The 57,302-nt window shown below is 74.0% G+C and carries 51 protein-coding genes and 2 pseudogenes (2 of these 53 only partly in view); 33 read left to right on the forward strand and 20 right to left on the reverse strand.

The features are described from left to right. A pseudogene (locus AC07DA_RS32405) lies at positions 1–169 on the reverse strand (transglutaminase domain-containing protein); its annotated part reaches 275 nt to the left of the window's first position; the annotation flags it as partial. 161 nt (positions 170–330) lie between these two features. Here AC07DA_RS32405 and AC07DA_RS32410 point away from each other — a divergent pair. Beyond that, positions 331–1,701, forward strand: coding sequence for a hypothetical protein (locus AC07DA_RS32410; RefSeq protein WP_479131802.1), 1,371 nt, complete (start codon positions 331–333; stop codon positions 1,699–1,701). Between the two features lie 23 nt (positions 1,702–1,724). On the opposite strand, the gene AC07DA_RS32415 is transcribed toward AC07DA_RS32410, so the two are convergent. From AC07DA_RS32415 to AC07DA_RS32425, 3 genes are read right to left on the reverse strand one after another with little or no spacing between them, the layout of a single operon-like run. Continuing rightward, positions 1,725–2,795, reverse strand: coding sequence for a threonine aldolase family protein (locus AC07DA_RS32415; protein WP_479131803.1), 1,071 nt, complete (start codon positions 2,793–2,795; stop codon positions 1,725–1,727). Continuing rightward, positions 2,792–3,541, reverse strand: coding sequence for an SDR family NAD(P)-dependent oxidoreductase (locus AC07DA_RS32420; RefSeq protein WP_479131854.1), 750 nt, complete (start codon positions 3,539–3,541; stop codon positions 2,792–2,794). The genes AC07DA_RS32415 and AC07DA_RS32420 overlap by 4 nt, the downstream gene beginning before the upstream one ends. 41 nt (positions 3,542–3,582) lie before the next feature. Next, complete coding sequence (locus AC07DA_RS32425; RefSeq protein WP_479131804.1) at positions 3,583–4,980, reverse strand: DUF6421 family protein; 1,398 nt, start codon at positions 4,978–4,980, stop codon at positions 3,583–3,585. Between the two features lie 252 nt (positions 4,981–5,232). Here AC07DA_RS32425 and AC07DA_RS32430 point away from each other — a divergent pair, with 252 nt between their 5' ends. Continuing rightward, positions 5,233–5,916, forward strand: coding sequence for a glycerophosphodiester phosphodiesterase (locus AC07DA_RS32430; protein WP_479131805.1), 684 nt, complete (start codon positions 5,233–5,235; stop codon positions 5,914–5,916). Positions 5,917–5,919: 3 nt separating this feature from the next. On the opposite strand, the gene AC07DA_RS32435 is transcribed toward AC07DA_RS32430, so the two are convergent. After that, on the reverse strand, positions 5,920–6,459 hold the full coding sequence (locus AC07DA_RS32435; protein ID WP_479131806.1) for a GNAT family N-acetyltransferase: 540 nt from the start codon (positions 6,457–6,459) through the stop codon (positions 5,920–5,922). Positions 6,460–6,531: 72 nt separating this feature from the next. Between AC07DA_RS32435 and AC07DA_RS32440 the strand changes: the two genes are divergently transcribed. The 3 genes from AC07DA_RS32440 to AC07DA_RS32450 all read left to right on the forward strand — a co-directional run bounded on the left by AC07DA_RS32440 (position 6,532) and on the right by AC07DA_RS32450 (position 8,771). Then, a complete protein-coding gene (locus tag AC07DA_RS32440; protein ID WP_479131807.1) occupies positions 6,532–6,924 on the forward strand; it encodes a VOC family protein in 393 nt (130 codons plus the stop codon). Between the two features lie 618 nt (positions 6,925–7,542). Next, complete coding sequence (locus AC07DA_RS32445) at positions 7,543–7,905, forward strand: hypothetical protein (protein WP_479131808.1); 363 nt, start codon at positions 7,543–7,545, stop codon at positions 7,903–7,905. Between the two features lie 104 nt (positions 7,906–8,009). Continuing rightward, a complete protein-coding gene (locus AC07DA_RS32450; RefSeq protein WP_479131809.1) occupies positions 8,010–8,771 on the forward strand; it encodes a VOC family protein in 762 nt (253 codons plus the stop codon). 37 nt (positions 8,772–8,808) lie between these two features. On the opposite strand, the gene AC07DA_RS32455 is transcribed toward AC07DA_RS32450, so the two are convergent. Continuing rightward, positions 8,809–9,348, reverse strand: a complete 540-nt coding sequence (locus AC07DA_RS32455; protein ID WP_479131855.1) for a MarR family winged helix-turn-helix transcriptional regulator — start codon at positions 9,346–9,348, stop codon at positions 8,809–8,811. 431 nt (positions 9,349–9,779) lie between these two features. After that, a complete protein-coding gene (locus AC07DA_RS32460; RefSeq protein WP_479131810.1) occupies positions 9,780–11,441 on the reverse strand; it encodes an FUSC family protein in 1,662 nt (553 codons plus the stop codon). 161 nt (positions 11,442–11,602) lie between these two features. On the opposite strand from AC07DA_RS32460, the gene AC07DA_RS32465 reads away from it, so the two are divergent. The 4 genes from AC07DA_RS32465 (at position 11,603) to AC07DA_RS32480 (ending at position 14,972) form a co-directional block, all read left to right on the forward strand. Beyond that, positions 11,603–12,163 (forward strand): DUF5134 domain-containing protein, encoded by a 561-nt coding sequence (locus AC07DA_RS32465; RefSeq protein WP_479131811.1) that lies wholly within the window; start codon positions 11,603–11,605, stop codon positions 12,161–12,163. 99 nt (positions 12,164–12,262) lie between these two features. Further along, a complete protein-coding gene (locus AC07DA_RS32470) occupies positions 12,263–13,198 on the forward strand; it encodes a M56 family metallopeptidase (RefSeq protein WP_479131812.1) in 936 nt (311 codons plus the stop codon). A gap of 79 nt (positions 13,199–13,277) precedes the next feature. Next, a complete protein-coding gene (locus AC07DA_RS32475; RefSeq protein ID WP_479131813.1) occupies positions 13,278–13,973 on the forward strand; it encodes a phosphatase PAP2 family protein in 696 nt (231 codons plus the stop codon). A gap of 201 nt (positions 13,974–14,174) precedes the next feature. After that, complete coding sequence (locus AC07DA_RS32480; protein ID WP_479131814.1) at positions 14,175–14,972, forward strand: TetR/AcrR family transcriptional regulator; 798 nt, start codon at positions 14,175–14,177, stop codon at positions 14,970–14,972. Positions 14,973–15,175: 203 nt separating this feature from the next. On the opposite strand, the gene AC07DA_RS32485 is transcribed toward AC07DA_RS32480, so the two are convergent. Then, a complete protein-coding gene (locus AC07DA_RS32485) occupies positions 15,176–15,634 on the reverse strand; it encodes a DUF6214 family protein (RefSeq protein WP_479131815.1) in 459 nt (152 codons plus the stop codon). Positions 15,635–15,783: 149 nt separating this feature from the next. Beyond that, positions 15,784–16,164, reverse strand: coding sequence for an ArsR/SmtB family transcription factor (locus AC07DA_RS32490; protein ID WP_479131816.1), 381 nt, complete (start codon positions 16,162–16,164; stop codon positions 15,784–15,786). 89 nt (positions 16,165–16,253) lie between these two features. Between AC07DA_RS32490 and AC07DA_RS32495 the strand changes: the two genes are divergently transcribed. Continuing rightward, complete coding sequence (locus tag AC07DA_RS32495) at positions 16,254–17,333, forward strand: NADH:flavin oxidoreductase/NADH oxidase (RefSeq protein WP_479131817.1); 1,080 nt, start codon at positions 16,254–16,256, stop codon at positions 17,331–17,333. 24 nt (positions 17,334–17,357) lie between these two features. Here the strand turns inward: AC07DA_RS32495 and AC07DA_RS32500 are convergent, their stop codons facing one another. Continuing rightward, positions 17,358–18,674 (reverse strand): extracellular catalytic domain type 1 short-chain-length polyhydroxyalkanoate depolymerase, encoded by a 1,317-nt coding sequence (locus AC07DA_RS32500; RefSeq protein ID WP_479131818.1) that lies wholly within the window; start codon positions 18,672–18,674, stop codon positions 17,358–17,360. A 370-nt stretch (positions 18,675–19,044) separates the two neighbouring features. On the opposite strand from AC07DA_RS32500, the gene AC07DA_RS32505 reads away from it, so the two are divergent. Continuing rightward, on the forward strand, positions 19,045–19,398 hold the full coding sequence (locus AC07DA_RS32505) for a hypothetical protein (RefSeq protein WP_479131819.1): 354 nt from the start codon (positions 19,045–19,047) through the stop codon (positions 19,396–19,398). A 40-nt stretch (positions 19,399–19,438) separates the two neighbouring features. Next, the gene (locus AC07DA_RS32510; RefSeq protein WP_479131820.1) at positions 19,439–20,227 is read left to right on the forward strand and encodes a pectate lyase; all 789 of its coding nucleotides are present in this window, start codon (positions 19,439–19,441) and stop codon (positions 20,225–20,227) included. A gap of 72 nt (positions 20,228–20,299) precedes the next feature. Here the strand turns inward: AC07DA_RS32510 and AC07DA_RS32515 are convergent, their stop codons facing one another. Then, positions 20,300–21,058: a PaaX family transcriptional regulator C-terminal domain-containing protein gene (locus AC07DA_RS32515; RefSeq protein WP_479131821.1), complete on the reverse strand. Its 759-nt coding sequence runs from the start codon at positions 21,056–21,058 to the stop codon at positions 20,300–20,302. 76 nt (positions 21,059–21,134) lie between these two features. On the opposite strand from AC07DA_RS32515, the gene AC07DA_RS32520 reads away from it, so the two are divergent. The 6 genes from AC07DA_RS32520 (at position 21,135) to AC07DA_RS32545 (ending at position 29,131) form a co-directional block, all read left to right on the forward strand. After that, entirely contained in the window at positions 21,135–22,802 is a 1,668-nt protein-coding gene (locus tag AC07DA_RS32520) for a DNA alkylation response protein (protein ID WP_479131822.1), read from the forward strand. Between the two features lie 116 nt (positions 22,803–22,918). Continuing rightward, positions 22,919–24,952 (forward strand): HEAT repeat domain-containing protein, encoded by a 2,034-nt coding sequence (locus AC07DA_RS32525; protein WP_479131823.1) that lies wholly within the window; start codon positions 22,919–22,921, stop codon positions 24,950–24,952. A 224-nt stretch (positions 24,953–25,176) separates the two neighbouring features. After that, a complete protein-coding gene (locus AC07DA_RS32530; RefSeq protein ID WP_479131824.1) occupies positions 25,177–26,334 on the forward strand; it encodes a WD40/YVTN/BNR-like repeat-containing protein in 1,158 nt (385 codons plus the stop codon). Positions 26,335–26,421: 87 nt separating this feature from the next. Beyond that, positions 26,422–27,099, forward strand: a complete 678-nt coding sequence (locus tag AC07DA_RS32535) for a uracil-DNA glycosylase (protein WP_479131825.1) — start codon at positions 26,422–26,424, stop codon at positions 27,097–27,099. Further along, positions 27,096–28,097 (forward strand): N-acetylglucosamine kinase, encoded by a 1,002-nt coding sequence (locus tag AC07DA_RS32540; RefSeq protein ID WP_479131826.1) that lies wholly within the window; start codon positions 27,096–27,098, stop codon positions 28,095–28,097. Before AC07DA_RS32535 ends, AC07DA_RS32540 begins: the two co-directional genes overlap by 4 nt. Positions 28,098–28,207: 110 nt before the next feature. Further along, positions 28,208–29,131 (forward strand): sirohydrochlorin chelatase, encoded by a 924-nt coding sequence (locus tag AC07DA_RS32545; RefSeq protein ID WP_479131827.1) that lies wholly within the window; start codon positions 28,208–28,210, stop codon positions 29,129–29,131. An 81-nt stretch (positions 29,132–29,212) separates the two neighbouring features. Here AC07DA_RS32545 and AC07DA_RS32550 read toward each other — a convergent pair whose 3' ends face one another. Further along, on the reverse strand, positions 29,213–30,238 hold the full coding sequence (locus AC07DA_RS32550) for a lactonase family protein (protein ID WP_479131828.1): 1,026 nt from the start codon (positions 30,236–30,238) through the stop codon (positions 29,213–29,215). Positions 30,239–30,435: 197 nt separating this feature from the next. Continuing rightward, positions 30,436–31,926: an FUSC family protein gene (locus tag AC07DA_RS32555; protein WP_479131829.1), complete on the reverse strand. Its 1,491-nt coding sequence runs from the start codon at positions 31,924–31,926 to the stop codon at positions 30,436–30,438. A 194-nt stretch (positions 31,927–32,120) separates the two neighbouring features. Between AC07DA_RS32555 and AC07DA_RS32560 the strand changes: the two genes are divergently transcribed. From AC07DA_RS32560 to AC07DA_RS32570, 3 genes are all read left to right on the forward strand, one after another. Then, on the forward strand, positions 32,121–32,597 hold the full coding sequence (locus tag AC07DA_RS32560; protein ID WP_479131830.1) for an Lrp/AsnC family transcriptional regulator: 477 nt from the start codon (positions 32,121–32,123) through the stop codon (positions 32,595–32,597). 19 nt (positions 32,598–32,616) lie between these two features. Continuing rightward, on the forward strand, positions 32,617–33,300 hold the full coding sequence (locus AC07DA_RS32565; protein ID WP_479131831.1) for an HAD family hydrolase: 684 nt from the start codon (positions 32,617–32,619) through the stop codon (positions 33,298–33,300). Between the two features lie 215 nt (positions 33,301–33,515). After that, entirely contained in the window at positions 33,516–34,280 is a 765-nt protein-coding gene (locus tag AC07DA_RS32570) for a DUF4142 domain-containing protein (protein ID WP_479131832.1), read from the forward strand. A gap of 197 nt (positions 34,281–34,477) precedes the next feature. Here the strand turns inward: AC07DA_RS32570 and AC07DA_RS32575 are convergent. Together AC07DA_RS32575 and AC07DA_RS32580 are read right to left on the reverse strand one after the other, a co-directional pair. Continuing rightward, a pseudogene (locus AC07DA_RS32575) lies at positions 34,478–34,633 on the reverse strand (2,3,4,5-tetrahydropyridine-2,6-dicarboxylate N-succinyltransferase); the annotation flags it as partial. 264 nt (positions 34,634–34,897) lie between these two features. Beyond that, on the reverse strand, positions 34,898–35,674 hold the full coding sequence (locus AC07DA_RS32580; RefSeq protein ID WP_479131833.1) for a LysR family substrate-binding domain-containing protein: 777 nt from the start codon (positions 35,672–35,674) through the stop codon (positions 34,898–34,900). 58 nt (positions 35,675–35,732) lie between these two features. On the opposite strand from AC07DA_RS32580, the gene AC07DA_RS32585 reads away from it, so the two are divergent. Both AC07DA_RS32585 and AC07DA_RS32590 read left to right on the forward strand, forming a co-directional pair. Further along, a complete protein-coding gene (locus tag AC07DA_RS32585) occupies positions 35,733–36,116 on the forward strand; it encodes a DUF5997 family protein (protein ID WP_479131834.1) in 384 nt (127 codons plus the stop codon). A 451-nt stretch (positions 36,117–36,567) separates the two neighbouring features. After that, the gene (locus AC07DA_RS32590) at positions 36,568–37,056 is read left to right on the forward strand and encodes a hypothetical protein (RefSeq protein ID WP_479131857.1); all 489 of its coding nucleotides are present in this window, start codon (positions 36,568–36,570) and stop codon (positions 37,054–37,056) included. Here AC07DA_RS32590 and AC07DA_RS32595 read toward each other — a convergent pair. Next, entirely contained in the window at positions 37,022–37,660 is a 639-nt protein-coding gene (locus AC07DA_RS32595) for a hypothetical protein (protein ID WP_479131836.1), read from the reverse strand. The two genes, AC07DA_RS32590 and AC07DA_RS32595, sit on opposite strands and share 35 nt — an antisense overlap. Before the next feature lie 284 nt (positions 37,661–37,944). On the opposite strand from AC07DA_RS32595, the gene AC07DA_RS32600 reads away from it, so the two are divergent. From AC07DA_RS32600 to AC07DA_RS32620, 5 genes are all read left to right on the forward strand, one after another. Further along, positions 37,945–39,171: a GAF domain-containing protein gene (locus AC07DA_RS32600; protein ID WP_479131837.1), complete on the forward strand. Its 1,227-nt coding sequence runs from the start codon at positions 37,945–37,947 to the stop codon at positions 39,169–39,171. Between the two features lie 117 nt (positions 39,172–39,288). Further along, positions 39,289–40,806, forward strand: a complete 1,518-nt coding sequence (gene adh / locus AC07DA_RS32605; RefSeq protein WP_479131838.1) for an aldehyde dehydrogenase — start codon at positions 39,289–39,291, stop codon at positions 40,804–40,806. A 337-nt stretch (positions 40,807–41,143) separates the two neighbouring features. Beyond that, complete coding sequence (locus AC07DA_RS32610) at positions 41,144–41,623, forward strand: MarR family winged helix-turn-helix transcriptional regulator (RefSeq protein ID WP_479131839.1); 480 nt, start codon at positions 41,144–41,146, stop codon at positions 41,621–41,623. 217 nt (positions 41,624–41,840) lie between these two features. Continuing rightward, positions 41,841–43,481, forward strand: a complete 1,641-nt coding sequence (locus tag AC07DA_RS32615; RefSeq protein ID WP_479131840.1) for an MFS transporter — start codon at positions 41,841–41,843, stop codon at positions 43,479–43,481. 336 nt (positions 43,482–43,817) lie between these two features. After that, positions 43,818–44,672: a hypothetical protein gene (locus AC07DA_RS32620; RefSeq protein WP_479131841.1), complete on the forward strand. Its 855-nt coding sequence runs from the start codon at positions 43,818–43,820 to the stop codon at positions 44,670–44,672. Here AC07DA_RS32620 and AC07DA_RS32625 read toward each other — a convergent pair. Beyond that, complete coding sequence (locus AC07DA_RS32625; RefSeq protein ID WP_479131842.1) at positions 44,662–45,300, reverse strand: VanZ family protein; 639 nt, start codon at positions 45,298–45,300, stop codon at positions 44,662–44,664. The genes AC07DA_RS32620 and AC07DA_RS32625 overlap by 11 nt on opposite strands. A 142-nt stretch (positions 45,301–45,442) precedes the next feature. Here AC07DA_RS32625 and AC07DA_RS32630 point away from each other — a divergent pair, with 142 nt between their 5' ends. The 3 genes from AC07DA_RS32630 (at position 45,443) to AC07DA_RS32640 (ending at position 53,007) form a co-directional block, all read left to right on the forward strand. Then, entirely contained in the window at positions 45,443–45,832 is a 390-nt protein-coding gene (locus AC07DA_RS32630; protein WP_479131843.1) for a VOC family protein, read from the forward strand. Between the two features lie 289 nt (positions 45,833–46,121). Continuing rightward, positions 46,122–50,390 (forward strand): HAMP domain-containing protein, encoded by a 4,269-nt coding sequence (locus AC07DA_RS32635; RefSeq protein WP_479131845.1) that lies wholly within the window; start codon positions 46,122–46,124, stop codon positions 50,388–50,390. 97 nt (positions 50,391–50,487) lie between these two features. Next, the gene (locus tag AC07DA_RS32640) at positions 50,488–53,007 is read left to right on the forward strand and encodes a SpoIIE family protein phosphatase (RefSeq protein ID WP_479131846.1); all 2,520 of its coding nucleotides are present in this window, start codon (positions 50,488–50,490) and stop codon (positions 53,005–53,007) included. Between the two features lie 27 nt (positions 53,008–53,034). Here the strand turns inward: AC07DA_RS32640 and AC07DA_RS32645 are convergent, their stop codons facing one another. Beyond that, a complete protein-coding gene (locus tag AC07DA_RS32645) occupies positions 53,035–53,631 on the reverse strand; it encodes a TetR/AcrR family transcriptional regulator (protein ID WP_479131847.1) in 597 nt (198 codons plus the stop codon). 126 nt (positions 53,632–53,757) lie between these two features. On the opposite strand from AC07DA_RS32645, the gene AC07DA_RS32650 reads away from it, so the two are divergent. Beyond that, positions 53,758–54,657, forward strand: coding sequence for an NAD(P)-dependent oxidoreductase (locus AC07DA_RS32650; protein WP_479131848.1), 900 nt, complete (start codon positions 53,758–53,760; stop codon positions 54,655–54,657). A gap of 36 nt (positions 54,658–54,693) precedes the next feature. On the opposite strand, the gene AC07DA_RS32655 is transcribed toward AC07DA_RS32650, so the two are convergent. Continuing rightward, complete coding sequence (locus AC07DA_RS32655) at positions 54,694–55,668, reverse strand: pirin family protein (protein WP_479131849.1); 975 nt, start codon at positions 55,666–55,668, stop codon at positions 54,694–54,696. Positions 55,669–55,923: 255 nt separating this feature from the next. On the opposite strand from AC07DA_RS32655, the gene AC07DA_RS32660 reads away from it, so the two are divergent. Then, positions 55,924–56,652 (forward strand): hypothetical protein, encoded by a 729-nt coding sequence (locus tag AC07DA_RS32660; protein ID WP_479131850.1) that lies wholly within the window; start codon positions 55,924–55,926, stop codon positions 56,650–56,652. Positions 56,653–56,656: 4 nt separating this feature from the next. Here AC07DA_RS32660 and AC07DA_RS32665 read toward each other — a convergent pair whose 3' ends face one another. Further along, positions 56,657–57,302, reverse strand: partial view of an MFS transporter gene (locus AC07DA_RS32665; protein ID WP_479131851.1) — the 3' end only. It continues 869 nt past the right edge of the window; the window shows 646 of its 1,515 coding nt (coding positions 870–1,515); its start codon lies off the right edge, out of view; its stop codon occupies positions 56,657–56,659.

Genomic DNA, 57,302 nt, shown 5'->3' on the forward strand with positions numbered 1-57,302 from the left:
TCGGGATGTCCTCGGCCCGCAGCAGCGCGGCCAGCGCGTGCGCCTTGGCGTAGCAGATGCCGGTGCGCTGTTCCAGGACGTCGGAGGCCCGCCAGGTGACGCGCGGGTCGCCGGAATCCTGTGAGTGCGTGATGGCGTCGCGCACGAACTCGAACGCCACCCGCGCATGATAGGGAGCGCCGCTCGCACGGGTCAATCAATTTTCGACATCTCGTATATTTATGCAGTCCGATGAGAACGGCCGAACACCGCCGCAACCTTCGGCCCGGCCACAACCCTTCCTCCGCGGCACGGGTCTCGGATCCACGGAACGATGACGAGGAGGGGGACATGAAGCACTTACGACGTCTGCTGGGGACAGCGGTGGCGTGCGGCGCACTCGCGGCCGCCGGAATCGGCGGCGCGCCCGCGCAGGCCGCGGAGAACGGACTGTGGATCGGCGCGCCGTACGAGACGGTCCTGCCCGGCGCGGAGGCGGACGGCAGCGCCCGCGAGCGCAGCCTGGAGGTGACGGTCAGCCGCGATGTCGCGGACGGCAGCGTGCCGGCCGGTCGGCTGACCGTCGACGTGAGCGAGGTCGCCGCCTTCGCGCGGGTGTCCTGGCCCGCGAACTGCGCGCCCGAGTCGGAGGTCAGGGCGGTCTGCGCCTTCCCGGGGATGCCGGACGGGACGGGCACGGTACCGGCCGCCACGTTCGGGCTGCGGGCGCTGCCCGGCGCGGACCTCGGTGCCTCCGGGCACGTGCGCTACTCGGCCACCGCCGGGGAGCTCACGTCCTACGCCGCCGAGACCCGGGTCGGTCTGGGCAACGGGCCTGACCTCGGGCTCAGCGAGACCCCCTACCAGCGCGATCTCAGGCCGGGCACCGGGACGAGCGTGCGGGCGACGCTGTCCAACAGCGGCAACCGCACCGCCGAACGCACCCTGATGTGGATCAGCGCCTCGTACGGGCTGCGCTTCATGGAGCGGCACGCGAACTGCGAGTACCGGGACCACGTCACCGGCACGGGAGCCCTGTGCGTGCTGGACGAGGCGGTGGCGCCCGGACAGCGGTACGCGGTGACGACCCGGCTCGGCGTCGGGCGCAAGGCGATGTACGAGCGGTTCGACCACTCCGTCCAGCCGTACTCGGACGAGGCGCTCAAGGAGGCCCGCGGCGACTGGACCTGGACCCGGGGCACGGGCCGTGAGCTGGACCTGCGGCCCGTGACCGCACGCAGGACGGCGGCGCCGGAACCCGACATCGACCCGCAGGACAACTTCCGGACCGTCATCCTCGACGCCCGCAACACCGCCGACCTGGAGCTCACCGGCAGCCGGGTGCGCGGGGCCGTCGGTGACACCGTGACCGCCGAGGTCACCGTCCACAACCGTGGCCCGGCCTGGGTGGCGTCGCTGGGCGTGGGAGCCTCCGTGGCCACCGTGCGGTTCCGGGCGCCGGAGGGCACCACGGTCGGCACCCTGCCGGAGGACCGGTGCTGGACGGAGGAGGACGGTACGTCCCCCGCCACCCACTACTGCCGGACGCCGATCTACCTGCACGACAAGGCGTCCTACGGCTTCCGGATCCCGCTGCGGATCGACCGTGTCGTGCGCGGGGCGCACGCCACCGTCGAGACCCTCAACGACGACCCGGAGCTGAGCATCCGGGAGTTCGACCCGAACCTGCGCAACAACAGCGCGCGGATCGTCGTCAACTGACGGCCCGCGCGGGGGAGATGGCCCTAGCGGGCCATCTCCTCCTTCAGCGCCGCGAGGAACGCGTCCACGTCGTCCTCGGTCGTGTCGAAGGCGCACATCCAGCGGACGTCGCCCGCGGCCTCGTCCCAGAAGTAGAAGCGGAAGCGCTTCTGCAGGCGCTCGCTCACGTCGTGCGGCAGCCGCGCGAACACCGCGTTGGCCTGCACCGGGTGGAGGATCTCCACGCCGTGCACGGACCGCACGCCCTCGGCGAGGCGCTGGGCCATCTCGTTGGCGTGCCGGGCGTTGCGCAACCACAGGTCCCGGGCGAGCAGGGCCTCCAGCTGCACGGACACGAACCGCATCTTCGAGGCGAGCTGCATGGACAGCTTGCGCAGGTGCTTCATGTGGCTGACGGCGTCCTGGTTGAGGACGACGACGGCCTCGCCGAAGAGGGCGCCGTTCTTCGTGCCGCCCAGGGAGAGGATGTCGACGCCGGCGACCTCCGTGAGCGTCCGCATCGGGACGTTCAAGGTGGCGGCGGCGTTGGCCAGCCGGGAGCCGTCCAGGTGCACCTTCATGCCGTGCGCGTGGGCGTGCTCGCACAGCGCCCGTATCTCGTCCGGCGTGTAGACCGTGCCCAGTTCGGTGGCCTGGGTGATCGAGACGACCTGCGGCATCGCCCGGTGCTCGTCGTCCCAGCCGTACGCCTGCCGGTCGATCAGCTCGGGCGTGAGCTTGCCGTCGGGCGTCGGGACGGTCAGCAGCTTCAGCCCGCCGACCCGCTCGGGCGCGCCGCACTCGTCGACGTTGATGTGCGCGCTCTCGGCGCAGATCACCGCGCCCCAGCGGTCGGTGACCGCCTGGAGCGCGACGACGTTGGCACCGGTGCCGTTGAAGACCGGGAACGCCTCGGCCGTGGCCCCGAAGTGGCTGCGGACGACGCGCTGAAGGTTCTCGGTGTAGGCGTCCTCGCCGTAGGCGACCTGGTGCCCGCCGTTGGCCAGGGCCAGGGCGGCAAGCACCTCCGGGTGGGCGCCGGCGTAGTTGTCGCTGGCGAAACCGCGGACGTCGGGGTCGTGGTGGCGGCGCGCGTCGGTCTTCGGCGGGTTCACGGCTTCTCGGTGAGCCACAGACGTTTTCCGTTCACTTCGGCGGCGGGCTTCTCCCAGACGTCGGTGATGGCCTCGGCCAGATCCTTGACGTCGGTGAAGCCCGCGAACTTCGCGTGGGGGCGCTCGGCGCGCATCGCGTCGTGCACCAGTGCCTTCACCACCAGGATCGCAGCCGCCGACGTCGGCCCGTCGGGGCCCCCGGCCTTGCGGAAGTAGTCGGCCATGGCCAGCGTCCACGCCTCGGCGGCCGCCTTGCCCGCGGCGTAGGCGGCGTTGCCCGCGGTGGGCTTGCTGGCGCCGGCGGCGCTGATCAGCACGTACCGGCCGCGGTCGCTGCGCTGCAGCGCCTCGTGGAAGGCCAGGGAGGTGTGCTGCACCGTGCGCACCAGCAGCATCTCCAGGAAGTCCCAGTCGTCGAGGCTGGTCCTGGTGAACGTCTCGCTGCCGCGCCAGCCGCCGACGAGGTGGACCAGGCCGTCGACGCGGCCGAAGTCCTTCTCGATGCGGTTGGCCCAGTCGCGGGTGGCCTGCAGGTCGAGCAGGTCGACCGTGTCGCCGGTGACGGTGGCGCCGCCGGTCGCGTAGCTCGCCGCGTCCACCGCCTCCGCCAGCCGCTCGGGATCGTTGTCGGAGCCGATGACGGTGGCTCCCGCCTCGGCCAGCCTGAGCAGCGCCGCCCGGCCCGCCGGCCCGCCCGCACCGGCCACCGCGATCACCGCACCGCTGAGCGCCCCGTTCCCCGCCATGTTCTTCGCCTCCTGAGCAGTGTTCTCGGTACGCCGATCGCTCACGCGGCGATCCGCTCGGCGCCGTCCGCCGTGATGCCCTTGGTGGAGGCGATCACGTTCTTCAGCTTCTTGGACAGTGCCTCATAGAACATGCTCAGCGGAAACTCGTCCGGAAGCACGTCATCGACGAGTTTGCGCGGCGGCTGCGTCAGGTCCAGGGCGTCCGGGCCCTTGGCCCACTTCGAGCCCGGGTGCGGGGAGAGGTAGGTGGAGACGAGCTCGTACCCGGCGAACCAGTGGACGAGCTTGGGGCGGTCGATGCCGTCGCGGTAGAGCTGCTCTATCTCGCCGCACAGCTGGTTGGTGACCTGCGGGGCGCGCTCCCAGTCGATGGAGAGCTTGTTGTCGGTCCAGCGGACGACGTCGTGCTTGTGGAGGTAGGCGAACAGGAGCTGCCCGCCGAGGCCGTCGTAGTTGCGCACGCGCTCGCCGGTGACCGGGAAGCGGAACATGCGGTCGAAGAGGACCGCGACCTGGACGTCACGGGCCTGCGGCACGCCCTCGGCCGCCAGCTTGACCGCCTCCTTGAAGGCGGTGAGGTCGCAGCGCAGCTCCTCCAGGCCGTACATCCAGAACGGCTGGCGCTGCTTGATCATGAACGGGTCGAACGGCAGGTCTCCGTGGCTGTGGGTGCGGTCGTGGACCATGTCCCACAGGACGAACGCCTCCTCGCAGCGCTTCTGGTCGTGGACCATCGCGGCGACGTCCTCGGGCAGCTCCAGGCCCAGGATCTCGACGGCGGCGTCGGTCACGCGGCGGAAGCGGGCGGCCTCGCGGTCGCAGAAGATGCCGCCCCAGGTGAACCGCTCCGGCGCCTCGCGCACGGCGATGGTCTCCGGGAACAGCACGGCCGAGTTGGTGTCGTAGCCGGACGTGAAGTCCTCGAACTTGATGCCGCAGAACAACGGGTTGTCGTAGCGGGTGCGCTCCAGTTCGGCCAGCCAGTCCGGCCAGACCATGCGCAGCACGACCGCTTCGAGGTTGCGGTCGGGGTTGCCGTTCTGCGTGTACATCGGGAAGACGACCAGGTGCTGCAGCCCGTCCGCCCGGTTCGCTGCGGGCTGGAAGGCCAGCAGCGAGTCGAGGAAGTCGGGCACCTGGAAACCGCTGTCGGCCCATCGGGTCAGGTCCTTGGCCAGGGCCTCGTGGTACGCCTGGTCGTGCGGGAGCAGCGGGGAGAGCTCCAGGACGGCGTCGGCGACCTGCCGGACGGCGAGCTCCGCGTCGGCCGGGTCGGGCGCGCCCTCGGCGTCGAAGTCGATCGACCCGTCCTTGGACTGCCATGGCCGGATCCGCTCCACGGCATCCTTGAGCACGGGCCACGCCGGGTGCTCCACCACCCTGGCCACGGGAGAAACCCCGTCCTCCGAACCCACCTGCACAAGAATTTCCGTCATGTCCCATCCTCCACGGGAGAATCTCACGTGTACCGACCGTATACACACGAGGTTCCTCCCAGCAAGGGCTACCTCGGGAAATTATCCTGCCTGACCCCGGCCTTCACCGCACTTTTTCCTGTCGGTCACGCTTATGCCCGTAGATGAGGTGACCATGCCCTCGCTCTCCGCGAGGGGCGGGCGCAGGCGATACGGTCGGGTGGGCCCTGCGGGCCCCACTGCTGCCGCCTGCTGACGGAAGAGAGTCGCGTCGTGAACTTCCTCACCATCGGTCACCGCGGAGTCATGGGTGTGGAGCCGGAGAACACCCTCCGGTCCTTCGTCGCCGCCCAGGAGGCCGGCCTCGACGCCATCGAACTCGATCTGCACCTGAGCAAGGACGGCGCGCTCGTCGTCATGCACGACACGGACGTGGACCGCACGACCGACGGCACCGGGCCGATCGCCGAGAAGACCCTCGCCGAGCTGCGGGCCCTGGACGCCGGGCGGGGCGAGCGGGTACCGGTCTTCGAGGAGGTCCTGGAGGCCGTCCGGGCACCGCTCCAGGCCGAGATCAAGGACGCCCGGGCGGCGCGGGCCCTGGCGCGGGTGATGAACGAGCGGGGGCTGGCCGGCCGGGTGGAGGTGTCCTCGTTCCACGACGAGGCGATCGCCGAGATCAAGCCACTGGTGCCGGGCGTGCGCACCGCGCTGGTCGCCAGCCGCTACGGCACGGACGTCGTGGACCGCGCCGTCGCGGCCGGTGCCGAGACCCTCTGCCTGAACATCCGCCGGCTGACCCTGGAGACCGTGGAGCGCGCCCGCGAGGCCGATCTGAGGGTCATCGGCTGGGTGGTGAACACCCAGGACCACCTGCGTCTGGTCCGGGCGTTCGGCCTGGACGGCGCGACCACCGACCACCCGGACATCAAGCGCACGGGACGCTTCACGGCCTGACGGCTAGCCGAGCTCCTTGACCAGCAGCTCGAACTGCAGGTCGTCGCGGAGCGGGATGCCGAAGCGCTCGTCACCGTACGGGAAGGGGGTCATCCGGCCCGTACGGCGGTAGCCGCGCCGCTCGTACCAGGCGATGAGGTCGTCGCGGACGGAGATCACGGTCATGTGCATCTCCGTCACGCCCCAGGCCGCGCGGGCCTGCCGCTCCGCCTCGGCGATGATCACCTTGCCGAGGCCCGCGCCCTGGAGCCGGGGGCTGACCGAGAACATCCCGAAGTAGGCGTGGTCCCCGCGGTGCTCCAGCTGGCAGCAGGCGACGATCCGCCCCTGCCGCTCCACGGTCAGCAGCCGGCTGTCGGCCGACTTGATGACGGCCCGCACGCCCTCCGGATCGGTCCGCTGTCCTTCCAGGATGTCCGCCTCGGTCGTCCACCCGGCCCGGCTGGCCTCGCCCCGGTACGCCGACTCGATCAGCGCGACGAGCTCGTCCACGTCGGCGTCGGTGGCGTCGCGGAAGGTCAGTCCGGTGGCGAGGGTGTCCATGGGCGGGCGTCTCCGTGTCCTGGGCGCGGCTCGGGCAGGGATGAGCGTAACCCTGCCACTAGGCTCCCGTGCATGGTGCATGTACTGAGCAGCCGGATCCTCCTGCGTCCCACCGACCCCGAGAAGTCCCGTGCCTTCTACGGTGAACAGCTCGGGCTCGCCGTCTACCGGGAGTTCGGCACGGGGCCCGAGCGCGGCACGGTCTACTTCCTGGGCGGGGGCTTCCTGGAGGTGTCGGGTCGGGCCGAGACCCCGCCGGCGCCCGCCGCCCGGCTGTGGCTCCAGGTCGACGACGTGACGGCGGCCCGCGACGAACTGCGGGCGAAGGGCGTGGAGATCGTGCGCCCGCCGGTGAAGGAGCCCTGGGGGCTGGTCGAGATGTGGATCGCGGACCCGGATGGCACCCCGATCGTCCTGGTCGAGGTCCCGGCCGATCACCCGATGCGCTACCGGCCCGGCATCTGAGGCCGCCCCGGGGCGGTGCGCCCAGCCCCGGTCGGTGCGGGTGAGCTCACGGAAGCCCGCGCCGGTGAGCAGGCCGAGGGCGGCGGTGTCGGAGTCCGCCTCGTAGGCCACGAGCCGGTCGGCACCGCACAGGCGCAGCCAGTCGGCGGCCCGGGCCAGCAGCCAGTGCTCCAGGCCGGTGCCGGCCTCGGCCGGGTCGGTGCGCAGGTTGCCGATGTCGGCGAGGCCCGCCGCGCGGGCGTGGCGTTCCGGACGGGCCAGTGCCGTGTCGATCTCCACGAACCCGAGGGCCCTGCCGCCCGCGCGGGCCGTGAAGCGGGTGCCGCACTCGCCGAGCGTGCGCTCCACCGTGACGCCCGGGCGGGGCTCGGGCACGGGCAGGTCGGCCACCCGGGCGATCAGGACGACCTCGGTGCCGCCGACGTGCCGGAAGCCCGCGCGTTCGTACAGGGCCCGGGTGTGGGGCCAGTTGCGGGGCAGGCCGTAGACCAGGGGGGCGGGCAGCGAGCCGTCCGCGTACCGGGCGCGGGCGTCCCAGCGGGCGAACCGCTCCAGGCACGCCCGCATCAGCAGATCGGCGGCCCGGTCCGCGTCGGGCCAGAGGGGGGCGGCGGGGCGGTGCACGAACCAGTTGATCTCCGCCGCTCCCCGGTGGTCCGCGCCGACGCAGGCGTCGGCGCGGTGACGCAGCAGATGGGCGGCGGCGACGACGTGCGCGCGGTGTTCGGCGACCAGCGTGACCCGTTCGGCCACCCACGGGTCGGTGACGAACTCACCGGGCTGCCGCTCCAGGTGGCCGAGGACGGTGTTCACGGAGACGGAGACGCCGGGGACGACGGCCGCCACGTGCAGGTTCACCAGGTCGGTGAGCTGGTCGCGGTCGGCTCGGCGGAAGGGGCGCACCTCGGGCGCGGGCATGGGGACCTCCGGGCAGGATGGGGCAAGGAACGGGAGGCCGCCACGCGGTGCGGTACGCGGTGAGGGTACGACGGGAGCCGCGCGGCACACCAGTGGGTTTCCCCGGATGCCGGGTGCGCCGTCGGCGGCTTAGCGTGCCTCAAGGGGTTTCCCGCGGAAGGAACGCCATGAAGCTCGACGCACCGGTGACGGGCGGGCCCTGCTGGACCGAGCTGGGCACCAGCGACCTGGAGGCCGCGCGGCGGTTCTACACGCGGCTGTTCGGCTGGCGGCCCGGGACCGGCCCGCGTCAGGAGGCGGGCGGTCACACCGTCGCGCGCCTCGACGGGGACGCGGTGGCCGCGCTGGCCCCGCTGGACCAGCCGTCGCAGCCGGTCGCCTGGACCGTGTCGTTCGCGGTGACCGACGCGGACGCCGCCGCCCGTACGGTGGCGGACGCGGGCGGAGTGGTGCTGCTCGGCCCCACGGACGTGTCCGACGCGGGCCGCTTCCTGGTCGCCGCCGATCCGGGCGGTGCCGTGTTCCGGCTGTGGCAGGCCGGGACCTTCCCGGGCGCCGGGCTGTTCAACGCGCCGGGCGCGCTGGGCTGGGTGGAGCTGTTCACGCGGGACCCCGAGCAGGCCGTGTCCTTCTACACGCGGGTGCTCGGGTGGACCGTGGACGCCGGGGAGCGCTACACCCGGTGGGGTGTCGCCGGGGCGGAGTTCGGCGGCATGGTGACGATGGACGACAAGTTCCCGCCCGAGGTGCCGGCGCACTGGCTGCCGTACTTCGCCGTGGCGGACGTCGACGGCACCACCGCCGTCGTGCAGCGGCACGGGAGCGTCCTGATGGTGCCGACGTCCGTGCCGGACGGGCCGCGGATCGCGGTGCTGCGGGATCCGCAGGGGGCGATGTTCGGGGTGTACCGGGCCGGCGACCGGTTCTGAATTCGCAAGGGGGACGAGCCGCTGGGGAGCCGGCGTCTCACGTCCGCAGCGCGCCCAGCCTGCCCTCCAGCTGCGCCAGCAACTCCCCCAGCAGTGCGGACAGTTCGCCCTGCTCGGGGCCGCCGAGACCGGAGAGTACGGCGGTCTCGTAGGCGAGCTGGGCCGGCAGGATCCCGTCGACGAGGTCCCGGCCCGCGTCGGTGAGGCGCAGGTGGGCGACCCGGCGGTCGCGGGTGTCGCCGCGGCGCTCGACCAGGCCGCGCTCGGTCAGCTGCTTGAGCCGCTTGGTGACGGCGGCGCCCGAGGAGAAGGTCTCCCGGGCCAGCTCCCCCGGCGTCAGCTCGTGCCCGGTACGGCGCAGCGCGCCGAGCAGATCGAACTCGGGGCGGCTCAGTCCGGCCCGGCGCAGCGGGGCGTCCTCGGCCTGCTGCAGCAGGGCGGCGCAGCGGTTGATCCGCCCGATGATCTCCATCGGCCCGGTGTCGAGGCCCGGGTGCACGGCCCGCCACTGCCGCACGACGGCGGAGACGGTGTCGGCCCGCCGCGCCCCGGACACCCCCGCCGCGAGGCCCGGGATGTCCCCGACCGGGCGGCTTCCGTCCCCGCCGCTGGGACGCCCTCCGCCCGCTTCCCCTCCGGTCGCCTTCGCCCCACCGGCGTCGTCCGCCCCGCGGTCGCGTCGGGCCTCGGAACCCTGGCTGCCGTCCCCTCCGGGGGTGCGGGCCCTGTCCGTGTCTCCCCGGGGCGTCGCGGCGCCCGGACCGGTGACCGCTGTGGCTTCGGGAGGCACACCGGCTCCTCCCCCGGCCACGGGATGCCCGCCCGGGCCGTCCGCCCGGGCCGCCGGTGTCTCCTCCGCCGGCCGCGTCCCGCCGGGGGCTCGCGTGTCCGTGCGGCCGGTGCCGGGCGGGGCGGGTCGTCGGTTCTGCCGCGTCCGCGCTGCTTCCGTCGCCGCTCGCGGGCCGGGGCCCGGGCCGGGACCCGTGGGCGATGGTCCTTCCGTCGGCGTCATGGCCGTGCGTCCTCCGTCTCCGTGTCCGGACCGCGGTCCGGGAGCAGCCCCTGGCGTCGTGCCGTAGCGGCGAGCGTACGGTGTCCGGACCGCTCGGCGAGCACGACCCGCTCCTGGGGCAGCGCGCGCTGCCACCATTCCCCGGCCGCCGCGTCGGCGGTGGTCCGCAGGTCGGCCAGGGCTGCGGCGAGTGACCGGCGGGCCGATTCCAGGGCGGCCGCCCCGGGGTCCGGCTCGGTCAGCAGCCGGGCCGCGTGTTCGCGGGCCCGGTCGGCGGCCGTCAGGGCGTGTTCCACGCGGTCGCCCGCCCGCCGGTTGGTGACCGCCACGGCGGCGGCGAAGCCGACCAGCGCCCCGACGGCGGTGTCCACGACCCGCTCGGTCATGAGCTCGCCGGGCCTCTGCCGCCCGGCGAACTCGGTGATGAGCAGGGCCATGGGCGTCACGCACACGCTGCCGAGCCAGTAGTTGCGGCTGATGAGGGCCTCCGCGCCGAAGGCGAACGCCACGCAGCACAGCACGAGCGCCGCCCCGCCCAGGTGGGCGAGCGGCACGACGGCCGCGAAGACGAGCACCCCGACGGCGTTGCCCACGACCCGCTGGACGGCCCGGCTCCAGGTCAGGGCGATGTTGGCCTGGTAGAGGGAGGCGGCCGTGACCAGGGCCCAGTACGGGCGGCCGATGCCCAGCGCGAGGGAGGCGTAGCCGGCGAGCGCGCAGCCCAGCGCGGTACGTGCCGCGAGCGGGGTCAGCGGACCGAGCCGGGTCCGCGGGGAACGGGCCGAGTCCACCCCGAGCAGTTCGTCCGCCGCCGCGGGTGGCAGCCCGGCCTGCGGGACGGGGCCGGTGGAGCGCAGGGCACGGGCCCACGCGCGCAGTCGGCCGGCGTCCGCGTCCGCCGGTGCGGCGAGGGCCACCTCGGCGCGCACCACGAGCCGTTCGAGCGCGCGCCGGGTCCGGGACGGCGCGCCGGTGGACAGCAGCGACTGCCAGGCGGCCTGCACGGCGTGGTAGCCCGCGGCCCGGGCCCGGGCGTGCCCCTCACCGGAACCTCCGCTGTCGGCGTACGCGGCGGCGGCCCGCAGGGCGCTCGCGGTGGCGCGGCGCTCCGGGCCGTGCGGGCGGATCAGCGCCGGCGCCATGCAGACCAGCCAGGCCCAGGCACCCGTGGCGGCCGCGAGGGCCAGGTGGCCGGGGACCTGCCCGAGGGTCTGCGGCACGAACAGCGAGGCCGAGGTGACGAACGTCAGGACGACGTTCCCGGGCGGACCGACCCGGGTCGCGTCGCACAGCGCCTTCTGCGCGGCGGCCAGCAGCGCGCCGACGGTGACCAGGACGGCGGCGCTGTCGGTCAGCGAGGCCGCGACGAGGGCGACGGTGAGCCCGCCGAGCATGCCGAGCACCACCCACAGCAGGGCCACGGCCCGGGCGGCGTAGGGCCGGTTGTGGGTGTACAGGGCGCACAGGGACCCGGCGGTGGAGTACATCGCGAGGTCCAGCCGGTCCAGGGCGAGCAGGGTGAGGTGGGGCGGGGCGATCGCCGCGACGACGCTCAGCGCGGGCTTGAACCAGATGTCCGAGGGCCGGCCGGGCCGCAGCACGCCGGCCAGCGGCAGGCGCCGGGTCTGCGGGGGTGCGGGGGGCGTCACACTGCTCACAGGGGAAGATTAACAGGTGTTTTACCCGTAAAGAATCGGGTGGATCATCGCCCCTCATCTGCCGTGCTCCGCCGCATGCTCCCCGTGTACACCCTTGCGCTCGCGTGCGCGCCGCACGGCCCGGGCATCGAATGACCGACTTGTCGAACGGGGAGGTGCGCGTGCACGGACCGGCTTCGTCCGGCTGGCTGATGGTGGCGCTCTGCGCGGTGACCGGCGCCTACTGCCTGGTGCGGATGCGCAGCGGCGGCGGGGAGCAGCGGCGCGGCGCGGGCGGCGAGGCACTGATGGGTTTCGGGATGGCGGTGATGGCGGTGCCCGCCGCCGTGTTCACCCCGCCGTCGTGGGCCTGGCCCGCCTACGCGGTCGTGTTCGGCGCGGCGGGCGTGCACGCGCTGTGGGCGGCGCGATCCGGCGCCCATCACCTGCACCACCTGGTGGGAGCCGCCGCGATGGTCTACATGTCGGTGGTCATGGCCGGCTCCCCCGCCCACGCCCACGGGCGGGACGGATCGGGCATCCCGCTGCTGACCGGGGCGCTGCTGCTCTACTTCGCCGGGTACGTGCTGCTGAACGGCGTCCGGCTGGTGCCGGTGGGGGCGCCGGCCGGGAGCGGGGCCGCAGACGGTGACGCGGGGGGCTGGGGCCACCGTCCGGAGCTGGCGCGGGCCTGCCGGCTGTCCATGGGGATGGCGATGGTGGCGATGCTGCTGACACTGTGAGGCCGCGGGCGCGGCACCCCCTGCGGAATCCGTTGCCTGCGTCACTTCGCGGCCGCGGGGCGTACCCGGGAGCGGGGCCGCGCTCATAGGCTGCCTCCCATGATGCTCCCCGCGGCGCTGCTGCTGCTCGGCGCCCTGACCGCCGTGGCCGGCCCCCGGCTGCTCGCCCGGGCCGGCTGGCCGGACCGGGAACCGGTCGTCGCGCTGTGGATGTGGCAGTGCGTGGTGGCGGCCGTGCTGGTGTGCTGCGCCCTGGCGATGACGCTCAGCGCCGCGGCGGCCTGGCACGCCGTCGCTGGACACGTCTTCGCGACCGCGCCGGACGGCGTGGTCGAGGCGTACGCCCTCGGCACGGCGGGCCCCTGGGCGGCGGCCATCGCGGTCGCGCTGGCGTGCGGCGCGCTGTGGAGCGCGGCGATGCTGGTGCGCGAGGTGGGCCGGGCCCGGGCCCGGCACCGCCGCCGGCGCGCCGACCTGGAGGTCCGGGCACCGCTGCTGCCGGGCGAGGTGGCCGCCTCCGGCCGGCTCGTCGTCCTGGAGAGCGAGCGGCCCGACGCCTGGTGGCTGCCCGGCACCCCGCCCCGACTGGTCGTCACCACCGGCGCGTTGCGCCGGCTGAAAGGCCGGCAACTGGACGCCGTGCTGGCGCACGAGCAGGGACACGCGCGGGCCCGCCACGACTGGCTGCTGAACTGCTCCGCCGCCCTCGCGGACGGATTCCCGCAGGTGCCGGTGTTCGCCGCGTTCCGGGACGAGATGCACCGGCTGGTCGAACTCGCCGCGGACGACACGGCCTCCCGCCGCTTCGGCCGGCTGACGACCGCCCTGGCACTGGTGGAACTCAACGAGCACCGGGGGGTGTTCGGGCCCTGCCCGACGCCGCAGGCCCATGTCCCGGCGCGGGTGCACCGGTTGCTCACTCCCCCGGACCGGCTGAGCGCGGCCCGGCGCCTGCGGCTGACGGCGGCGGCCGCGCTGGTGCCGGTGGTGCCGGTGCTGGTGGCGTTCGTGCCGGGGCTGCGGGCACTGGGCTGACGGGAGGGATCCGCCACTCCGGGGCCGAAGATCGCCCCCGTACTGGATCCGTACCCCCCGGTTCGGCGAGGATCGCCTCATGCACTCCCCGTCCGTGACATCCCCGCCCCGTCCGGAACATCGCGCCGTCGCCGGTCTCGCCGGCGTCCTGGCCGCGTGCTCGATCCTGCTGCTGACCCTCGTCGCGGCCAGATGGAGCCCGCTGATCGGCGCGGACGGGGACATCTCCAGGACCACCCACCGCTGGGCGGTCGACGAACCCGGCTTCACCCAGGTGTGCCGCGTCCTGACGGACTGGGTGTGGGACCCGTGGACGATGCGCCTGCTCTGCGCGGTCGTCGTGGTGTGGCTGGTGGTGCGGCTCGCGGCGCGCTGGACGGCACTGTGGCTGGCGCTGGCCGTCGCGCTGGGCTCGCTGCTGCAGCAGGGCCTGAAAGCGGCGGTGGACCGTCCCCGCCCGGTGTGGCCCGACCCCGTGGACACGGCCCACTACTCGGCGTTCCCGTCGGGGCACGCCATGACCGCCACGGTCGTGTGCGGTCTCCTGCTGTGGCTGCTGCGCCGGCACGGCGCCGGCCCGGTCCTGTGGCGCACGGCGCTGGCCGTGGGGGTCGTCTCCGTGGTCGGCGTCGGACTGACCCGCGTCTGGCTGGGCGTGCACTGGCCGTCGGACGTGGTGGGCGGCTGGCTGCTGGGCGCGCTGGTGGTGGCCCTGGCGGTGTGGGTGCACGAGCGCCGGCTGCCGCGCGACCGGGACGGTGACGGGCGCGCGTAGCGGCGCGTCGGCATTCCGGGCCCTCGCGCCTGAGCCGGGAGAAGTGGCCCGAGGCGACCATGTGTGCGTCTGCGCGTCCGCCTCGGACGATCCCCCGCGTCGCCCGAGGCGGACGGCATCGCCGGCACCGGCCACCGCGGGCCGGACCGTGGACGTCCTGAGTATAGTTGGCTGGCAGCCAGTCAACGCAGGAGTTTCAGCATGTCCCCGCGCAGCGCCTCGGTCAATGAAGAGTTGCGGAGACGTTCGAAGGAGCGGCTTCTGCAGGCGGCGGTCGAACTGGTCGGCGAGCGCGGGTTCGAGGCGACGACGCTCGGCGACATCGCCGACCGGGCGGGTTCGGCGCGGGGTCTGGTCTCGTACTACTTCCCGGGCAAACGCCAGCTCGTGCAGTCCGCCGTGCACCGGCTGATGCACCGCACGCTGGAGGAGGCGCTGGAGCGCGAGCCGCGCACCGAGGACGGGCGGGAGCGGATGGCCCGGGCCATCGACGCGATCCTGGGCCTGGCCCGGGACCGGCCCGTGCTGATGCGCCAGCACATGGCCGGGCTGCTGCAGGCCGAGGGCTTCGTGCCCTGCCCGGAGCAGCGCCGTCTGGCCGAGCTGCTGCGCGACACGGTCGTCCGGCACGGGTCGCGCGACGCGGACAGCGACTACCCGATGCTGCGCGCCCTGCTGATGGGCGCGGTGTACGCGGCCCTGGTGCCGGGGGTGCCGATGCCGGTGCCGGTACTGCGGGCCGAGTTGTTCAAGCGCTACCGGCTGGACTGGGAGCTGGGCACCCCGCCGGACACGGCGACGCCGGGCGGGACGGGCGACTCGGACCTGTCGCGGTTCTTCGCGACCGGGGAGGGGGCGAACACCCCGAGCGGCCGGCAGGCCGGCACCACGCGCCGGAACGCCGTCGACGCCGCGGCCGGGGGCGGGGCCGCACCGGTGGCGGACGGGAGCGCGGCCGGCGCGGCCGGCACGGGGCGGGAGCCGGAGGCCCAACCGTAAGGCGCGCCCGCGCCGTTCGGCAGCACACGGCACCCGCCACCCGGCATCGGGGGCCAGCCCTCAACCCACCCCGCACGCGCCCCGGCCACCCGAACGGCACCCGCCACCCGGCATCGGGCGTCAGCCCCTCCCACCCCACCCGCACGCGCCCCGGCCACCCGAGCGGCGCCCGCCACCACCCGGCGTCCGCACGGCGCGCCCCGTCACCCCCGCGCGCGGCGAGACGCCAGCAGGCCGGCCTCACGGGCCTGGCCGATCAGTCTCAGTGAGGTGCGGCGGCTGTGACCGGTCGCGGACATCACCGCGAGGACCGGATCGATGCCGTCGCGCTGGGCAGCGCGGTACGCCTGCGCCACCCGCCGGCGCCCCTCCGCGCCGCGCGGCCAGGCCGGGCGCGCCCGGCGCCCGTGGCTTTCGCACCCTCCCGGCACCGGCCCGGCACCGCACGCCTCGGCCAGCGCCTCCTCGATCCAGTCGGCGAGCACGCCCAGGTCGTCGAAGGAGAGCGCGGGCTGAGCGCGCACCTCCTCCACACCGACGCGTCCGCCGGCCAGGACGGCCAGCGCGTCGACGCGCGCGCCGTCCGGGAAGGCGACCCGGACTTCGAACCACCGCGTGGCGTCCTCGTTCTCCCGCACTTCCCACGCCGGCCGCACGGACACCGCACCGTCGACCGGAGAGCGATCAGAAAGATTCAGAAAGGATGCTTGCAGCACATACGGAACGAAACCGCACGATCACATTCCATACAGATCGGACACGCGTCCCGGGCGGAGCACAGCACCCTGTCAGCGGAGCCCGGCCGCCGGTTTCAGCCGCCCACCCGATCGGCCTGGCGCCCCGCCGCGTCGAGGAGCGCGTCCAGCAACCCCGGGAACAGGTCGTCCAGATCGTCCCGCCGCAGTCCGTTCATCTTGGCCGTCCCGCGGTACACCTGCCGGATCACCCCGCTCTCCCGCAGTACCCGGAAGTGGTGCGTGGTGGTCGACTTGGTGACCGGCAGCTCGAAGTCGGAGCAGGACAACTCGCCGCTGACGGCGGCGAGTTCCCGCACGATCCGCAGCCGCATCGGATCGCTGAGCGCGTGCAGCACGCCCTCCAGGCGAATCTCGTCCCGCGCGGGATGCGGCAGATCACGGCTACTGGCGACGGCGGACGTCACGGCGGGCTCCACTTCCTTCGGGGACCCCATAGTACGAGAACCCTCGTAGTTTGACATCCACCGTACTACGATGCCTATCGTACGAGTCGACCCCGGCCCCGTGACGAATGGAGTCCGCCGTGACCGCGCTCTTCGAGCCCTACGCCCTGCGCGATGTGACGATCCCGAACCGCGTGTGGATGCCCCCGATGTGCCAGTACTCGGCGGCGCCGGAGGGTCCGGCGGCCGGTGCCCCCACGGACTGGCACTTCGCGCACTACGCCGCACGCGCGACCGGCGGCACGGGCCTGATCATCGTGGAGGCCACCGCGGTGTCCCCGGAGGGCCGGATCTCGCCCTACGACCTGGGCATCTGGAACGACACGCAGGTCGAGGCGTTCCGCCGGATCACCCGCTTCCTCACGGAGCAGGGCACGGTTCCGGCCATCCAGCTGGCCCACGCCGGGCGCAAGGCGTCGACGGACCGCCCCTGGAAGGGCGGCGGTCCGGTCGGCCCGGAGGCCCACGGCTGGGGCTCCGTCGCGCCGAGCCCGATCGCGTTCGACGACGCGCACCCGGCCCCGGCCGAGCTGACGGCCGACCAGATCGAGGCCGTCGTCGAGCAGTTCGCGGCCGCGGCCCGCCGCGCGCTCGCCGCCGGTTTCGAGATCGCCGAGATCCACGGTGCCCACGGCTACCTGATCAACGAATTCCTCTCCCCGCACTCCAACCGCCGCACCGACGCCTACGGCGGCTCGTACGAGAACCGCACCCGGTTCGCGCTGGAGGTCGTCGACGCCGTGCGGGAGGTGTGGCCGCAGGACAAGCCGCTGTTCTTCCGCGTCTCGGCGACCGACTGGCTCGACGAGGGCGGCTGGACCGCCGACGACACCGTGCGCTTCGCGCGCGAACTGCGGGCCCACGGCGTGGACCTGCTGGACGTCTCCACCGGCGGCAACGCCGCCGGTGTCCGCATCCCGACCGGGCCCGGCTACCAGGTGCCCTTCGCGGCCCGGGTGAAGCAGGAGACGGACCTGGCGGTCGCCGCGGTGGGACTCATCACCGACGCCGAGCAGGCCGAGAAGATCCTGGCCAACGGCGAGGCGGACGCGGTGCTGCTCGGCCGCGAACTGCTGCGCAACCCCTCGTGGGCCCGGCACGCGGCGCGTGAACTGGGCGGGGAGGTGCGGGTGCCGGACCAGTACCACCGTTCGGTCTGATCCGGCACTCCGCCGGCCGTTGCGTCAACCGGCCGCGCACGCCGTTCCGTTGAGCGTGAACGCGGCCGGACCGGCGCTGTTGCCGGTGTGCGTGGCCTGGTAGCCGATGCTCACGCTCGCGCCCGGGGCGATCGTGCCGTTGTACGCCGCGTTCGCCGCGGTGACCGTCCCGGAGGACGGCGCGTAGGTGGCGCTCCAGCCACCCGTGATCCTCTGCCCGGCGGGCAGTGTGAAGCCGAGCCGCCAGCCGTTGATCGCGCTCGTGCCGGTGTTGGTGAGGGTCAGGGAGGCGGTCAGGCCGGTGGTCCAGGCGTTCACCGACGCCGTCACCTTGCAGGTGCCCGGCTGCGGTTGGGGCGCCGGGCCCGAGGCGTCCAGGCCGAAGAAGGCCAGCACGCGGGAGGCCATGCCGTGGGCGTAGAGGTTGTGGCCGACGCCCTGGAGGCTGATGGCCTCCACGGGGGCGCGGTCGCCCGTGCCGCCGTAGCGGGTGCGACTCCAGCCGGGCTGGGGCGTGTCGGTGGCGGCCGGCGCCTGGCCGACACCGTGCACGTTCGTCCACTGCTTGATCTGCTCGCCGAAATTGGGGTAGCGCAGGGCGTCGTCCTCGGTGCCGTGCCAGATCTGCATCCGCGGCCTGGGTCCGCTGTAGCCGGGGTACGCGCCCCGCACCAGGTCGCCCCACTCCTTCGGGGTCCGGGTGAGCGTGCCGCCCGAGCAGGCGCTGTTCCACTCGGAGCCGTCGGTGGTGGCGAAGCAGCCGAAGGGCACGCCCGAGAAGGCGGCGCCCGCGGCGAAGACGTCCGGGTAGTCGCCGAGCAGGACGTTGGTCATCATCGCGCCGGAGGAGATGCCCGTGGCGAACACCCGGCTCCGGTCGGCGTCGTAGGTGCGCAGGGTCCAGTCGATCATCGACTTGATGCCGACGGGGTCGCTGCCGCCGTCGCGGCGCAGGGCCTGGGGGGAGGAGACGTCGAAGCACTTGCTGCTGCGGGTGACCGACGGGTAGAGCACGATGAACCCGTACTGGTCGGCCAGCGTGTCGTACTCGGTGCCCTGGTACATGTCCGGGCCCGAGCCGGTGCACCAGTGCACCGCGACCACGACCGCCGGGTTCGGCCGTACGTTCTCCGGCACGTACAGGTACATGCGCAGGTTGCTGGGGTTGGTGCCGAAGTTCGTGACCTCGGTGAGGGCGGCGGCGGGCACGGCCCTGGCGCGCGCGGCGGCCGCGGGTGCGGTGAGCGCGCCGGCGGCGAGCAGCGGCAGCAGGGCGGCGACGAGTGTGAGGAGCAGCGACCGCAGGGGTCTCCTCGCCGTGGGGTGGGGGGTGACAGGCACGTCCGGGTCCCTTCGATGGTGAGGCACGGCTCGCAGGACGTCGTACGGCGGTTCGTCGTTGACCGATCGCATGGTGGCATGAACATGGCCGCCCGTGGAAGCGCTCCCACGCGGTCGGCTCCGCGACCGGGGCCGGCCGTCCGCAACCCCCGGGCCGACTGCACGTGTTTCTGCGCGAGGCGTTGACTAGAAAGCGCTTGCCCTCTACGTTCCGTTCAGCGATGTGACCCCGCAGCGTCAGCTGCACCTGCGTTGAGCAACATGGAGAACGTCATTCAGGTACATGACCCATGAGCGCCACCAGGCACCACTGAAGGGACGCACCCCACATGCGTACTCGCCCCCCACCACACGCACGCCGGGATCCGCCGTGGCGGTAGCCGCCGCGGTCCGCCCGGGCGACCGTGACGGTCCCGGCCGTTCCCCAGCCGGCCGGGACCGCAACCACTACGTGAAGGACGCCGACACCGTGCGCCACTCGCGCGTGGGCGCCCGGACGCCGGTCGGGAACGACGTCTTCCGCTCGACCAGGATCACCGTCACCACGAGCCGCAGCGGTGACGTCGACGGATGCGCCGGCCCGCGCGGCAACGACCCCGGTGGAGCCGCGACCGAGATCTCGCGGGTCGGCACCTTCACCAGCCCGCCCTACGGCCACTCGGCGGAACCCGCCTCCTGCGCCGCCCCCTCGGTGACGTCGGATGCGGGCGCCGGGACGCCCTGACCCCTCTCCCAACGCTCGAACGGACAGAAGGAAACGGGACATGACTTCTGCGACACGCCCGCGCGCCCGCAGGCGCGCGCTGACCGGCACGCTGGCCACCCTCGGCCTGTCGGTTGGCATGATCATGACCACACAGGCGCCCACGGCGAGCGCCGCCACCTGGCCGACACCGAACGGCAGCCAGGGAACGTCCTCCACCATCTCCGTGTCCGGCACCAAGGACTACGGGATGAAGCGGTACTACGGCACCGGGAACCTGGCCGGCGACGGCCAGGAGGAGGGCCAGGACCCGATCTTCCGGCTCGCGGACGGCGCGGTGCTGAAGAACGTCATCCTCGGCGCCCCGGCGGCCGACGGCATCCACTGCGAGGGCAGCTGCACGCTGCAGAACGTCTGGTGGGAGGACGTCGGCGAGGACGCCGCCACCTTCCGCGGCGGCACCGGCGCCACGTACCACGTCATCGGCGGCGGCGCGAAGAAGGCCGCGGACAAGGTCTTCCAGCACAACGGCGGCGGCACGCTCAACATCTCGAACTTCGCGGTGCAGGAGTTCAAGACGCTCTACCGCTCCTGCGGCGACTGCTCCACGCAGTACACCCGCAAGGTCAACCTCAACACCATCGACGTGACCGGCACCGGCAGCACCGCCCGGCTCGTCGGCATCAACGTCAACCGCAACGACGTGGCGACGCTGCGCGGCATCACCATCCGCAACGATGCGAGCCGCAAGGTCGTCCCCTGCCAGAAGTACAACAACAACACCGCCGTCGGGACCGGTCCCGACAGCACGAACTGCCTGTACTCCACCTCGGACATCACCTACAGGTAGTCCCAGGCATCCCCCCACGGTGAAGGCGGCCGTGCGCGGCGTCCCGGCGGGCGCCGCGCACGGCCGCCCGCGTCATGCGCCGCGCACGCGCGCGTGCACCTCCGCGGCCAGCTCCGCCTGGTACGCGGTGTAGGCGGCGCGCAGCGCGGGGCCGGGCCAGTCGGCGGGCAGCAGCCCGGGCGGCAGGACGGGATCGGCCAGCAGGTGCCGCACGACGGCGGCGTAGGCGGTGAGCCGGTCGGCCGGCCGGGACGCGCGGGCGATGTGCGCGAGCAGCGCCCGGGCCGTGGCGGACCAGGCGTCCAGCGGCCACAGGGAGGCGGCCAGTCCGGGCGCGGGGCGCCCGGGGCGGGCCGTGTAGTGCTCGGCGACCCGGTCCAGGTCGGTGGGGAGCGCGCGGCCGAGATTGGCCGGCCGGAGCCAGACGCCCTCGCGGAGTTCGGCGAGCCGCAGACCGGTCAGCCGGGTCCGCAGGACCGCCCGTTCCGCGGGGCCGCGTCCGGTCGCGGTGATCACGACCATCTCCCAGTCGCCGTCCCACGCGCGCGTGCGCGGGTGCACCGCGTCGTCCTGACGCCGCTGGCGTGCCAGCAGCCGGTCGTTCAGGCGGTAGCCGGCGCCGGTGCGCCGCAGGTCTCCGGCGGCGACCATCCGGCTGAGCGCCGCCCGCAGGGTGGAGCCGCCGACGCCGAAGCCCTCCATTAGTCGCGCGAGCTCCCTGGCCGGCAGCTCCGGGGGGTGCGTGCCGAGCAGCAGGCTCAGCACCACCGACCGCGCGGACAGGGGCCGCAGATCGAGCGCGCCGGACGGCGCGGGGTCGTTCATCGGCATGGTCACGTACTGTACGCGGCCATCCTGCTGTGTTGCACTATTGCTGCGGCCGTAGCGGTGGTGCAACACTCGGGGCATGGTCGCGACACCGGACGGACAGCGGACGCACGGCGTACTCGCCACGCACGACGTCACCAACCAGGCCCCGCCTCTGACCCCCTACGACGCCTCCGACGACACGGGCCTGCTGGAGGGCCTGCGGCGGGAGGGCGCCGGCTGGGCCGAGGCGGACCTGCGGCGCCTCGGCCGGCGGGCGGGCAGCGCCCAGGCGCAGGAGTGGGCCGACCTGGCCAACCGGCACGAGCCGGAGCTGCGCACCCACGACCGGTACGGCAACCGCGTCGACGAGGTCGAGTTCCATCCCAGCTGGCACCACCTGATGCGCACGGCGATCGCCGAAGGCCTGGCCGGGGCGCCCTGGGCGGACGAACGGCCGGGCGTCCACGTCGCCCGGACCGCCGGCGGACTGGTGTGGGGCCACACCGAGGCCGGGCACGGCTGCCCGACGTCGATGACGTACGCGGCCGTCCCCGCGCTGCGCCGGCAGCCGGAGCTGGCGAAGGTCTACGAGCCGCTGCTGACGAGCCGGGAGTACGACCCGCGGCTGAGGGTGCCCACCGAGAAGCCGGGCCTGCTGGCGGGCATGGGGATGACCGAGAAGCAGGGCGGCTCGGACGTGCGCACCAACACCACGGCGGCCACGCCCACGGCCGAGCCGGGGGTGTACACGCTGCGCGGGCACAAGTGGTTCACCTCGGCGCCCATGTGCGACGTCTTCCTCGTGCTGGCGCAGGCCCCGGACGGGCTGTCCTGCTTCCTGGTGCCGCGGGTGCTGCCCGACGGCACCCGCAACACCTTCCGCGTCCAGCGGCTCAAGGACAAGCTGGGCAACCGGTCCAACGCCTCGTCCGAGCCGGAGTTCGACGGGACCGTCGCCTGGCTGGTCGGCCCCGAGGGGCAGGGGGTGAAGACCATCATCGAGATGGTCAACTGCACCCGGCTGGACTGCGTGATGATGTCGGCCGCGCTGATGCGCAAGTCGCTCGTGGAGGCCGGGCACCACGCGCGGCACCGCAGGGCGTTCGGCGCGCGGCTCGTGGACCAGCCGCTGATGCGCAACGTTCTGGCCGATCTCGCGCTGGAGTCCGAGGCCGCCACGACGCTCACGCTGCGGCTGGCCGGGGCGGCGGACCGCGCCAACCGCGGGGACGGGAGTGAGGCCGCGTTCCGCCGGATCGCCACGGCCGTCGGCAAGTACTGGGTGACCAAGCGCGGCCCCGCCTTCACCGCGGAAGCCCTGGAGTGCCTCGGCGGCAACGGCTACGTCGAGGACTCGGGCATGCCCCGGCACTACCGCGAGGCTCCCCTGCTGTCGATCTGGGAGGGCTCCGGGAACGTCAACGCGCTGGACGTGCTGCGGGCGCTCAGCCGCGAACCGGGTACGGCCGAGGCGCTGTTCGGCGAGTTCGCGCTCACCCGGGGCGCGGACGCGCGGCTGGACGCGGCCGTGGCGCGGCTCGGGGACCGGCTGTCCGGGGCGTCGCAGACGACGGCGCGCCGCCTCGTGGAGGAGATGGCGCTGACGCTCCAGGCCTCCCTCCTCGTCCGGCACGCCCCGCCCGCGGTCGCCGACGCGTTCTGCGCGACCCGGCTCGGGGGCGACTGGGGCCACGCCTTCGGAACGCTGCCCGACGCGGCGGACCTCGACGCGATCGTGGAACGGGCGCTGCCCGGCCGGGACTGAGCGTCGATCGGCCAACCCGCACACGGTTCGCGCACAGTCATCGCCCGATTCCGCTTCGTTGTCGGTGCCGTGGTGCAGACTCCCCGTCAGTTGGGACTTCGCCTGGGGAGGACAACGTGTTCAGGGGGATCGACGAGGTCGACTGGGCCGCGCTGCGCCATGCGGGCGGCAGTGCGCAGGACGTGCCCGCACTACTGCGGGGACTGGCCTCCGCCGACCCGGCCGAGCGGGAGAGCGCGCTCGACGGGCTGTACGGCGCCGTGCACCACCGGGGGGACGTGTACGACGCGACGCTCGCCTGTGTTCCGTTCCTCCTCGCGCTCGCCGTCCGCGAGGACGTGCGGGAGCGGGCCGCGGTCGTCGACCTGCTGGTCAGCATCGGCGGTGCCGAGGGCGCCTCGGCGGATCTCGCCGCCCGGGCCCGGGCGGCGCTGCTGGCGGGCGCCGAGGTGTTCGTCCGGCTGGCCGGCGACTCGGACGCGAGGGTGCGCCGGGCGGTCCTGCCGGCCCTCGTGCGGTACGGGTCCCCGCCGGCCCGGGTGCTCGCCTTGCTGCGGGAGCGGCTCACGGTGGAGCGGGACGACCGGGTCCTGCTCGCCCTGGCCGAGGCCCTCGGCCTGTTCGCGCGGCGGTACGGCACCGCCGGGGATCCGTGCGCCGCTGGTGCGGTGAGCGTGCTGGCCGGGCTGAGCAGGCCTCCGTACGGCCCCGGGCTGCGGCTCGCCGCGCTGGGGCAGCTCGCCGGCCGTGCCCCGTGGGAGCTGCCCGAGGATTTCGTACCGACCGTCGTGCGGTTGCTCAGGGCCAGGTCCCGGCAGCGCTCCCGGACCTGCCGCCCGTACGGCTGTCCCGGTACGGACACGCTCGCCGTGCGGCTGCGGCGGCTGCGACCCTCGGACGAGGAGGGCTCCCGGCTGCTGCGGAACCTGCACCACGGGCTCGGCGACCGGGTGGCCGACCGGGTCGCCCTGCTGTGCGGGCAGTTGACCAGCCCGGACGCCCTCGACCGGTGCAACGCCGTGTGGATGGCGGCCGGGCTGTTCCGCGAGTGGCGCGGCGCCCACCCCGGGCCGGTCGTGCTGATCGGGAACCAAGTGGGCGCCGAGGAGGGCCGGTTGCACGACGCGGCGGTGGCCGTCCTGCGGGAGCTGTCCGAGCTGGCCGCGCCCGCCGCCGACCCGTTGCACGCCCTGGTCATCCACCGCCCCGAGCTGCGCGTCCGGTACGGGCAGCGGGGCGGGCCGGTGCTGGGCGACCCGCTGCGGGCGCTGGCCGCAACCGGGGACGCGCGGGCCGTCCCGGTGCTGGCCGAGGTGCTCGCGGGGCCCGCCGTGCCGGACGACCTGGGGCTGGCCGTACCGCCTCTGGGGCGGGCCGCCGCCCCGCTGGCCCCGGCGTTGCGGCGACGCCTCGCGCGCGTGCCGCTCGACGGCCCCGGCACCGGGAGGCGGGTGGTGGGCCTGCTGGCGGCGCTCGGCGCCCTCGGGGACACCGCGTCCGTACCGTCGGTGGTGCGCCTGCTGCGGGGTGCGCCCGACGGGCCGGGGCCCCTCGCAACCGTCGTGGAGGCGGCGGTCCGTGCCCTGGCCGCCTTCGGCGCCGCCGCCCACGAGGCGATACCGCAGTTGCGCGGGCTGCTGGACACCGACTGCGCCGTTCCCGCCGCGGAGGCGCTGTGGTCCGTCACGGGCCGGCCGGACGCCGTACTGCCGGTACTGCTCGGGGCGTTGACGGGCACCGGCGGAGGCGGACACCGCCGGGCGGCGGCCGCGGACGCCCTCGCGCGGCTGGGCCCGCAGGCCGCCCCGGCCCTGCCCGCACTGCTCCGGCTGACCGCTTCCCCGGAGGCGGTGGAGCGGGTGGCCGCCGCGTGCGCGGTGTGGCGGGTCGCGGGCGACGGGGAGCGCGTCTTCCCGGTCCTCCGCGCCGCATGGGCGGAGCAACCGCACACCAGGACGGCGATCGCCCGCTGCGTGGCGTCCCTCGGCCCGGCGGGCACGCCCCTGCACGACCTGCTGCGGACGGAACTCGCCTCCCGCCGACGGCACCTGGCGGCCAGGGGCGCGCACGGCATCCACGCCGACCTGGTGCTGACGCGAGTGTGCCGGGAGGCCCTGGCGGGCCAGGGCCAGGGCCAGGGCCAGGGTTAGGGCCGGGCCTGGGCCAGGGCCCGGGCGGCGCCGAGCGCTGACCGCGGCGGTGAGGTCCCGTGCGTGGGCGAGGGGTGCGGCGGGCGAGGCGGTGGCCGGACTGCCCGTGCCCGCGGCAGTGACGCGGTCCGCCTTGTGCGACGGGCGGCCTGGGGCAGGCGTGCGGACACGGCCCGCGACACCGGCCTGACCTGCACCGGAGCGCGGTGCGGAGGTGATTGTCAGTGGTCGGGTGCAGACTGGCCGGTGTCCGAGACGAGGGCGTCAAAGGTGACGCCGCGGAGGTGATCGGCATGACCGAGGTACTGCTCGCCGTGGGCACGCGCAAAGGCCTGTTCATCGGGCGCCGGCGAGGCGGCGGCGCCTGGGAGTTCGACGAGAGTCCCTACTTCAACGCGCAGGCCGTGTACTCGGTCGCCATCGACACCCGCACCGCGACCCCGCGGCTGCTGGCCGGCGGCGACAGCTCCCACTGGGGCCCGTCCGTGTTCCACTCCGACGACCTCGGGCGGACCTGGACCGAACCGGCCCGCCCGGCCGTCAGGTTCCCCAAGGACACCGGGGCGTCCCTGGAGCGGGTGTGGCAGCTGCACCCGGCCGCGGCCGAACCGGACGTGGTCTACGCGGGCACGGAACCGGCCGCGCTGTACCGCTCGGCGGACCGCGGGGAGACGTTCGAGCTCGTCCGCCCCCTGTGGGAGCACCCGACGCGGTCGAAGTGGGTGCCGGGCGGGGGCGGTGAGGGACTGCACACGGTGCTCACCGACGCGCGCGACCCGCGGGCGGTGACGGTCGCCGTCTCGACGGCCGGGGTGTTCCGCACCCTGGACGGCGGCGCCAGCTGGACGCCCTCGAACACCGGCGTCTCCGCCGTGTTCCTGCCCGACCCGCACCCGGAGTTCGGCCAGTGCGTGCACAAGGTCGCCCGGGACGCGGCGAACCCGGACCGGCTGTACCTGCAGAACCACTGGGGCGTGTACCGCAGCGACGACACGGGCGCCCACTGGACGGACATCGGCGAGGGCCTGCCGTCCACGTTCGGCTTCGCCGCGGCCGCGCACCCGCACAGAGGGGACACGGCGTACGTCTTCCCGATCAACGCCGACGCCGACCGGGTCCCGGCCGACCGCCGCTGCCGGGTCTACCGCACGGCGGACGCGGGCAAGAGCTGGGAGCCGCTCTCGGCGGGCCTGCCGCAGGAGGACCACTACGGCACGGTGCTGCGCGACGCGATGTGCACGGACGACGCGGACCCGGCGGGCGTCTACTTCGGCAACCGCAACGGCGAGGTGTTCGCCTCGGCCGACGACGGCGACAGCTGGCAGCAGCTCGCCTGGCACCTGCCGGACGTGCTGTGCGTCCGGGCCGCGGTCGTCGGGTGAGGCGCGGATGAGGCGGGGGACGCGGTTGCGCGGGGGTCTTGGCCACCGGTTGATCGCCGCTGCCGGTACGGCAGTAGGGTGACGCCCGTGGCACCACGACCTCTGCATGAAATCGTCGAAGCGGGCTGGGCGAAGGCCCTGGAACCGGTGGCCGAACGCGTCGCCGCGATGGGGGACTTCCTCCGCGCGGAGATCGCCGCGGGACGCACGTACCTCCCGGCCGGGCCGAACGTCCTGCGGGCCTTCCAGCAGCCCTTCGACGACGTACGGGTCCTGATCGTGGGTCAGGACCCGTATCCCACCCCGGGGCACGCCGTGGGGCTGTCGTTCTCGGTCGCGCCCGAGGTGCGGCCGCTGCCCGGCAGCCTCGTCAACATCTTCCGGGAGCTGCAGGCCGACCTGGGCGTGCCCCAGCCGTCCAGCGGTGACCTCACGCCGTGGACCCGGCAGGGGGTGCTGCTGCTCAACAGGGCGCTGACCACCGCCCCGCGCAAGCCCGGCGCGCACCGGGGCAAGGGCTGGGAGGAGGTCACCGAGCAGGCGATCCGGGCCCTGGCCGGGCGCGGCAAACCGCTCGTCTCCGTCCTGTGGGGGCGGGACGCGCGCAACCTGCGTCCGCTCCTGGGCGATCTGCCCTCGGTGGAGTCCGCCCACCCCTCCCCCATGTCCGCCGACCGGGGCTTCTTCGGCTCCCGTCCGTTCAGCCGGGCCAACGACCTGCTGATCCGCCAGGGCGGCCAACCGGTGGACTGGCGCCTGCCGTGACGGGGGCGCCGGAGGGCTCCGGTTTCCTCGCGGTGGACTCCGGCGGGTCCGGGCTCCGGCTGGTCGTCGGGACCCCCGAGCGCGGGCCGCTGGCCCGGTGCGCCTCCGGGGAACCGGTCCGCACGGGTGAGCGGGGCATCGACCCCGCCCACTTCATGGCCCAACTGCTGCCACTGGTGCGGGTCCTGACCGCCGAGACGGGGCCGGTGCGGCTGACGGCGGCCGTCGTCGGCGCGGCCGGGCTCGCCTCCCTCGGCGACGCGCTGCGCGCCGAACTCCCGGGCGCCCTGGCCCGCGAGCTGGGCGTGCGGACCGTCGCGCTGGCTGCCGACGCCGTGACCGCGTACGCGGGAGCCCTCGGGCCCCGGCCGGGCGCGGTGGTCGCCGGTGGTACGGGGCTGATCGCGATCGGCACGGACCTGACCGGCTGGCGTCGCGCGGACGGCTGGGGGCACCTGCTGGGCGACTGCGGTGGCGGCGCCTGGATCGGCCGGGCGGGCCTCGATGCGGCGCTGCGGGCCCACGACGGACGGGCGGGCGGCTCGGGCCGCTTGCTGCGGGACGCCGAGGAGGTGTTCGGCCCCGTCACCGGGCTGCCCGGGGCGCTGTACCCGCGGCCCGACCGGCCCGCCGTGCTCGCCTCGTTCGCGCCCCTGGTCGCCCGGGCCTGCGCGGACGGGGATCCGGTCGCGGGCGGCATCCTGCGCGCCGCCGCTGGGCACATCGCCGAGTCGGCCGCGGCCGTGTGCCCCGCGGGCGCCGCGGCGCGGGTGGCCCTCACCGGCGGCCTGTTCAGGCTCGGCGATCCGCTCCTCGGCCCGCTGGACGAGGAGTTGGCCGAGCGGCTCCCGTGGGCTCGGCGGGTGCCGGCCGCGGGTGACCCGCTGGACGGGGCGGTGCGCATGGCCGCCGAGCTGAGCGCCGGTCCGCTGACCCTGCCGCGCGACGAGACGATGCTGACCGTGACCACCCTGCCGGGTGATGGATCGGGTGATTGATCCGATCCCGTCCGAACCGTACGGAACTCATCAGACAAAACAGGACGGATACCGCTCACCTGCACCCTCCCCGAACAGGGGAGCCCAGGAAACCAGTAACATGCGGCGCCATGAGTTCCCCCACTGGGCCCGCGGATGGCCTGCCCGTACGAATGCCGCGCCCCCGCCAGCCCGGACGGCACCGCCGTCCCGAGCCGCTGGTCGCCCCCGAGGGCGCGCCCGCGCTCGTCCTCGCCGTGCCGGGGACGCCCAGTAGCGCCACGCGCAGCCTCGCCGAGGAGGTCGTGAGCATCGCCCGCTCCGAGCTGCCCGGCCTCGACGCCCGGATCGGGTACCTCGACGGCGACACCGCCGAGTTCCCCACGCTGCAGACCGTGCTCGTGCACACGGCCGAGGAGCGCACGGCCCGTTACGAGCAGGCGCGCGCCGCCGGCATGGACGTCAAGCAGCCCGACGGCCCCGTCGCCGTCGTCGTGCCGCTGCTGGCCGGCCCGGACAGCGCGCTGCTGCGCCAGGTCCGCCAGGCCCTCATGGAGAGCCGTGTCGCCGCCGAGCTGACGGACGTCCTCGGCCCCCACCCGCTGCTCGCCGAGGCGCTGCACGTGCGGCTGTCCGAGGCCGGTCTGGCCCGTGCGGACCGTGCCCGGCTGTTCACGGTGGCGACCGCCGCGGACGGCATCATCCTGGCCTCCGTCGGCGGCGACGAGGCCGTGCAGGCGGCCGGGATCACCGGCATGCTGCTCGCCGCGCGTCTCGCCGTGCCGGTGATGGCGGCGGCCCTGGACCAGGAGGGCTCCATCGCGTCCGTCGCCGAGCAGCTGCGCTCCTCGGGCTCGCAGCAGCTGGCCCTCGCGCCGTACCTGATCGGCCCGGAGATCGAGCCGGGACTGGTCGAGGAGGCCGCGAAGGAGGCGGAGTGCTCCGCCGCGGAGTCGCTCGGACCGTACCCGGCGATCGGGAAGCTGGCCCTGGCCAAGTACACGACGGCGCTGGGCATCTCGCCGCAGCAGCCGCAGGGCGCGCCGGTTCGCTGACGCCCCCGCACGACCGGAAAGGCCCGCTCCGGCCCGGAGCGGGCCTTCGTCGTCGCAACCGGCCGCCCGTCGGCGGTCCGGTCAGCCGAGGACCACGCAGGACGCCGCCGGCACCGTGATCGAGCCGGCGCGTCGCGGGATCCCGGTGTGCGGGTCCACGGCGAACCACGTCACGTCACCCGAGCGCTCGTTGGCGACGTACAGGAAGCCGCCGGCCGCCGTGAGGGCGCGGGGCCAGTGGCCGCCGCAGGGGACCGTGGTGACGAGGCGCAGCTCCTCGTCCTCGGCCGCGAGGACGGACAGCACGTCCGCACCGCGCGTGGCGGTCCACACGAACCGGCCGTCGGCCGAGACGGCGATGCCGGAGGGGTAGGCGTCGCCCGCGGGTGCGCCGGGCAGGACGGGTGTCTCGCGCAGCGGCGTCAGGACGCCGCCGGCCGCGTCCCAGCGGCAGGCGGTGACGGAGGGGCTGAGCTCGTTGACGACGTAGGCGCGCCCGCCGTCCGGGTGGAAGGCCAGGTGGCGGGGTCCCGAGCCGGGCCGCAGGGCGGTCTCCCGGTGCAGGGCGAGGGCACCGTCCGTCAGGGTGCACACCCGCACCGAGTCGGTGCCGAGGTCGACGCTGACGGCCCAGCGGCCGCTCGGGTCGGACTGCACCTGGTGGGCGTGGGGGCCCTGCTGGCGCGGGGTGAAGGGACCAGCGCCGGTGTGCCGGAGGACGCCGGAGGCGGTCCGGCCGAGGGTTCCGTCGGGGCGGACGGGGACCGCGGTGACGCTGCCGGAGCCGTAGTTGGCGGTGAGGACGTGCCCGTCGAACAGGGCGAGGTGCGTGGGCCCGCTGCCGTCGACCGGAACGGGCGGACCGGCCGGCTCGGGCCGGTCCCCGCGCACGTCGTACGCGGCGACGGCGCCCCGGGCCGTCTCGCTGACCGCGTACAGGGTCCGCCCGTCGGGTGAGAGGGCCAGGTACGAGGGGTCGGGGAGGTCGTCGACGCCGCTCAGGACGGTCAGCGCGCCGGTGGTGTCGACCCGCGCCGTCACGATGCCGGGGCCGCCTGCCGCCGTGAACGACCCGATGAACGCCCGCTGCCGACCGCCGTCCGCCACCGCTGACCCCTCTCGTCCGTGTGCCGTCCGGATGGACCGCGCAGCCGATCATGCGCGGTCTAGACCAACGGGTCAAGGGTGGAGGGGCCCGATCGGCCCACGCGGCCATGGGCCGGGGCGGGCCGCCCCGGCCTCGTGGCGGAGGTGCGCCCGGTGGCTCACCGACCGGCCGCGCGGCGTACGGCCGGGCCGTCCGCTCACGCACCCACCAGCGGCGATCCCGACGGCGTGCGCAGTGGCCGGGCGAGTTCGGCCAGGGCCCGCTCCAGTCCGTGCAGGTGGGCCAGGGCGGGCTCCGTGACGGCCGGGCCGTCCGCCTGGACGGTGATGTCCCGGCCCTCGGTGAGGGCCTCGACCGCGGCTTCCACACGCCGGCAGGCCGTGGCCAGGCGGGCGTCGTGCGAGGCTTCCGGGTCGGCGGCGACGGCGACCAGGCCGCGGATCTCGCGGGCGCAGTCGTCGAGGAGGTCCAGGACGTGCCGGGCGCGGCGCTTGCGGCCGAGCATCGGGTTCAGCGGGTGCACCAGCGGCGCGACCGAGAGCCGCACGCGGGCCAGGAGCTGCTCCAGCTCGGCCACGCGCGGGGCCGGATCGGCGTCCGGCGCGCCCGCCAGCCGCCGGGCGGTCTCCACGGCGCAGGTGTGGACGCAGCCCAGGGCCCGCCGGATCCAGGCGTCGGTGACGCTGTGCGTGGTGACGGGCAGGACGAGGACGACCGCCAGCGCGGCACCGAGCGCCCCGACGCCGGTCTCGGCGAGCCGCAGCACGAGCAGGGCGGGGCTGAGCACGCCGAGGAGGCCGTAGAGCAGCCCGGCCAGCAGGGTCACCCAGAGCATCATCCAGGTGTAGGACACGGCGGCCGTGTAGAAGATGCCGAAGACGCAGAGGGCGGTGAGGGCGGCCGTGACGGCCGGGTCGCCGTGCACGGGCAGGGCCACGACCAGGCCGAGGGCGATGCCGATGACCGTGCCGAGCAGCCTGCGGAAGCCGCGGACCAGGGTCTCACCGCGCGAGGTGGTGTTGACGAAGATCCACCAGGTGGCGCCGACGGCCCAGTACCAGCGCTGGCCGGACAGCAGCTGGCCGACGACGAGGGCGAAGCCCGCTCCGGCGGTCGCCTGGATCGCCTGGCGGGTGGTCACCCGGGCCAGACCGGTGCCGCCCGGCGGGGCGGGCACGACGGGCGGGGGCAGGCGGCGCTCGTAGCACCACAGGCCGAAGCGCACCGCGGCGGCGGCCAGGACGGACAGCAGGACCGCCGCGTACAGCTCGGGCAGCTGGCCGGTGGTGGCGTGCAGGAACTGGGCGACGAAGAAGGTCATGAACGCGAACACGCCGAGGCTGTGTCCGCGCGGGCCCCAGCGGCGGGCGTACACGCCCGCGCCGACCACGGCGAGGAAGGTGAGGTCGCGGGCCACCGGGTGGTCGTGGAGCCCGGTTGCGGCGGTGAGCACGGGCAGGCCGACGACGGGCAGCAGCGCGGTGGTGACCGCCTGGCCGCGGACCGTGGCGTCGGTGACGGTGAACAGGGCGAGCAGGGCGGCGAGACCGCCGGTGACGGCCCCGGTGAGGGAATGTCCGGCGAGGCCGCACAGGGCGACCGCGAGCGTGATGCCGAGCACGGCGCGCGTGGCGAACCGCAATCGCGTCCGCCCCGGATCCGGAGCCGTGAACACCCTCTTCAGCACCGCTTACCGCCCCCTTCGCACGGACAGGAATGAGCATGAAAAAGGCGCCGCGGGGTCCGCAGCGCCATCGACGTACACATATCAGCACCTCGGGCACCACTGGCTCAACAGGCCTCTCCTAGACTGGGCCATTGGTACAGGAACAGCGGCCCGGTAGCGGCCGCCGCAGAGCCAACGGACGAGGAGGGCCCGGCATGCCCGTGGACGAGCTCGACACCCGCATCCTGCGACTGCTGCTGGAGCAGCCGCGCACGAGCGTGCGCGAGTACGCCCGGATCCTCGGCATCGCCCGGGGCACCCTGCAGGCGCGGCTCGACCGGCTGGAGCGCGACGGCGTGATCACCGGTTCGGCGCCGGCCCTCTCCCCCGCCGCACTGGGGCACCCGGTGCTCGCGTTCGTCCACATCGAGGTCACGCAGGGACATCTCGACGAGGTGGGCGACGCGCTGGCCGCCGTGCCGGAGATCGTCGAGGCGTTCTCGATCACGGGCGGCGGCGACCTGCTGGCCCGGGTCGTGGCGCGGGACAACGCGCATCTGGAGGACGTCGTCCAGAAGCTGATCAGCATGCCGGGGGTCGTGCGCACCCGCACCGAGGTGGCGCTGCGCGAGCGGGTGCCCCACCGGCTGCTGCCGCTGGTCGAGTCGATCGGGCGGTCGACCCGCCGATGATCTTTGAGAGCATGACGGCATGAGCAAGCTCCGCGGAACATCGGTCATCTTCGATCTCGACGGAACACTCGTGGACAGCGAGCCCCACTACTACGAGGCGGGCCGGCAGACGCTCGCCGCGTACGGCGTCGACTTCACCTGGGCGGACCACGAGCGGTACGTCGGCATCAGCACGCAGGAGACGGTCGCGGACTGGAAGGACCGCTACGGCCTGCCCGCCCCGGTCGAGGAACTGCTCGCCGAGAAGAACCGCCGGTACCTCGAACTGGCCCGCGGCGCCGCACGCGCCTACCCCGAGATGCGCGCGTTCGTCGAACTGCTGGCGGCCGAGGGCGTTCCCATGGCCGTGGCCTCGGGCTCGTCCCCGCAGGCCATCGCGGCGGTGCTCACCGGGACCGGACTGGACGCGCACCTGCACACCGTGGTCTCCGCGGACGAGGTCGCGCGCGGCAAGCCGGCCCCCGACGTCTTCCTGGAGGCGGCCCGCCGGCTGGGCGCGTCCCCGGCGGACTGCGTGGTGGTCGAGGACGCCGCCCCGGGCGCCGCCGCCGCGCACGCCGCGGGAATGCGCTGCATCGCGATCCCCTACGTCCCGGCCCAGGCGGACGCACCGGAGTTCGCCACCGCGGGTTGGCTGCTGCGGGGCGGGCAGGCCGAGTTCACCGGACAAGCCGCCTTCGACTGGCTGTGCCGGACGGCGTAGCGGCCCGGGCCGGCGTACGACGCCCGGGCCGGAGCCCTCGCCAGGTCGCTGGGAGCGACCGCTAGAGCATCCGGAACCGCCGCTCCCGGGCGGCGCGCTCCTCGTGCGCCACCGGGTACCGGACGTCACACCAACTTTTTCGCGGCAGGAGTGATTGTTTCGCTCCTGCCGTCCGTACCTCTGGGTGTTGGGCCGTTCATATCCCAGGAGGCACGATGCGCATCTCGCGCAGCACGGCAGGAACCGCGTTCGTGGGCGGTGCGTTGATCCTTACGCTCTCCGCGCTCGCCTACCCCAGCATGCTGGGCGTGCAGAACGCGGCTTCCGGCCAGGACCGCATCATCGCCAACACCCAATGGGGTCCGCTGACCGAGGCCGACCGCGACTTCGTGGTCCGGGTGCGCGCGGCCGGCCTGTGGGAGTACCCGCTGGGGCAGATGGCGATGACGAAGGGCACGACGCCGGCGATGAAGGAAGTCGCCAAGCACCTCCTGGTGGGACACGGCCGCCTGGACGCGACGTGCCGCAAGCTCGGCACGGACCTGGGCATCACGCTGCCGAACGAGCCGTCCCCGCAGCAGCAGCAGTTCGTGGCGACGGCGGAGGGCGCGACCGGCAAGGAGTTCGACTCGACGGCGGTGACCATCATGCGCGTCGCGCACGGGAGCATCTTCCCGACGGTCGCCAAGATCCGGGCCACCACCCGCAACAGCCTCGTGCGGGAACTCGCCGACCAGACCAACGACACCGTGCTCGACCACATCTCGATCCTGGAGAAGACCGGGCTGGTCAATCACGAGCAGGTCGCCTTCCAGATCACCGCCCCGGCGAAGCTGCCCCAGGAGCAGACGACGCCCCCGCCGCCGCAGGCGGGCGCGCCGGTCCGGGTCCTGCCGGTCCCCGAGGACCTGAAGGACTTCCAGACGGTCGCCCCCAACCCGTCCTTCGCACAGCCGCAACCGTCGCCGACGGCGGGCTGACCGGAACCGCCACGACGCCGCCCGCCCGCCCGGCCGAAGGCCGGGCGACGGGAACTGAGCGCCCCTCCCCGCGACGGGAACCGAGAGCCCTGTCCTCCCCCACCGGGCCCGGGCCGGGCCCCTTCCCACCACCCGGCGAACCGACGGCGGTCGCCGCCTGCACCTCGTCGTCCGGCGAACGAAGGACCGGCTACGGGCTCGTCGAGCGAGGCGATGACCGTGCGGACCGCGACCACTTCGACGCCCCGGCGGGCGTCCGGGCCGATCGCCGCGGTGGCGCCGCCGCCCAGCAGCTCCGCGGCGCGCTCGGCGGACAGCCGCTCGGGGCCGGACGGGCCGGGGGCGTCGGCCAGCTCGTGCGTGCGGCGCATGCGAGGGCGTCACGCCAGGACGGCGCGCGGACCGAGGCCCGGGACACAAACCCCGCCGGACAGAAACCCCGCCTCCCGGCCCGGCTGCCGAGCGCGCCGGCCGGCGGCGGCCGCCGCGCCAGCCGGGGCGGCCGGTACGGCGCGGGGACGTGTGCGGACCATGAACGGCGGCCGGCAGGCGCCCACGTCAGGACGGATACGGGCTCCACGCACGGTCGACGGCCGCGCAAGTGCCCCTCCTGCCTCCTACGAGCGGCGGCGCGGTCGGCCCCGCTTGCCGCCGCCCCTGGCAGCGCCGCCCGAGGGGCCGCCGCGTCGGTTGGCGACCGGCTTTCCCGCCGTCGACGGCTTCGGCTTGCGCCGGGGGCCGTCCTTGTCCGTGCGTCCGGGCTGGTCCGCCGGAGGCCGCGTGCGGCCCCGGGTGCTGTTGACCGTGCGGCCGCGGACGATGCCGATGAAGTCCTCCACCTGGTCCGTCGTCGCGTCCTCGCGCCAGGACAGGGCGACGCTCGACTCGGGGGCGTCCGTGAGCGGCCGGTGGGTGAGGTCCTTGCGGTGGTGGAGCCGGGCCAGCGACAGCGGGACGATCAGGACGCCGATGCCCGCCGCGACCAGCTCGACCGCGTCGGAGGTGGTAGCGGGGCGTTCGAGGGCGGGCCGCCCGGGAAGCCCCCGCTCCCAGTCGAGGACGTCGTCGAGGGGGTGCAGCACGATGTCGTCGGCGAGGTCCTCGGGCATCACCTCGTCGACCGCCGTGACCAGGTGGTCCTTGGGGACGACGACGACCGTCTGCTCGGTGTAGAGGGGGATCGCGCTCAACACGGAACGGTCCACGGGCAACCGGACGAGACCCGCGTCGGCCTCACCGGCCCGCAGTCGCTCGGCCGCGGCCGCGGCGGACACCTGCGTGAGGGTCAGCGGGACGTCGGGATGCCGCTCGTTCCAGACGCGCACCCACTTGTCGGGCATCACCCCGGGGACGTACGCGAGCCGGAACGAGGGGGGAACTTCCGAGCCTGTCACCTGGCCAGGTTACCGGCCGTGGTCGGGCCTCGGGCACACGCTCGATACGCTGGATGCCATGACGTCGCACCAGAGCACCCAGACGATGAAGCCCGCGACCGCGGCGAAGAAACTGGGTGTGTACCTCGAGGCCACCCCCGCCGACTTCCGTGAGGGTGTCGTCTCGCGCGCCGAGCTGAACGAGCTCCAGGCGAACCCGCCGCAGTGGCTGCAGGACCTGCGGCGCGACGGGCCGCACCCCCGTCCCGTGGTCGCCGCGAAGCTCGGCGTCTCCATCGCGGGCCTGGCCCGCGGGGGTGTCACCGAGGCCCTCACCACCGAACAGATCGAGTCGCTGAAGCGGGAGAGCCCGGAGTGGCTGGTGCGGGAGCGCGCCACTCAGGCCGAGGTCCGCAAGGAGGCGGCCCGCATCAAGAAGAAGCACGCCGAACGCAACGGCTGACCTCCCTCTCGTCCACACGGCCCCAACTGCTCCCCCGGTTGGGGCCGTTGCCGGGCCCGGGGGGGGGGCGTCGAGCTCCAGCACGACAGGCTGGAGAATTGCACCGGCGGTCCATCCACTCCTGGGTGCGCGGCGGGCCGGCACCGGGTCCGTGCGGCGCCTCGGGGCCAAACCACGATCTGTGGCTGTCCGTTGGTACCGCGCCGCACGCCCTCGCCCGCTCGGGGCGCGGTCGCGCCCGGAGTTGATCGGGAGCTTCCGGGCCGGGCCGTTCGCGTGCTCCCTTTCGACCGGGACGCACCCGTTCCAAACGCCAGACCGCGCCACCCCTTCCAGCCCGTAGAAATATCTACGACCATGGCTGTGGCCGGGCGGCGCGCGGATCCCCGCGGGTCACCGGCCGTGTCCCGCGCGCGCCACCGCGGCGCCGCCGACCGTGCCTGGGGTGGCCATGCAGAGCGTCATGTGGAAGCAAGCCGTGGAATGGCTCGCCGCAGCCGCGACGGACCCCCAGGAGTGCAAGCGGGAGTGGGACCACGGCTCGGGCACGGCGCTCGTGGAGGCCGGGCGGTACTGGGACGTGCTGAGCGTGCCCGACCGGCTCGGCCTGCTGGCCCTCGACCTCCTGTGGCGCGATCCGCTGCGGCTGCCGGGCCCCACCCTGGTGGACTCCGCCGCGCGCAGAGTGGGGTTCTTCCTGCCGCCGGATCCCGTCAGCGAGTGGGTGGGGTCCGGGGTACGGCACCTCGGCCGGGGCTCCTGGGTCGCCGTGCCGCCGCCGTACCGGCCCGCCGGCCGCCTGGAGTGGCTCGTCCCGCCGGACGGCACCGGCGCGCTGTACGCGCCCGGCACCCTCGAATCGGCCCTGCGCGAGGCCACCGGCACGCTCGCCGTGCTGGCGCCGGTCAGCGCGGAGCCGGTGGCGCCGGACGGCTGGTGAGACGCGGGCCCGGACCCACGGGCCGGTCGGGGCCCGGCCAGACACCGTTCACCGCCCCCAGGCCCACCGGCCGGTCGGCTCCTGGCCGCACACCGTTCGCCATGCCCGGACCCGCCGACCGGTCGCCCCCCGGCCACACACCGTTCGCCATGCCCGGGCCCACCGGCCGGTCGACCCCCGGCCGCACCCCGTTCACCGCCCCCGGACCCACCGGCACCGCCAGCGGGCCCACCGGCACCATCCCCGAGCCCGAGCCCGAGCCCGGGCCCCTGGGGCGGTCTCCCCCTGCGCGGACCCCGCCCGCGCCGCCCGGGCCCATGGTGCGGTCGGCGGCCGGGTGTACCGCGCGAGCGGCGACCGGGCCCATGTGCGGGCCGGCCGTCCACGACGGTACGGCCGTCCAGGTCTCGCTCTGGGACGGTGCGGCGAAGGAGACCCACTGGCCGTCGCGGTGCTCCGGCACCGCGTGGCCTCTGGCCTCCCACTCGGCGACCAAGGCCGCGTAGATCGGCGGATGCCCCCCGTAGGCGCTGGTGATCTCGGCGTACGGACGGGGCGCGGCGTCGTTCCGGCGAAGGCGGCGTGCCGTGTCAGTGCTGTCCATGCCAGGAAAACGTGGTGCCGCGCGCCGGTGGTACGCGGGTGGGACGCCGTGCGTCGGGTCGAGTGAACCCGTCACCCGTACGGCGGCACGCGAGGACCGGACAAACATCCAGTCAGGCGGTCGCCCGTTCAGTGCCGGGGTCGATTCCCGGCCGTTCGGCCACTTTCGAGCCACCACCCCCTCGGACCGGTGCCTTCCGACCGCGCCGGGCTCCTCGACCGGGCCCGGCGCGTCCGGTAACACTGACCCCACGCCGAGAACCGGTACGACGGCAGGGAGAGGCCATGTCACAGCGCCCTGACCTCCGACAGCGCAGGGCCGTGCTGGAGCACGAGTGGTCCCGCTGGGTGCCCCGGCTGAGCGTCCCCGGCGCCCGGCCGGGCGGCACCGCAGCGCTGCGCCACGAGGTGACCGAGTCCTGGGCGCGTTCGCTGATCAGTGTGGACCCCGGCCGGGACAGCGCGCCGGTGACCGACGGGGACCCGGTGCACCAGCGCTGGACGTCCTCACCCCTCTACCGGCCGGTGTCCGCGCTCGCGAGCGAGCTGCGCAGCATCGCCGAGGACGCCGGGTTCGTCACGGCCGTCACGGACGAGTCCGGCACCATCCTGTGGACCTGCGGCGGGGCGACCATGCGCCGCCGCGCCGAGCGCGTCAACTTCGCGCCCGGCGGCCGCTGGGACGAGCAGGCCATGGGCACCAACGCCCTGTCTCTCGCCCTGCGCACGGGCCGCCCCAGTTCCGTCTTCTCGGCCGAGCACCTGGTGTCGGCCCTGCACGGCTGGGTCTGCTACTGCGCCCCCGTGCACGGCCCGGACGGCCGCGTCCTCGGCGTCCTGGACCTGTCCACCACCTGGGACCGCTCGCACCCGCTGGCCATGTCGACCGTACGGACCCTGGTCTCCACGATCGAGGCCCGCCTCGGCCCGGAGGCGGTGTCCCGGCCGGGCCAGGTGCGGCTGACCTGCCTGGGCGCCGAGCGGGTCGCGCGCGACAACCGGCAACTCGCCCTTCGGCCCCGCCAGTTGGAGATCCTCACCCTGCTCGCGCTCGAACCCGACGGGTTCTCGCCGGAGCGGCTGCGCGCCGCCCTGTACGGCGACCGGCCGGTCACCGCGTCCACCTTCAAGGCGGAGGTCTCCCACCTGCGGCGCGCGCTCGGCGGCGGCGTCTCGCCCCGCCGTTACACCCTCACCACGCCCGTGTCCTGCGACGCCGTGGACGTGCTGCGCGCACTGGAGCAGGGCGACACGGACACCGCCCTGCGTCTCTACGGCGGACCGCTCCTGCCCCGCTCCGAGGCCCCGGGCATCGAGGAGTGGCGCACCCGCCTGGACGTGGCCGTGCGCGAGGCCGTGCTGGCCAGCACGCGCCCCGACCACGCCCTGCGCTTCGGCGAACGGGCGCCGTACGACGCGGAGATCCACGAGCACGCGCTGCGCCTGCTGGGTCCGCAGGACACCCGCAGGGCGATCGCGGCGGGCCGGCTGACGACGGCGCTGCGCGACTGACGACGCGGCGCCGGGGCGGTCCGCGGCGGCGCCAACCTTGCGCCAACCCGCCGGGGGCACAGTCAGGGCGTCGCGACGGCGTACCCGTCACCCGCACCTGCCCCGAGGAGAGCCGCCATGGTGTACGCGCAGCCAGGAACCGACGGCAGCATCGTCAGCTTCGCCCGGCGCTACGACAACTTCATCGACGGCGACTGGGTCGCCCCCGTCGAGGGCCGCTACTTCGAGAACCCGACCCCCGTGACCGGCGAGGTCTTCTGCGAGGTGGCCCGCTCCTCCGCGGCCGACGTCGACCTCGCCCTGGACGCGGCGCACCGGGCGGCCGACGCGTGGGGCCGCACCTCCACCACGGAACGCGCGAACGTCCTCAACCGGATCGCGGACCGCGTCGAGCAGCACCTGGAGAAGATCGCGGTCGCCGAGACCTGGGAGAACGGCAAGCCGGTCCGCGAGACGCTGGCCGCGGACATCCCGCTGGCCGTGGACCACTTCCGGTACTTCGCCGGCGTGGTCCGCGCGCAGGAGGGCAGCATCGCGGAGATCGACGCCGACACCGTCGCCTACCACTTCCACGAGCCGCTGGGCGTGGTCGGCCAGATCATCCCGTGGAACTTCCCGATCCTGATGGCCGCCTGGAAACTGGCCCCCGCGCTGGCCGCCGGCAACTGCGTCGTCATCAAGCCGGCCGAGCAGACCCCGGCCAGCCTGCTCTACGTCGTCGACCTGATCGCCGACCTGCTCCCGCCCGGTGTGCTGAACGTCGTCAACGGCTTCGGCGTGGAAGCGGGCAAGCCCCTGGCCTCCAGCCCGCGCGTGGCGAAGGTGGCGTTCACCGGCGAGACCACGACCGGCCGCCTGATCATGCAGTACGCGAGTGAGAACATCATCCCCGTCACGCTGGAACTGGGCGGCAAGAGCCCGAACATCTTCCTGCCCGACGTGATGGCCGCCGACGACGACTTCCTCGACAAGGCCGTCGAAGGCTTCGTGATGTTCGCCCTCAACCAGGGCGAGGTCTGCACCTGCCCGTCCCGCGCCCTGATCCCCTCCTCCATCTACGACGACTTCATGGCCCGCTGCGTGGAACGCACCAGGGCCATCGTCGGCGGCGACCCGCTGGACCCGGCCACGATGATCGGCGCCCAGGCCGGCAACGACCAGTACGAGAAGATCCTCTCCTACCTCGACATCGGCAGGAAGGAGGGCGCCGAGGTCGTCACGGGCGGCTCCTCCCGGACGGTCCCCGGACTGGAGGGCGGCTACTACGTCGAGCCCACCATCTTCCGCGGCACCAACGACATGCGGATCTTCCAGGAGGAGATCTTCGGCCCGGTCGTCTCGGTCACCACCTACGACTCGGTCGACGAGGCCCTGAAGATCGCCAACGACACGCTGTACGGCCTCGGCGCGGGCGTGTGGACCCGCGACGGCAACACGGCCTACCGCCTCGGCCGCGAGATCAAGGCGGGCCGCGTGTGGACCAACTGCTACCACGCCTACCCGGCCCACGCGGCCTTCGGCGGCTACAAGAAGTCCGGCATCGGCCGCGAGACGCACAAGATGATGCTGAACCACTACCAGCAGACGAAGAACCTGCTGGTGTCCTACTCGGCGAAGAAACTCGGGTTCTTCTGAAACCCGAGCCGGGTGCCTGGAGCCTTCGTCCGTGACGGCACAGGCCCCGTGACCGCACGGGCCCCGGACCTCGTCGAGGTCCGGGGCCCGTGCGGAGGATGTCAGGCGGTGGCAGCGTGCGCCAGCGCACGCGCTTTGGCCGCCCACTCCCCCATCCTCGTGATGGCGGAGGTCAGTTGCCTCACCGCGGCGGAGATCTCCTTCACCGGCCTGCGGAGGTGCCGGCTCACCCGGACCAGTGAGCCCGCCGAGGTGCCGAAGGAGGTGATCTGCGCCCGACCGGTCGGTCAGGATCAGTATTTTGACATAGGTTTCTTCCCATAGATAATGTCGTGGCGTGACCGGAAGCAGTGGTGCTCGCGAGAGCCGGGGCGTCGACCAGGTGGCCGCGGGCCTCCTGGCCTGCCTGCCCGCACTGCACCGGGAACTCAAGCAGGCCGTCGACCGGCAACTGCCCTTTCCCAAGCTCCCCGAGCGGCAGCTGGCCCTGTTGCAGTACGTCGCCGAGCACGACGGGGCCACCGTCCACAAGGCCGCCGAAGCGCTGCGCATGATGCCGAACAACGTCAGCGCGCTGGTCACCCGCCTCACCGAGGCGGGTCTGCTGGAGCGTCACCAGGACGACACCGACAAGCGCGTGGCGCACCTGTGTGTCACCGCGCTGGCGCGTCAGCGCATGGGCGAGGTGCAGAACATCGCGGCGGCGCGACTCGCCCCCGCGCTGCGCGCCCTCACCGACGGCGACCTCGACGCCCTCGGCTCGGCGCTCGGCGCCCTGCAGTCGCTCACCCGGCGCCTGCGCGACCAGTCCGCCTGACCGGTCCGGCACCCTGCCGTTCGTCTGACCAGTCCGGCACCCCGTGACTCGTCCGTCTGACGGCCGCTGCGTGTGCCAGTCCGTTCTGCCGGTCCCGCGTCCTGCGCCCCCCCACCACCCCTGTCCTGTCCCTGCCCCTGCCCCGGTCGCCGCCGCGGCGGAGCCTGGCGTGCTGCCCCCGAGTCGCGCGCCCCACCCTTCCCGAGGACAACTCACCGTGTCTGTCACCGCTGCCCCCACACCGCCCACGCCCGTATCCGGTCCCCGCGGTCCGCGCGCCAACCCCTGGCTGACCCTGGTGGCCGTCGCCTTCGGCCTGTTCATGGTCGGCCTCGACGGCTCCGTCGTCTCGATCGCCAACGCCGAGATCGCCCGGGACCTCAACGCCACCACCGCCGAACTGCAGTGGGTCACCAACTCCTACCTGCTCGCCCTCGCCGCCACCCTCATCCTCGGCGGCAAGCTCGGCGACCGCTTCGGGCGCCGCACCCTCTACCTCGCCGGCGTCGTCGGGTTCACCCTCGCGTCCGTCGCGATCGGCCTCGCCGGGTCGATCGAGGGCGTCATCGTCTTCCGCGCCGTACAGGGCGTCTTCGGCGCGATGCTCATGCCCAACACGCTCGCCCTGCTGCGCGCCGTGTTCCCGCCGGGGAAGTTCGGCATGGCCGTCGGCATCTGGGCGATGATCTCGTCCGTCTCCACCGCGCTCGGCCCCATCGTCGGCGGACTGCTCGTCGAGCACGTCGACTGGGAGTCCGTCTTCTACATCAACGCGCCCATCGGCGTCGTCGCCCTCGTCTTCGGCCTCCTGGTGCTGCCGCAGTCCAGGAACGAGGCGGCCGCGCGTCAGAGGTTCGACGTGCCCGGTGTCGTACTGCTCGCCCTCGGACTGCTCGCCGTCGTCTTCGGCGTCGTCAAGGGCGAGACGTGGGGCTGGGCTTCGGCCGGCACACTCGGCGCGATCTGCGGAGGCGTCGTCGTCCTGGCGGTCTTCGGCCGGTACGAGACCCGCGTCGCACACCCGCTCCTGCCGATGCGCCTGTTCCGCAACCCGGCCCTGACGATCGGTACCGTCGTCACCGCACTGAACTTCTTCATCCTGCTCGGCGTGATCTTCTTCGTGATGCTGTACCTGCAGAACGTACGGGGCTTCACCCCGGTCGAGTCCGGCGTGCGCACCCTGCCGCTGAGCCTCGCCTCCATGGTGGCCTCGCCGCTCGGGGCCAAGCTCACCGAGCGGTTCGGCCCGCGTCTGACCATGCCGCTGGGCATGGTGCTCCAGGCCGGTGCCGCCTTCACGATGCTCGCGTGGACCGCTCACTCGTCGTACCACACGCTGTGGCCGCCCTTCCTCGCGCTCGGTCTCGGCGTCGGCATGGTGATGTCCGCGTCCTCGGACGCGATCGTCGGCAACGCGCCCGTCCAGGACGGCGGCGTCGCGGGCGGTCTGCAGGCCACCTCGCTCCAGGTCGGCGGCGCGCTCGGCACGTCGGTGCTCGTCTCCCTCATCAGCAGCCGTGTCGGTTCCACGCTCGGCGGCTCACTGACCGAGGCGGGCGTACCGCACGCGGTCGCCGCCCGCCTCGAGGAGGCGAAGGACGCGGTCGCCATGGGCGTCGCCCCGGTCTCCGAGGCGATGCCCGCCCAGCTCAGGGCCGCCGTGACCGACGGCAGCCACACCGCCTTCATGCACGGCGTGCACACCGCCGTCCTCGTCACCGGCGTCCTGGCCCTGGTGGGCGCGGCACTCGCGGCGCTGGGCCTGCGCGACCGGAAGGACGGGCACGAGGAGAGCGGCGCCGGGACGACGGGCAGCGGGTCGGTGCCCGGGCCCGTGCCCGGCGAGGCGGTCACCTGACCTGGCCCGGGCGGGCGGCGTGGGTCGCGTGGTGGTCCCACACGGGCGGATCGTACGCGTGGACGGGCCAGGGCGGTCGGCCCGGCCGGCCCGGCCGGCGACGTGGTGGCCACCGCCACCATCGGCGGCGCCGGAGGGAGTCGGCCGACTGCGTCGCCAACCGCGCCGCGCCCGGTGGCGTCCACCTGACGGGCATTTCATAATTGTCGTGTCCACGCGTCGCGGACGCCGTCGATTCCCCCGCCGAGAGCAAGTCCCTCCGCCGGAGTCGCGGACCGGCGCAGGGACCTCGGACCGACCTGTGCAGTCGATCGAGAAGACCGGAACGAGACGATGATGGATCTCGGCTTCGTGGGCCCCAGCCGGCCCGCCAACGACTACCGGTTCCTGAGTGTCACCGACGGCGACACCCCGAACATCGCCATGGCGATTCGCATGGTGTCCGTCGACACCCCGGAAAGTGCATACGGCGGCGCCCCCGCCACCGCCCAGGCCGCGCTGGACCGCACGCGGACACGACTGCTGGACGGCACCTACGACGCGCTGCCGCAGGACCTGCGCGACTACCTGGTCTCCCGGATCACTCCCGACGCCGCGCAGCGGCACCAGGCCGCGGGCAAGGCGGCGGCCGAGGCCCACGCGGAGATGGTGACCACGCGTCTGACCCGTCCCGACGGCTCGCAGCGCAAGCTGGCCGTGATCGCGACCGGTGAGCTGGTGGAGGGCAACGGGCGTCTGCTGGCGTACACCGCGCCGTGGTTCGGCGGCGGTTCCTCCGATCCGCTGCCGCCGCGCGACGATCCGCGCCGGCGCACGTTCAACCTGGACATGGTGGCCCTGGGCTGGGCCGCCACCTTCCTCGTCTACCCCTCCCTCCCCTCCTCCGCCGACCTGAACCTGCTGCTGGAGGAGGCGGAGGCGGCCTGGACGCAACAGCGCGGCGCCTGGGCGCGGTTCGGGCAGGACCTGCTGCTGGGCTACGAGTACCGGGCCTGCGTCAAGCTCGGTGCCCGGGAGGTGACCGATCCGGCCGGGACCATCGACCGGGCCTACCAACGGGTGTGCGTGGACCTGCGGTCGCTGACCGAGGTGGGCCTGTACGGCTACCACGGGGTGCCGCCCCAGCACCGCCTCTGGATCTGGGCGGACGACCTGGAGCGGGCACGCGAGGACCTGCCCATCACGGCGTGAAGCGGGCGGCTCGGGCCGGCCGCGCGAGCCCGGGAAGCGGCCGGCCGTCCGACGGCCCCGGCGCCGGCCGGCGCCACCGGCGGCGCGACGCCAGCGCGGCCAGTACGGCACCCGTGGCGTTGACCAGGACGTCGTCCACGGAGGACACGCGGTACAGCCGCAGGACGTACGGTGCGGTCTCCACCAGGCCCGAGTTGTCGGCGCTCCCCAGGGAGCCCATGGTGACCAGGTCCCGCAGGGGGACGAGGCTCACCCGGGCGGGGGCGGTGCCGGGCTCGGCACCGCCCGGCATCATGGTCATCCACAGGAAGGGCACCGTCCCGTGGACCATGCCCACCTCGGCCAGTGACGTCCGCCACGGCGACGCCGCCCCGGCGGCCCGTCGGCGGCGGGCCAGCGCCCACGCGACCAGCGCGGACAGCGGCAGCGCGACCAGTGTCATGAGCAGCACGCCGTTGAACGTGTCGAAGCAGCCGTGCCACCGCCCGGCCAGGCAGGCCGGAGCCGACATCGTGAGGGGCCGCCACGAGACGTACACGGCACCGGCGAGGCCGGAGGTGGCCAGGGCGAGGACCGCGATCCCGCGCGTGCGGCGGAGCGGTGCCGACAGGGATGTCTCGGGTCTCATGCTCCTCATGAGAGACCGGGGGCGTTGCGGCGGCGTATCCGCTTTTCGATACCTCCGCCATACTCCGCCGCACCCGGGAGTCCTCAACGCGCCGCCCCCATAGGGCATTTGGGCGGTGAGGTGCCCTTGCTAGGGTGGTCCGATGGCATCGGTCAAGCAGTTCCAGGTCACCTTCGACTGCGCGGATCCCGAGCGCGTCGCCCGCTTCTGGTGCGAGGTGCTGGGATACGTCGTACCGGCGCAGGCGGAGGGCGAGAGCTCGTGGTCCGCGTGCGTCGATCCGTCGGGCGCGGGGCCGCGTCTGTACTTCCAGCGGGTGCCCGAGGGGAAGGTCGTCAAGAACCGGGTGCACCTCGACGTGCGGGCGGGCACCGGACTCGTGGGCGAGGAGCGGGTGGCCGCGCTCGAGGCCGAGGGCGCGCGGCTCGTCGGGCTCGGCGCGGTACGCGTGCGCCTGCTGCCCGCCGACGAGGAGAACGAGTCGTGCCTGCTGATGCGGGACGTCGAGGGCAACGAGTTCTGCCTCGACTGAGCGTCCCGCCGCCGGGCCTGGTGGCCGGGTGAGTCCGTACGGAGGTCCGTGCATGGTCCGGGCCGAGGGGGGAACCCGGGCGGTTTTCCGTCACCCGGGTGCGGAGGTGACCATCCGGGGCAGGCTTTGTGAGGGACTCGAAACGTGGGTTAGCCTGCGGCGTATTTCTCATCGCGCAGATCCGTGACTACGGAAATGCATGCACGACACCCGGGCCGCCGCCGCGGTCCGGAGGGGTTCCGAGTCCTCGGCTGCACGGGGGCTCTTGGGGAGCGGAACGAGGGTGCGCATGACCAGCGACAGCGCCGGGGCCGTCGACGTGGTGCCGGGCGACCAGGAGCTGCGGCGGCTGCTGGCCGGCCTGACCGCGGTACGGGACGGGGACTTCGGTACCCGGTTGCCCGACGACGCGGACGGCCTCATGGGCGACATCGCCAAGGTCTTCAACGGCATGGTCGACCAGCTGTCCGTGTTCACCTCCGAGGTCACCCGGGTGGCCCGCGAGGTCGGCACCGAGGGCACGCTGGGCGGCCAGGCCGAGGTGCCGGGCGTCTCGGGCACCTGGGCCGACCTGACCGACTCGGTCAACGCCATGGCGGGCAACCTGACCACGCAGGTCCGTGACATCGCCCAGGTGGCCACGGCGGTGGCCAAGGGCGACCTGTCGCAGAAGATCGACGTGCCCGCGCGCGGCGAGATCCTGCAGCTGAAGGAGACCGTCAACACGATGGTCGACCAGCTGTCCGCCTTCGCCGACGAGGTGACGCGTGTCGCCCGCGAGGTCGGCAGCGAGGGGCGCCTCGGCGGCCAGGCGCAGGTTCCGGGCGTGGCCGGAGTCTGGCGCGACCTGACCGACTCGGTGAACCACATGGCCGGAAACCTCACCAGCCAGGTCCGGTCCATCGCCCAGGTCACCACGGCGGTGGCCGAGGGCGACCTGTCGCAGAAGATCACCGTGGACGCGCGCGGCGAGATCCTGGAGCTGAAGTCCACCATCAACACGATGGTCGACCAGCTCTCCGCCTTCGCCGACGAGGTCACCCGCGTCGCCCGCGAGGTCGGCACCGAAGGACGCCTCGGCGGCCAGGCGGACGTGAAGGGCGTCAAGGGCACCTGGCGCGACCTGACCGACTCGGTGAACTTCATGGCCGGGAACCTCACCGGCCAGGTCCGCAACATCGCGCTCGTCGCCACCGCCGTCGCCAAGGGCGACCTGTCGCAGAAGATCACCGTGGACGCGCGCGGCGAGATCCTGGAACTGAAGTCCACCATCAACACGATGGTCGACCAGCTCTCCGCCTTCGCCGACGAGGTCACCCGCGTCGCCCGCGAGGTCGGCACGGAAGGACGCCTCGGCGGCCAGGCGCAGGTGCGCGGGGTGTCGGGCACCTGGAAGGACCTCACCGACAACGTCAACGTGATGGCCTCCAACCTGACCGGCCAGGTCCGCTCCATCGCCCAGGTCGCCACCGCCGTGGCGCGCGGCGACCTCTCCAGCCGGATCACGGTCGAGGCCAAGGGCGAGGTGGCCGCGCTCGCCGAGGTCATCAACACCATGGTCGACACGCTGTCGGCGTTCGCGGACGAGGTGACGCGTGTCGCCCGCGAGGTCGGCACCGAGGGCCGGCTCGGCGGCCAGGCGCACGTGCCGAATGTCGCCGGCACCTGGAAGGACCTCACCGACAACGTCAACTCGATGGCCAACAACCTCACCGGCCAGGTGCGCAACATCGCGCTGGTGACGACCGCCGTGGCCCGGGGCGACCTGTCGAAGAAGATCGACGTCGACGCGCGCGGCGAGATCCTCGAACTGAAGACGACGATCAACACGATGGTCGACCAGCTGTCCGCGTTCGCCGACGAGGTCACGCGTGTGGCCCGCGAGGTGGGCACCGAGGGCCGGCTCGGCGGCCAGGCCGAGGTCGAGGGGGTCTCCGGCACCTGGAAGCGCCTGACGGAGAACGTCAACGAGCTGGCGGGCAACCTGACCCGGCAGGTGCGGGCGATCGCCGAGGTGACCAGCGCGGTCGCCGAGGGCGACCTGACCCGCTCGATCAACGTGGAGGCGTCCGGCGAGGTCGCCGAGCTGAAGGACAACATCAACTCGATGGTGGAGTCCCTGCGCGAGACCACCCGGGCCAACCAGGAGCAGGACTGGCTCAAGACCAACCTCGCCCGGATCTCGGGCCTGATGCAGGGCCACCGCGACCTGCCCGTGGTCGCCGAGCTGATCATGGACGAGCTGGTCCCGCTGGTGTCGGCCCAGTACGGCGCCTTCTACCTCGCCGAGGACGGCGAGGACGGGCCCGAGCTGCGGCTGGTCGGCTCCTACGGCTACCCGGAGGAGAGCACCCGGCCCACCCGGATCGCCTTCGGCCGCACCCTGGTCGGCCAGGCGGCGCGCAGCAAGCGCACCATCGTGGTGGACGAGGTGCCGCCCGGCTACGTCACCATCTCCTCGGGGCTCGGCGAGGTGGTGCCGACGGCGCTGGTGCTGCTGCCCATCGTCGTCGAGGGCCAGGTCCTCGGCGTGATCGAGCTGGCGTCGGTGGCCCCCTTCACCCAGATCCACCGGGACTTCCTCGCGCAGCTGATGGAGACCCTCGGCGTCAACCTCAACACGATCGTGGCCAACGCCCGTACCGACGAGCTGCTCGAGGAGTCGCAGCGCCTCACGGTCGAGCTCCAGGCCCGCTCCACCGAGCTGCAGGTGCAGCAGGAGGAACTCCAGCGCTCCAACGCGGAACTGGAGGAGAAGGCCTCGCTGCTCGTGGCGCAGAACCGGGACATCGAGGCGAAGAACCTGCAGATCGAGCAGGCCCGGCAGGAGCTGGAGACCCGGGCGCAGCAGCTGTCGCTGGCCTCCAAGTACAAGTCGGAGTTCCTGGCCAACATGAGCCACGAGCTGCGCACCCCGCTCAACAGCCTGCTGATCCTGGCCCAGCTGCTGGCGCAGAACCCGTCGCGCAACCTCACGCCCAAGCAGGTCGAGTACGCGCAGATCATCCACTCCGCCGGTTCGGACCTGCTCCAGCTGATCAACGACATCCTCGACCTGTCCAAGGTGGAGGCCGGGAAGATGGACGTCGCGCCCGAGCGGGTGGCGCTGCGCCAGCTCATCGAGTACGTCGAGGCCACCTTCCGGCCCATGACGACCCAGAAGAGCCTGGAGTTCACCGTCACCACGGCGCCGGGCGCACCCGCGGACCTGCTCACGGACGACTCCCGGCTGCGCCAGGTGCTGCGCAACCTCCTGTCGAACGCCGTGAAGTTCACCGAGCAGGGCGGGGTGGAGCTGAGCATCGAGCCCGCGGCGGACGACGAGGTGCCCGAGGGCGTGGTCCGGGGCGGCGCGGTGGTGGCCTTCCGGGTGAAGGACACCGGCATCGGCATCTCGGAGCAGAACCTGGAGACGATCTTCGGCGCCTTCCAGCAGGCGGACGGCACGACCAGCCGCAAGTACGGCGGCACCGGCCTGGGCCTGTCCATCACGCGGGAGATCGCCCAGCTGCTCGGCGGTGCCGTCACGGTGGACAGCGCGCCCGGGCAGGGCAGCACGTTCACGCTGTTCCTGCCGGTGGCCCGCCCCGACTTCGAGGAGCTGCTCAACCACGGCAGGACCCCGGAGCGGGCCTCGGCCGAGGCCCTGCCCCAGGGTTCGTCGCAGTCGGTGCCGGTGCCCCAGATCGGGCCGGGACCGCGGCCCAGGCGTCTGCTCGTCGTGGAGGAGCGGCCGCGCGGTCTGCTCACTCTCGTCGCGGAGAGCGTCGTTGCCGACCTGGCCCACGGCCGGTCCGACGGCGGACGGCCCGCGGTGGACATCATCACCGCCGTCGGCGCGCAGGAGGCGGCCGGTGCCCTCGCGGCCGATCCGTGCCACTGTGTCGTCCTGGAGCTGGGCGCGGGCGACGGCGAGGCGGCCCGGTTCCTCCAGGCCCTGGAGGGCGACTCGGCGCTGACGAGCGTGCCGGTGCTGGTGCACAGCAGCCACCCGGCGGACGTCGCCCTGGACGAGACGCTGCGAGCCCGATCGGCGGGCGGGGCGCTGGAGCTGCTGTCCAGCCTCGACGAGCTGCGCGAGCGGATCGCCCTGCACCTGTCCGCGGAGGAACCCGGTGACGTGCTGTCCCTGGTCCGGCCGGAGGAGGCGCAGGCGCTGACGCCGCCGGTGGTCGACGACACCTCGGCGGGCCGCACCGTCCTGGTCGTCGACGACGACGCGCGCAACCTCTTCGCTCTCAGCGGCATCCTGGAGCTGCACGGTTTCCGGGTCCTGCACGCGGAGAACGGGCGCCGGGGCATCGAGACGCTCGTGAACAACCCGGACATCGCCATCGTGCTGATGGACGTGATGATGCCGGAGATGGACGGCTACACGGCGACCGCGGAGATCCGCAAGATGCCGCAGTACGCCGACCTGCCGATCATCGCCGTGACGGCGAAGGCGATGCCCGGTGACCGGGACAAGAGCCTCGCCTCGGGCGCGAGCGACTACGTCACCAAGCCGGTCGACACGCGCGACCTCATGGCCTGCGTCCGCCGCTGGCTGCCCTCGTGAGCACGCCGGTGCCCGGCCCGCACACCGGCGGGCCGGGCACCCCGCAGGGCCAGCCGTTCCGCGCCACCGGGCGCTGAAGCCGAGGAGCATCCACACCGTGAGCATGTCCGAGCAGCCGCGCGAACCGCGGGCCGACGAGCCGCAGCGCGACCCCGCCGGCCTGGCGTCCGCCGCCCCGCCGGGGACGGCGCAGGCCGCCCAGCGGGAGCCCGACGAGCCGTGGGTGATCTCCGAAGGGCAGGTGGCGTCGCCCGAGGCGCTGCTGTCGGAGCTCGGCGGTGTCTCGACCACCTCGCCGGTGGGGCGGCTGGCGGCCACCGTCGAGCGGCTCAGCCGGGAGGTGCGGGCCGCCCAGGCGGAGGCCGAGGGGCGCGCCCTGATCGAGCTGGCCAAGGGTGTCCTGGTCGAGCGGCTCAAGTGCGGCCCGGCCCAGGCCGCCCGCCAGCTCTCCGAGCTGGCCGAACAGGCCCAGGTCAGCCCCCTGGAACTCGCCGTCGACGTCATCAACCAGGCCGCCCGGGACCGGATGTCCGAGGTGACCGACGCGTTCCTCGCCGCCACCAAGGCCGCCGACGAGACGGAGGCCGAGTCGGCCGCCGTGCGCCTGCGCGCGGCCGAGAGCGGCGTGCTGGCGGCGGACGACACGCAGGCCGTGGCCGACGCCCTGCTGGAGCAGGCGCTGCGTCCCCTCGGCGCGGTGGCCGTGGCCATATGGGCCGCGGGCCCCGACGGTTCGCTGACCCTGGCGGGCAGCGCCGGCTTCTCCCCCGCCGAGGCCACGCGCTGGCGCTACGTCCCGCCGGACGTGGTGACGGTCGCGCGGCGGGGCCTGGTCGAACGCGAGGGGCACTGGATCGCCGCCCTGAAGGAGACCGGGCTGCCCACGATCGGGCTGCACCACCATCCGGACGGCGGCCGGGCCGCCCTGCCCGCCGGCACCGGGGGGCGCGTCCACGGGGTGCTGGAGATCGCCTGGCCCGAGCCGCTGGAGCCACAGCGCCCGCAGATCGTGCGGCAGGTGGAGGCGCTGGCCGAACTGTGCGCGCACACGCTGGAGACGTACACGCCGGTGCCGACCGGGGCCCAGGAGCCGCGGGTCGTGCCGGACGCCGCGGAGCTGATGGACCTGGCCGACGGCCTGCACGACCCCGCGCTGGTCCTGGTGCCGCACCTGGACGCCGACGGGCATCTGGTGGACTTCCGCATCCAGCACGTCAACGACCGCTTCCTCGATCCGGCCGGGCGGCCCCGGGCGGTGGTCAACGGGGCGCTGCTGCTGGAGGCCTACCCGATGGCCGCCGGTGACAGCGAGCTGTTCCAGCGCGTCGAGCGCGTCTACGCCACCGGTGAGCCCTTCAGGGCGCGGCGGATGAACCTCACCGCCCTCGTCGACCAGGTGCCGCTGTCGGCGGTCGCGGACATCAGCATCAGCCGGCACGGCACGTCGGTGCTGCTCATCTGGCGGATCGAGGACGAGACGGCGCGGCTGGCGAGCCTGCTCCAGAACGCCCAGCGCCTCGGCCGGATAGGGGGCTTCGAGGAGAACGTGCTGACCGGTGAGATCACCTGGAACGGGCAGCTGTTCGACCTCTACGGGCGTCCTCAGTCGAGCACCCCGGTGCCCCTGGAGGAACTGCCGGCCCACGCCCACCCGGACGACGGCGTCTCCATCCGCCGGTTCCTGCGCACGCTGCTGCACCACCGGCGCCCGGCGGCCGCCGCCTTCCGGCTGCAGCGCCCCGACGGGGTGACCCGCCACATCCGGATCGTCGCCGAGCCGGTGCTGGACACCGACGACCGGCTGCTGCTGGTGCGCGGCGCCTGTCAGGACATCTCGGCGCAGCACTGGACGGAGGTGGCGCTGGCCGCCACCCGGGACCAGCTGGCGCACACCGAGCAGCAGGCCACCGAGCGCAACCGGCTGACCCTGCAGCTGCAGCACGCCATCATGCCGCCGACGCAGGCGCCGTTGCGGGTGGCGGGCCTGCAGGTGGCGGTCCGTTACCGGCCGGCGGAGACCGAACAGCTGGTGGGCGGCGACTGGTACGACGCGGTCGTCCTGCCGTCCGGGATGGTGCTGCTGTGCGTCGGGGACGTGGCCGGGCACGGTATCGAGGCCGCCACGAGCATGGTGGTGCTGCGCAACGCGCTGCGCGGTCTGGCGGTGACCGGCGCCGGGCCGGGGCAGCTGCTGTCCTGGCTGAACATCGTGGCGCACCACCTGACGGGCGCCGTCACCGCGACGGCGGTGTGCGGGCTGTACGACCCGGAGCGGCGGACGCTGCGCTGGGCCCGGGCGGGTCACCTGCCGCCGGTCCTGGTCCGGGAGGCGGAGGCGGCTCCGCTGCCGCTGGGCCAGGGGCTGCTGCTCGGTGCCGTTCCCGAGGCCTCGTACGAGGAGAAGGAGATGCAGCTCGCCGCCGGGGACACGCTGCTGATGTACACGGACGGTCTGATCGAACGCCGTGACCGGCCCGTGGAGGAGTCGCTGACCCACCTGCTGACCACCGCGCGCACGGCCCCCGCCACGCTCGATCAGCAGCTGGACCGCCTGCTGACCTACAGCCGGTCGGACACGGACGACGACACGTGCATCGTGGGCATCCGGGTGGGATGACCGCCGGGCGGGGCGCGCCGGGGGCGGTCAGCCGTCGGTGCGCGCCGCCGCGTCCAGCAGCGGGCCGAGTTCGCGGGCCACGGTCGTCAGGGGGCGGACGTCCCGTTCGGCGCGGGCGAGGAGGATCGCCCCCTCCAGGGCGCTGATCATGAGGGTGGCGAGCCGGCCGGCCCGTTCCGCGGGCACGCCGGTCCCGACCAGGGCCCCGGCGACCGCCGACGTCCAGGCGGTGAACGCGGCGGCGGCGGCCTCCCGGGTGGAGGGGGCCGACTCGGCGCAGTCCACCGTGGCGGCCGCCACCGGGCAGCCGCCCGCGAAGCCGGCGCTCCGGTACTCGTCGGTCCACTGCCGCACCATCGCGGCGAACAGCGCGCTCGGGGTCGGCACGGGCAGCGCGGCCAGGTAGCGCGCGACCCGGCCCGCCGCGTAGCGGCCCGCCCAGCCGACGGCCTCGTCGACCAGCTGGGTCTTGCCGCCGGGGAAGTAGTGCTGGAGGGACCCGCGCGGCGCGGCGGCCTCGACGGCGACCTCGCGCAGGCCCGTGGAGACGACCCCGTCGCGCCGGATCAGCTGGGCCGCGCTGAACACCATCCGCTCGCGCGGCCCCCGTCCGGTCCCCGCCATCGCGTACCTCCACCGCCACGTCCGCCCGCTTTCCCGCCACCCTATGACCGGGGTCATAACCGCGGCTACTATGACCGCTGTCATAGCCGGAAGCGGCGGGGGCGGCCCCGCAAGAGGCGGTGCATCGTGGACGTCGGTTTCATCGGCCTGGGAGTCATGGGGCAGCCCATGGCGCTCAACCTCGCCCGTGCCGGGACGCGGCTGGTGGTGTGGAACCGCACCGCGGAACGGTGCGCACCGGTGCGGGCCGCCGGTGCCGAGGTCGCCGCGAGCGCGGCCGAGGTCTTCCGGCGGTGCGGCACGGTGTTCCTCATGCTGGCCGACGAGGCCGCCGTCGACGCGGTGCTCGGGCGGGACGGCCCCGGCCCCGCCGCGCGCGTCGCCGGTCGCACCGTCGTCCACATGGGCACGACGTCGGCGGAGTTCTCCCGCGGCCTCCAGGACGACGTCCGCGCCGCGGGCGGGCGTTACGTCGAGGCCCCGGTGTCGGGATCCCGCGTCCCCGCCGAACGGGGCGAGCTGGTGGGGATGCTGGCGGGTGACGAGGACGCCGTGGCGGCCGTACGGCCCCTGCTCGCCCCGATGTGCCGGGAGGCGTTCGGATGCGGGGCGGTCCCGGGCGCGCTGCTGACGAAGTTCTCGGTGAACCTGTTCCTGATCACCCTGGTCACCGGGCTCGCCGAGGCCTTCCACTTCGCGGACCGGCACGGGATCGACCGGCGGCTGCTCCGCGACGTCCTGGACGCGGGGCCGATGGCCAGCGCCGTCTCCCGGGTCAAGGCGGAGAAGCTGCTGGAGCGCGACTTCACGGTGCAGGCGGCCGCTGCGGACGTGCTGAAGAACAACCGCCTGATCGCGGAGGCCGCCCGCGCGGCGAACCTGGCCTCCCCGCTGCTGGACGTCTGCCACGCCCTCTACGGGGAGGCCGTCGCGCGGGGCCACGGCACCGAGGACATGGTGGCGGTCGTACGCGCCCTGGAGGCTCGGACGGCGTCGGCCCCGGGACCCGGAGCGGCCTCCCGGTGAGGCCGGCGGCGGCCGCCGGGGAAGCGGGTCTCCCGGTCAGCGCGCCCTGCCCCGCGGTTTCAGCGGCATGCCGGGCAGGGCGGGCGCCGGGAGGGGATCGCCGTCGTAGCCCCGCACGACGCCGAACCGCGTCCCGCGCACCCAGTCCTCGCGCGCCCGCACGATCTCCTCGTGCGAGCGGGCGATGAAGTTCCACCACATGACGATCTCCTCCTCGAAGGGTGGCCCCCCGAGCAGGATCACCCGGGCGGGCGCGCCGGACTCGTTGGTGATCGTCAGGGTGCCGGACCCACAGGGGACGTAGCCGAGCTCGGCCGGCTTCAGCGGGGTGCCGAGGAGGCGGACGTCCCCGGTGTCGACGAGCAGGCCGTGTTCGAAGGCGGTGTCGACGGACAGGGTGAGCGCCGCCCCGGGTTCCAGGGTGATCTCGGCGCCGAGCAGGGGCGTGAAGGTGCGCACCGGCGAGGAGCTGCCGGCCAGTGAGCCCAGGAAGACGCTGACGCCGGCGCCGTCGACGCGTACCGGCTCGGGCACGTGGTGCTGGAAGTCCCGGGCGGCGTCGCGGTGTTCGTCGGGCAGGGCCACCCACAGCTGGACGCCGTGCAGCACGGTCGTCGCCGGGGTGGAGACCTCCGAGTGGGCGATGCCGTGTCCGCCGGTCATGAGGTTGAGCTCGCCGGGCCGGATCAGGGCGTGGGTGCCCAGGCTGTCGCGGTGCTCGATCTCCCCGCTGAAGAGCCAGCTCACGGTCTGCAGGCCGGTGTGCGGATGCGGGGGTACGACCATGCCCGTCGCGGTGGCGTCGACCGGGCCGTAGTGGTCGGCGAAGCACCAGGCGCCGATCAGGGACCTGGCCCGCTGGGGCAGCGTCCGGCGCACGGGCAGGGCGCGCGGGCCGCCCAGGGGCACCTCCCGCGCGGACAGCACCTCCACCGGTGTCCCGGCCGGTACGCCGCGGTCCGCGGTCGCCGCGCAGCGCAACGCCTCCGGTGCGGTTTCCACGTTGCTCACCGGGACCACCCCTCACCCGCCCTGGTTGTCACATCAACCACTATGGCACGCGGTTCACTCGTCACGCCCCGGTGCGGGAGGCCGTCGCCCGTCGTCGGCAGGCCGGTCACCGGCCGGCGGACCCTCCCGTGAGCCGCCCCGGCCCGCTCGACGTCGGGGCGGATCGTTGGCACGATCTTCCGGTCGGAAGTTCACCGGCCCTTGAGCGCCGGGCGGCAGGAGGGACGAGGAGTGGTGGGGTCGTCGGGGGGCGGGATGGCGCGGTCCGTCGTGTGGGCGTTGATCGCGGTGGTGGTGCTGGCGGTCGGGGCGGCGTCCGCCGTCCAGGTGCGCGGCGCGCTGGAGCGGGAGCGGGCGTACCGGGCCGCGCCCGCCTGTGACCGGCCCGCGGTGCGGGCCGCGGAGTGCCGGTGGCAGCAGGAGTTCACCGTGCGCTCCGCGGAGCTGAACCGCGGGGAGCGGCACGAGTCGCCCGAGGCGGTGCTGGCGGCGTCCTCCGGCACGGTCCGGCACGTGACGTTCCGGCAGACCGAGCCCGTGCTGTCCGAGATGGCGGCGGGAGAACGGGTCGTCGGGGTGATCTGGCGCGGGCTGCTGGTCGAGGTCCGGGACGCCGAGGGCCGGCGGCAGCAGACGGCGGACGGGCCCGTGGGGTGGCCCGCGGACCGGCTGGGCGGCGCGCTGGCCTGTTGCTCGTTCGGCCTGGCGGGGCTCGTGGGCGGGCTGTGGCCGCTCCTCGCGCGCGGCGACCGGCGTCACGCGGCGGCGGCGAGAGTGGTGCGGTGGCACGGCGTCGGCCTGGGCGGCACCGCGATCCTGGCGCTCTGGACGCAGTCGGCCAACGACTGGCCGCTGTGGGCGGTCCCGGCGATCTGGGGACCGCTCGCGCTGCTGCTCCTCGCGTCCATGACGGCCTTCGCCCTGGCCGCCCTGCGCGGGGAGCCGCACGAACGGGACCCCGCCCCGGCACCCGCGGGCGCGTGACCGCTCAGCTCTGCCGGGAGTGCACCGGACTGTTGGCGACGTCGTCCGGGCAGGGGCGGTGCGGCTCGCGCGAACGCCGGTCGCGTCGCCAGTCGAACGCCGCGAGGGCCAGGGACGCCGCCATGCCGACGATGCCGGCGACCAGTGCGAGGAAGAGGGCGCCGCGGTAGTCGTCCTCGCGGTGGCTGAGCACCAGGTAGAACAGGCCGGGCAGGGCGGCGGTGCCCACGGCGGCGCCGAGCCGCTGGCCGGTCTGCAGCGCGCCGCCCGCCGCCCCGGCCATGTGCACGGGCACGTCCCGCAGGGTCATGGTGATGTTCGGCGAGATCACGCAGCCGCCGCCGAGGCCGCCGAGGAACAGGGCGGGCGCGGCCAGCCAGGGCGCGACGCCGAGGGGCGCGAAGCGCAGCAGCAGCGCGGTGCCGCCGAGTCCGAGGATGACGCCCGTGAGGCCGCCCACGGTCAGCAGCCGCCCCAGCCGGTCCACCAGCCGGCCCGAGACCGCGGCCGCGCAGGCCGAGCCGACGGCGAACGGCGTCACGGCGAGGGCGGACCGCAGCGGCGAGAAGCCGAGCCCGTGCTGGTAGAAGAGCGCGAAGACCAGCCAGATGCCGCTGAAGCCGATGAAGTAGAGCGTGCCGACACCGGCG

Source organism: Streptomyces sp. NPDC044921 (assembly GCF_056432865.1).

Bases quoted from the DNA above. Each gene is read 5' to 3' on its own strand.
- AC07DA_RS32565 (WP_479131831.1), top strand. From the start codon at position 32,617: ATGAGCAAGCTCCGCGGAACATCGGTCATCTTCGATCTCGACGGAACA.
- AC07DA_RS32660 (WP_479131850.1), top strand. From the start codon at position 55,924: ATGGCGCGGTCCGTCGTGTGGGCGTTGATCGCGGTGGTGGTGCTGGCG.
- AC07DA_RS32480 (WP_479131814.1), top strand. From the start codon at position 14,175: ATGTCCCCGCGCAGCGCCTCGGTCAATGAAGAGTTGCGGAGACGTTCG.
- adh (WP_479131838.1), top strand. From the start codon at position 39,289: ATGGTGTACGCGCAGCCAGGAACCGACGGCAGCATCGTCAGCTTCGCC.
- AC07DA_RS32440 (WP_479131807.1), top strand. From the start codon at position 6,532: ATGGTGCATGTACTGAGCAGCCGGATCCTCCTGCGTCCCACCGACCCC.
- AC07DA_RS32590 (WP_479131857.1), top strand. From the start codon at position 36,568: ATGCAGAGCGTCATGTGGAAGCAAGCCGTGGAATGGCTCGCCGCAGCC.
- AC07DA_RS32620 (WP_479131841.1), top strand. From the start codon at position 43,818: ATGGATCTCGGCTTCGTGGGCCCCAGCCGGCCCGCCAACGACTACCGG.
- AC07DA_RS32560 (WP_479131830.1), top strand. From the start codon at position 32,121: ATGCCCGTGGACGAGCTCGACACCCGCATCCTGCGACTGCTGCTGGAG.
- AC07DA_RS32645 (WP_479131847.1), bottom strand. From the start codon at position 53,631: ATGGCGGGGACCGGACGGGGGCCGCGCGAGCGGATGGTGTTCAGCGCG.
- AC07DA_RS32450 (WP_479131809.1), top strand. From the start codon at position 8,010: ATGAAGCTCGACGCACCGGTGACGGGCGGGCCCTGCTGGACCGAGCTG.
- AC07DA_RS32545 (WP_479131827.1), top strand. From the start codon at position 28,208: ATGAGTTCCCCCACTGGGCCCGCGGATGGCCTGCCCGTACGAATGCCG.
- AC07DA_RS32410 (WP_479131802.1), top strand. From the start codon at position 331: ATGAAGCACTTACGACGTCTGCTGGGGACAGCGGTGGCGTGCGGCGCA.
- AC07DA_RS32470 (WP_479131812.1), top strand. From the start codon at position 12,263: ATGATGCTCCCCGCGGCGCTGCTGCTGCTCGGCGCCCTGACCGCCGTG.
- AC07DA_RS32600 (WP_479131837.1), top strand. From the start codon at position 37,945: ATGTCACAGCGCCCTGACCTCCGACAGCGCAGGGCCGTGCTGGAGCAC.
- AC07DA_RS32635 (WP_479131845.1), top strand. From the start codon at position 46,122: ATGACCAGCGACAGCGCCGGGGCCGTCGACGTGGTGCCGGGCGACCAG.
- AC07DA_RS32515 (WP_479131821.1), bottom strand. From the start codon at position 21,058: ATGCCGATGAACGACCCCGCGCCGTCCGGCGCGCTCGATCTGCGGCCC.
- AC07DA_RS32435 (WP_479131806.1), bottom strand. From the start codon at position 6,459: ATGGACACCCTCGCCACCGGACTGACCTTCCGCGACGCCACCGACGCC.
- AC07DA_RS32425 (WP_479131804.1), bottom strand. From the start codon at position 4,980: ATGACGGAAATTCTTGTGCAGGTGGGTTCGGAGGACGGGGTTTCTCCC.
- AC07DA_RS32625 (WP_479131842.1), bottom strand. From the start codon at position 45,300: ATGAGACCCGAGACATCCCTGTCGGCACCGCTCCGCCGCACGCGCGGG.
- AC07DA_RS32420 (WP_479131854.1), bottom strand. From the start codon at position 3,541: ATGGCGGGGAACGGGGCGCTCAGCGGTGCGGTGATCGCGGTGGCCGGT.
- AC07DA_RS32490 (WP_479131816.1), bottom strand. From the start codon at position 16,164: ATGGGGTCCCCGAAGGAAGTGGAGCCCGCCGTGACGTCCGCCGTCGCC.
- AC07DA_RS32595 (WP_479131836.1), bottom strand. From the start codon at position 37,660: ATGGACAGCACTGACACGGCACGCCGCCTTCGCCGGAACGACGCCGCG.
- AC07DA_RS32585 (WP_479131834.1), top strand. From the start codon at position 35,733: ATGACGTCGCACCAGAGCACCCAGACGATGAAGCCCGCGACCGCGGCG.
- AC07DA_RS32630 (WP_479131843.1), top strand. From the start codon at position 45,443: ATGGCATCGGTCAAGCAGTTCCAGGTCACCTTCGACTGCGCGGATCCC.
- AC07DA_RS32475 (WP_479131813.1), top strand. From the start codon at position 13,278: ATGCACTCCCCGTCCGTGACATCCCCGCCCCGTCCGGAACATCGCGCC.
- AC07DA_RS32520 (WP_479131822.1), top strand. From the start codon at position 21,135: ATGGTCGCGACACCGGACGGACAGCGGACGCACGGCGTACTCGCCACG.
- AC07DA_RS32570 (WP_479131832.1), top strand. From the start codon at position 33,516: ATGCGCATCTCGCGCAGCACGGCAGGAACCGCGTTCGTGGGCGGTGCG.
- AC07DA_RS32510 (WP_479131820.1), top strand. From the start codon at position 19,439: ATGACTTCTGCGACACGCCCGCGCGCCCGCAGGCGCGCGCTGACCGGC.